The organism is Luteolibacter sp. (assembly GCF_039920825.1).
Classification (GTDB): Bacteria; Verrucomicrobiota; Verrucomicrobiia; order Verrucomicrobiales; family Akkermansiaceae; genus Luteolibacter.
Map to the genome: position 1 here is coordinate 288,358 of NZ_JBDSCX010000042.1, position 57,671 is coordinate 346,028.

A 57,671-nucleotide genomic window follows, 5' to 3' on the forward strand; every position below is an offset into this window, starting at 1 on the left:
TTTCCTTCCGCGACCACATAGTGAACGTCCTTTTCGTAAAGGCAGTAGGCTTTGAGAAGCTGCGAAATGCCGTGGATTTTCGCGGCCTGTCCGTCCATCTGCTCGCGGAGAGCGCCGCGGGCGGTGGCTTTCTCTTCGGAGGTGGATGCGGTGTCCGTTTGGATGGCGGCGAGCTGCGCGGCCGTATCGGGAATGGTGAATGAATCCGGATCGCTGGGTGATAGAAAGCGGCGTCCTTTCTCCATCAGGTCGGCGTCGTGGGCCTTTTCATCGATGGCGAAATACAATTCCTCCTTCAACTTGTGGATGTCCTTGCCGAACGAACTCTTCTGATAGGCGAGTTCGGTTTTATCCAACAGCCGTCGCAGCTCCGGGATCTCCAGAAAGCGCAGGAAGCGGCGGTTGCGCGGTTGGCCGAGCTTTAGCTTCAGCAGCGTGAGTCCGGCGGCCGCGTGATCGCCGGCGGAGAGCTGTTTCTCCGCTTCGGCGGCCAGCCGGTTGCAGAGCTCGGTTTGTTTTTTCACCAACTGCTCGACGGATTGGCGGAGCGTGTCGAACTGATGGGACGACCTCGTGGCTGCTCCGGTGATGATGAGCGGCGTGCGGGCCTCGTCGATCAGGATCGAGTCCACTTCGTCGATGACGGCGAGGTAGTGGCCGCGCTGGACTTGTTCCTCTTTCGTCGAAGCCATGCCGTTGTCGCGCAGATAGTCGAAGCCGAACTCAGAGTTTGTTCCGTAGGTAATGTCGCAATGGTAGGCCTCGCGGCGTTCCCAAGGCTGCATGTTATTCACCACGCAGCCGATGCTCAGACCGAGTGAGCGGAAAAGCACACCCATCCACTCGGAATCCCGCTTCGCGAGGTAATCGTTCACCGTTACCACGTGCACGCCGAGACCGGTCAGCGCGTTCAGATAGACCGGCAGCGTGGCGACCAGCGTCTTTCCTTCGCCGGTCTGCATTTCAGCGATCATCCCGCGGTGCAATGCGATGCCGCCGATGAGCTGCACGTCGAAGTGCACCATCCGCCAGGTCTCGGTCCGCCCGCCGATTTCCGCCTCGCTGCCGTTCAAGCGGCGTGCGGCGTTTTTCACCACCGCATAGGCTTCTGGCAGGATTTTTTCCAGATAGATGGAGCGGGCTTTCGCGAAACGCGGCTCGATCTGATGGAAGGCCGCTTTCGCCGCTTCGATGGACTCCGCCGTGGCTGCCACCTTGGAAGGCAGCGCGGAGAACTCCCGCCGCAGCGTCGAGAAACGTTTTTCCAGCGCCTCCGCCGTGGTCTGGAGTCCGGCATCATCCATGGTTTCGATCTGTGCCTTGGTCGGAACGTCGAGCGCGTGGTAGCGGGCGAGGTGTGTCTGCCAGGCGGACGTCATTTCCAGCAGCACCCCGGCGGGTTTCTGTTGGAACGCCTCCTCGATCTCGTTGATGCGGGAGACGGTCGGACGGATGCGGTTCACCTCGCGCTCGTTCTTGCCGCCGATGATTTTGGGGAAAAGCCAACTGATCATGGACGTGGAGCGGGAAGGGGATTGAGGGAAATTCGGGCCATCGGGACCGGGGCGGAATTGGTTTTTGAAAATAACAGAAAAGTGTTCATTAAAAGAAAAGGTGGAATGGATAAACTCAGCCCGAGGAGCGGAGGTGGACCGGGCGTGGAAGCACCCGGCATTGGGGACCGTCGCTGGGACGGGGATCGACCTGACTGACATCAGCCAGTGGCATGCGGCGGTGCGGACACTCCAAGGAGGAGATCCGACACGCGGCAAAGCAAACCGTTAGGCAACTGGTGGCGCTCGTCCTTGCACGGCGCCGGCCGGAGCTATGGCTGTCGGTTCGTCTCCGAGTGCTTCGATGCGTGGCAGCAGCAGATAGTGTCCCGCATGCTCCGCCACCACATATGGCAGTGGAGGGAGCAAGTCCATCGGGCTGGTGAGGCGTCCGGGAGATTGGAGATTGTCATCACACTGGGACAACTCCGTCTGCCGGCGCGATTCGCTTTTCCTTGCGACGGCATGATCCGGACAAAAGGCGTTCAGTGTGAACGACACCACCAGCACCACGACCCAAGGGATCATGATGGCGCGGATGGGTGGGTGTTCGGAAGCTCGCATGCTGACCAGTCCGGAGAAACCAGACGTCCGTCCGTGCTCTCCAAGCGCAAACTCGGAGACGGGTGCGCGATTGTCAAACGATTGATTGCAGCAAGGAAGTCGTCGCGGGCGGGGATCTGGTCTGCTTGATTTCGCCCGCCGGTTTCGCGATGGTGGCTACGCCGCTTCGTTTTATCCGCCTGTCATGAAGTCCACGCCCTCGTTGCTCCGTTTGTTTTCTGGAATTTTCGCCGCTCTGCTGCTGGTTGCTCACGCTGCTGACGTTCCGGCTCCACTGGAAGTGAAGGTTGATCCGGCGGTCAGCCATGGGACTTGGGAAGGCTGGGGGACTTCGCTGTGTTGGATGGGGAATGTCTTCGGTGACCGCGATGATCTGGCGGATTTCCTTTTCACCACCAAGACCGTCACTTTGGCGGGCAAGGAAGTCCCCGGATTGGGCATGAACATCGTCCGTTACAATGCGGGTGCCTGCTCCACGGCTACGATTGGCGACCGCAAGATGGCCGTTTCCAAAATCATCGAAAAATACCGCCAGATGGACGGATTCTGGCTGGATGGGAAAGATCCCGATCCTACGTCCGCAAGTTGGGATTGGAACGTGGATGCCAAACAGCGTGCGATGCTGCTGAAAGCCCGCGACCGCGGTGCCGACCACTTCGAGCTCTTCTCCAATTCGCCGATGTGGTGGATGTGCGCCAACGACAATCCCTCCGGCGCGCCTGATGGAGATGACGACAATCTGCCGGAGAAAAATTATCCCGCGTTCGCGACCTATCTGGCCGCTGTTGCCAAAATTTCGAAGGAAAAATGGGGAGTGACCTTCACTTCCATCGATCCCTTCAACGAACCCTCCACCTCCTATTGGTTTGCCAATTGCAAACAGGAGGGCTGCCATTTCTCGCCCGCCTCGCAGGAGAAATTCCTCCCCGTCCTGCGCGCGGAGTTGGATCGCCACAAACTCAAGGAACTACCCATCGCAGCATCCGACGAGACTTGGTATGACTCGGCGATCGCCACTTGGAAAAGTTTCAGCCCGGCCACCAAGGCGCTCGTCCCGCAGGTGAACGTTCATGGCTATCAGAATGGAAATGGCGACCGGGCGGGCTTGCACCAACTCGTGGTGAAAGAGGATGGCAAAAGATTGTGGAATTCCGAATATGGCGACGGTGACCCCGGCGGTCTCGAACTCGCGCGGAATTTCCATCGCGATATGGCGGCGTTGCATCCCACGGCGTGGTGCTACTGGCAGCCGACTGACGGTTCGGGCTGGGGCCTGCTGGCTTGCAACATGCGGCGCGCCGAGATCCGTTTCGCGAATCCCAAAGCGGCGGTGTTAGCCCAATACTCCCGACATATCCGCCCGGGTATGGTCATCCTGGAAACCGGGCGGAACACCGTGGTCGCCGCGTTTTCCGAAAAAGACAAACGGCTGGTGCTGGCGATCCTCAACGACGGCCCGGCGCGCCCGGCCCACTTCGATTTAACAATGTTCGATGTCCCCGACGGCCAAGTCTCTTCGACGCTCACCAGTCCGAGAGCGATGGCACGCTATGAGAAACAAGCGGATCTTCGGATCAGGGATCACCATTTCGAAGCCGTGCTTCCGGCGAATTCCGTTCAGACTTTCGAAATCAACGGGCTGGCCCCGGCGGAGTGATCTGGCCTAACAAATCATGCGGCGGGATTGAAGCGCACCGGCCGTAGGTGAGAACAAGCGGCAATGTTCGGCGCATTGAATTCCTAACACGCCAAACACAGCTTCTGTTGCTCTAGGACTTGGTTGAATCGCGGTGGGAAATCCCAGCTTTGCAGTTGCCATGGATTTTGGCCATGCCTGCGGAAGTAATGTCCTCGCGATGACTGGACGGAAGAAGAGTCAGCGCTTGCCGACGACCGTTAGTTTCCCGCTGAAATCCGCCCCGAGTGCGTGTCCTGAGAATTTAACGACCACCGTAAGGGTTTTGCCCTTCACGCGGGCGCTCACTTGGGTGCTCAATTCTCCTGAAAAGTCCTCTCCATGGAAGTTGCCATCAAAGGCCACCACAATTGGATCGGCCGTTTGACCTGCATAGCCAATTTCCCCTTTTTCGAGAACCAACGAGGTCGGGCCGGTCACGCTGGTTTCGACGCTGAAGTCGAATTTGTCGCCGATCTCCGTGACCACCTTGGCCGTGGCGTTGCGGTTGAGTTGCAGTGTGCTGTCCTCAATCGTGATCTTGCCTCCGATGACGCCGGCGAGCTTTTTCACCAGCGCTTGGGGAAGGTGGACGGTGTGGTCACCGAATTCGGCGCTGCCGCTGGCACTCGTGAATTCGTAGCTGCCGTTGGGAGCGGCTGCGAACGCTGTGGGAGAGGCCGCGAAGGAAACCAGCGAAACACATAACGCCGCCAATAGCAGACGGCCGAAATTGGCAAGTCGCGAAGAGCTTGCGGTTTCGTAGGGGTTGTTGGATGAAGTGGCTGGGCAGTCGATGATGGTTTTCATATCAAACCCAACTAAAGCGCGGAATTTCGAGTTGGACAGGTATATTTTTTAAGGAAAATTTCTCGCCATCGTGAATTGCAAATTGCTCGAATTTTGCGTTCCCTCCTGTAATCGGGCAAGATGCCACCTATTGAGCTACGGGTTTTTTTAAAATGTTCCCCTTGCTGTTCATTTTTTTCCGAGACGAAAGCTCTCCCTTTCGAATCGCCGAAGCTCATGAGATGACGATGGCCAGCGATAGCCCTGCTCTTGGTGTTAGGCCAGTCGATCCCGGAAATCCGCATAGCCGAACTCGCGGATGATTTCCAAGTGCCCATCCTCGTGCAGGAGCGCGATGGCCGGGTGTTTTACGCCATTGAAAGTCGTGGTTTTCACCATGGTGTAGTGCGCCATGTCGTCGAAGACCAGCGTGTCGCCGACTTTGAGTTCACGGGGAAATGAGAAATCTCCGACGACATCGCCCGCTAGGCAGGTTGGCCCGCCGAGGCGGTAAAGAAATGGGCCGGATTCACCCGCAGGATGGTAGTTCTCGCCAGGAAACGTTACCGCGGGTTTCGCATCCGACGGCGCGGTATCGACGAGGAAAACATCGGGGCGGTAAGGCATTTCCATCACGTCCGGCATGTGTGCGGTGGCGGAAATGGATAGAATCGCGAGGTTGTGGCCGGCGGATTGGAACACATCCATGACAGTGGCTCTCAGCACCCCGGTATGGATTGCGATCGCTTCGCCCGGTTCCAGCCAGACATCGACATCGTATTTCGCCCGCGTTTCCCGAACGAGACGGATCAATCGATCCCGATCATAAAACGGCTTCGTGATCCAGTGCCCGCCGCCCATGTTCAGATACTTGAATTGTGGCGAACGCAGCAGATGGCCGAATTTCTCGTCCACCGCTGCGAGGGTGGTTTCGAGATCGTCCGAATCCTGCTCGCACAGCGTGTGGAAATGCAGGCCGGAGAGTCCGGTTAGATCGGCGCCTTCGAGTTGCTCCGCCGTGATGCCGAGCCGTGACCCCGCGACACAGGGATCGTAAATCGGTGTTTCACCCGTCGAGCATTCCGGGTTCACGCGCAGGCCGCAGAGCAGCGAGCCGTTTTTGAAACGCGGATGCGCCATCACCATTTCGCGGAAACGGAACCACTGCGACAGGGAGTTAAAATCCAGGTGATCCGTGAATTCACACAGCTCCGCGATGTCCTCTTCATCGTAAGCGGGCGAATACGTGACAATGTGTTTCTTGAAATAATCACGAGCCAGCAGACCTTCCCACAAACCGGACGCGCAGCAGCCATCGAGATCGTCGCGAAGATAAGGAAACGCCTTCCAGCAGGAAAATCCCTTGAGCGCGAGCACTAGGTGGCAGCCTGCGGCTTCCTTCACGGAGCGCAGGATGGCGGTGTTTCGTTTCAGTGCGGCGATGGAGATAACAAACATGGTGTCTGCCACCGACTGAGAAGAGAAACGGCAGGCGACGCCAGCCTGTTTTGCCCGTTTCCCCGGGAAACTCCCTACTTCCGGGTGATTGTCACGGTCTTCGTCACTTTGCCGCCCGGACCTTCCGCAACGACTTTGATGATGTTGCTGCCCGGTTTGAGATTTGCGATGAAATTCCAGGACTTGATTCCGTCCGTTTTCATGAATGAGCCGGAGTTTCCGACCCGATAGGCGACATCATCGACTTTTCCGGTGGCTTTTCCTTTGATCAGGAATACAGCGCTGTTAGTCGTTGTGTTGGGAGTGGTGATCGTGAGGCCGGGGGTGCGAAACGGGCTGAAGCGGAGAACCCGATTGTCGTCGTAATCGGATAAGAGGATGCTGCCTTTCGGACCTGCACAAATGTTGACCGGTCCCGATGTCAGATTTTTGGTGGGCCCCAAGTCGCTTGAAGTCAGATCAGGCTTTCCAAGCGCAATTGTCGCGGCACCGCCGTTGGGGAGTGAAGCCGCATTGGTGTAACCGACGACGCGCTTGTTCGAGTAGTCGCCGACCCAGACCGTTCCGTTAGGTGCCGCAAATACACCGTAGGGGTAATACAAACCGGTGGCGGTGTTTGCGTCGTCGGCTGAAGTGAAATCCGGTTGGCCAAGCACGCCATTTGCCGGGGCTCCTTTCGTTTTTTCCACCGCATTGTCGAACCGAAGGATGCGGTAATTGTAGGTATCGGCCACCCAGAGACGACCTTTCGAGTCGGCTGAGACAGCGCAAGGGCCGTACATGGTAGAATCCGTGACGCCGAATTCCGAAGATGTGAAATTTGGTTGTCCAAGAACTCCGTTGGCTACGGCCCCGCTTGATTTCGAAGAGATTTTTGCAAAACGAAGAACCCGGTTGTTGTCGGTGTCCGCCACCCAGAGCGTGTCATCAGGACCGACCGAGACTCCGCTTGGGTAAGTCATTTTCGCTGCCGTCGTATCGGACGAGGTAGTGTTGAAGTCAGGTTGCCCCAAGACGACGTCGGCCTTCGGATTATTGCCAAGGGAAGAGGCGGCAAAAAAACCGAGGACCCGGTTGTTGTCGGAGTCCGCCACCCAGAGCCGCCCTTTTGAATCCACGGTGATTTGATACATGAAAGCCAGAGTCTTGGCGGTAGCCCCGCCTCCTTGATTCTCTGAAAAAGAGGTGAAATTCGGCTGGCCGATGACGGCTTCCGGACTCGAACCGTTTTGTGCCGCGGCAGTGCTCGAATAGCGCAGAATGCGGTAGTGGCCGGAGTCGGCGACAAAGACCTTGCCCGTGGTAGGGTCCATCGCCACGGCTTCGGGTTCATAAAAACGATTCGGCAATTCCGCGTAATCGCCGCTGACGAAATCAGCTTGTCCGAGAACAACGTCGGCAGGTTGACCGCTTAAAAATCGATCTGCGGAGGCAGGCAGAGCGAGCGAGAGAAGGACAAGTGTGGAGAGGATTTTTTTCATAAGGTGATAGGGTTAAAATCGGAAGAGGAAGCAGAACATTCATTGGCTCGATCATGAAACTCGGGGGGAGTATTTTCCGAACGAACGATGCGGAAACTGGCAGGTTGCGCTGGAGTCGTCAAATTCTTCCTTCCGGCAGGACAATCCCGGGGGCGGGTTGCTCGATCACCTCGAATCCCTATCAAAAAACAATCCTAACCGAATCGGTGGTTTCCGCAAGGTTCAGTGATTTGGCTCCATCGGAATCGCCTGATCCCTGATGAGGTAAAAGGGAAACCTGGTGCACGCTGCAGGGTTCGAACCTGCGAAAACACCGAGGGCTTTGAGAATCCTTGGAATCGTAGGTTTTACAAGGATTGCGAACGATAAAAACTTGCCTGAACGGTAAATCTAGGGCACGGTTTAGGGGACGGTGAGGGCGAGCTGTTCACGAAATCTTTAGGTAATTTTAGGTTATGGCCAGTCTCCGTAAGCGCAAGGATTCCGCTGTTTGGTGGGGTCAGTATTATGTCTTGGATAAGGATACGCAAGCGCTCAAGCAGATTCGAAAATCCACCGGTCAGACGAACAAAAAGCTGGCGATGATTGCAGCTGTCGAAATGGAGCGGGCGGCTCAAGGTGTGATGGCGGCCGGCAGCGACAAGGCGCAGCGTGCCAAGGCAATCCTTGCGCAGGCCGTAGCTGATATTGAGAAGGAAAAATTCACCACGCTCTCGGCGCGTAAATGTTTGGCCGAGTTGCTGGAGATCGCAACCGGCGAGGCGATGGCCTTTTACAGCGTCGCCACCTGGTTCGAGGAATGGCTCCGTCGCAAGTCGAGGGATAGTTCAGAGGGAACGATAAAGCGCTACAAGAAAAGTCTCGATGTGTTTGCTGCATGGCTTGGCGACGAGAGGAAGCTGAAACCGCTGGAATCGGTGACGATGGCGGACATTCGTTCCTGGCGAGAGCTGTTGCAGGACGAGGGGCGGGCCGGCAAGACGGTCAACAAATACGTCAAGGACGTGGGTTCCGCATTTCGTGCTGCCATCCGCGATGGGTTGGTCAATTTCAATCCGTGCGGCGCGTTGGAGGCGGTTTCCACGGAAGACAGTATGGACCGCAAGCCGTTTATCATGGCACAGGTCGTTGCCCTCCTTGGTGCGTCGCCAAGTGTGGAGTGGCGTGGACTGATTCTGGTCGCTGCGTTTACGGGCCTGCGTATGACGGATGCCGCAAGGCTTCGCTGGGATTCAGTGGATATGCAAGCCAGCATGATCTCTTTGATTCCGAGTAAAACGAAGCGGAAGAAGCGGGAAGTCAGGATACCAATCCAATCGGATCTCCTAGAGTTCTTACAGGAGCGCTCGAAAAGTCGCGACCCGCAGGAACCTTTTGTGCTGCCGGCTCTTTCAAAGAAAAAAGCCAATGGTAGAACCGGCCTCTCGGGAGCGTTCGTGGAAATCATGGCCAAAGCCAAAGTTGATCGCGGGAAGGCGTCGCGCGCATCCGCGGAGAGTGACGGCAAAATCGCGGGTCGGACTGTTTACGAACTTGGCTTCCATTCCTTGCGTCACACGTTCACAAGCTGGTTGCGCACGGCAGGCGTTTCCGAGGAAGACCGGATGGCGCTGACTGGACATTCCACGCGCGAAAGCCACGCGATTTATTCGCACACGGATGCGGAGGTTTTGAGGACTGCGATTAAGAAACTTCCAACGCTTGAAAAGACACCCTGCTAGAAACGGCGGTCCTACAAGGGGATACGAATTGCCCGGACCTGCTGCACAATGCCGAGTCATAATCGCAGGCGCCTTTGCGCGTCGATTGTCCGCATGCGGTCCGGATCCATTTCCAAATTCGCCTGAAAATAATCGCGGTTATACTTTTGGGGGAGTGTTGTTTCCTGACTTAACGGCATTCTCCGCGTCACGCTTCAAAATTCCCCCACCGCTTTGGCGAATATAATTTTTGGAGCTGGCTTCCCTTTCTCATCGACAGGCCATCGGCGTCCTCCCTGGAAGATGACGGCGTCGACGATATTTTCGTTCTCCGCGCCGCCGATCCTGAGTTCGGTGAACTCTTGCGCGTCCTCTCAAAATTGACTCCCGCCAGATCGCAGACAGCTGCAAGCTCGCTAGCGATGCGGGATTTGCCTTTGATCCATTCCCGCGCCCTGGCTGGGTCGAACTTTCTTGATGGTCCGGAAGCATCTCGCGTAGCATATGCAGATGATTGGCAGAAAGTTGTAGATCAAACCAAACAAAGCAAATCCCTTGCCGTATCTTCACGGTTTGGGATAGATTCTATAAATCGATAGATTAGGGTGAGAGGTTATCCTCATTACGTAGCTTCGCTTCGGGAGTCGGCTGTATTTCAAAGTGCTACGAGATGTTGCGAAAGCGCTTTTTCCGAGTGATCATACCACAAGCCGCGAGAATTTCTTGCATATCGTCAATCCGTGCCTGAATGGAAAATCGGGATTGTGATCCATTTTTGAAGTAGTCAGTCCAACACAGTTATAATCCCTATCATGAAGGAAATTCACCATCATCCGTTCGCATTGTTGATGAACCCATCCTCCCGAAACTTGGTTACAGTGTTCCAGCAGCCGCGCCGGATACAGGTTTGTGTCATGCAATATTAAATAAGTTTTTTCGGTTATCAGATTCCATTCCAGGAGTTTTTCAAATACTTGGATTTCAGCTTCCAAATCGTGGCAGTCCAGAAATAGAAGCCCAAGAGGAACTTGGTCGAAATCCTCCCGCTCGATGTCCTTGGCATTTTTTTGAATCGTCCGATGATTGGATGCGATTTGTGGCACCTCGCTCAAATCGATGGAATACAATATGCTGTCTTCGGTCCAGCTCATCGCTTTGAGAAAATTTGTGGCGGAGTAGCCGTTCAAACCTCCGACCTCGACTATCCTGGAAATCCGGCAAGTTCTGATCATCCCATAAAGAAATAGCGCTTCGTCGTCTTGAATTGGACCGAACAGATCTTGCGCGGGATCTTGTGTCAGGTGTTCCAAGTCATATTTCATGTGAGTTGCCGCGCGGATTCCGTTTATTGCAAAGCTGCTTCAGAATAGGGCAGCTTTGTCATCACCTGTGCGATCACGTCGTCCATATCAAGATACTTGTAAGTGGCGAGCCGTCCCACAAAAGTCACGTTCCTTTCCCCGCTGGCTGCCTCGCGATACAGTTTGTAGCGTTCCGGATTCGGCCCGAAGGCCTTCGGGTACATTCGCACACGGCCCGGTTCCCATTCGCAAGGATGCTCGTATCCAACCACGGTGTTTTCGACCTGCTGGCCGAGCCAGTGGGAATGATCCACCGAGCGCGTCCACGGGTTCTGGTGGTTGCATTCGTTGACTTGGAAATACCGGCGCTTGGGTTCGCTCTCATACCGGAAATCCAAGCTGCGGTATTCCAGCCGGCCGTGCGTATTGCCGAAGTACTCGTCGATCGAGCCTGTGAAAACAACGTGGTCGGAAGGAAAGCGCCGCCATTCGTCGGGAGAACAACCGAGATGGCAGGGGACCCCGTCGAGCATATGTTCGAACATGCAGGTGTAGCCATCTGCTGGAACACCTTGCCACCGGTCGAGGTGATATCGGCAATCGGTGGAGCGGCGGCGCTCGGGAAGGCGCGTGCTGATCGAGCGCGGCACTTCTTCCCAAGGAATTCCCCAATGTTTTTCCGAATAGGCCCGGAAAATCAGGTCGCGGATGTGTTCGGGTGACAAATCCCCAATTAATCCGGCGGAAACATCGTTGAAGGGAACGGGGATCACTCCCAGCGGAGTGTTGGCGACGACCTCTAGTGCCGTGGGCCGGAATTCGGTGAAGCGGTTCAAGAAGTTCCAAACGGTTTCATTGTCCGTGTGAAATCCGTGAGGACCGTAGCGATGGACGAGAACCCCATTGATCCATTCGTCAAAGCAGTTCCCGCCAACATGATCCCGCGACTCGAAGACCTCTACCGCGTGCCCTGCATCCCGTAGGATGACCGCCGCAGTAACACCGGCCAAACCCGCGCCAACAATGGTGATTTTCATGGGATTCTGTTTCTCCTGGCTAAAATGGGTAAAGTCAACGTGATGGAATTTTTCATACGCCAGTTGCCAGCCTCTGTGATTCTTTCTCCCCGGGAAGACCTGTCAAGACGGATCTAGCAAGAAGATGCTAACGACTATTGTGCGATGCGGGAATGCCAACAGAAATCGCTTGACCCGCATAAGGCCAGATTCTAGGAAATGGCGGTTCATGAAGTCGGTAACGCTTGTAATTGCCAGATATAACGAAGACCTCTACTGGATCTTGAAGCTCCCAGAGCATATCCGAGTGGTTGTTTACAACAAAGGAAGCGAAATTCTTGAGAAGCAGGTTCGGGCAAAGATCGACTCTATCATCCCGAGGAAAAACATCGGGCGGGAATCGGAAACCTACTTAGAGCACGTCCGGAATTCCAACGGCGACTTCACTGAGTGGACCGCCTTCGCTCAGGGGGATCCCTTTCCCCACAGTCCTGATTTTCTCAAAATCTTAGAAAAAACAGAGCAGTGGAACGACATCCAGCCGTTGACACTGAAATACTTGGCCGAGCAGGATGTGCCTCCCGCTTTCCTGATTCGGTCGGACACCCGAGAACATCTTGGCGACGCAAGAGTCCGCAGCGAGCTCTTTTCGTTGACTACACTGCAGCCGCTCACGTTCGTTGACGACGGAGCCGAATGGATTGCGAAGAATTACCGTGAAGGTCATTCGCTTCCTAAATACTCGAATCTCGTCGAGCACTTTTTCGAAGTGGCAGGCTGGGACGAAATGACGCGGAAAGCCGGGGAGGCATGTCTTGGTCGGCTGGCCTACGGAGCAATGTTCGCAGTGCGTTCCTCACTGATGGCGAACATTCCGGCCGATGTGTTGGAGCGGTTGCAGGTGATGGCCCGCGGCCACAATGCCTATGGATTCATCTTCGAACGCGTCTGGCTCCATTTCTTCGGCCTGCCTTTCTCGAAGGTTAACCCGTGAGACAAATTCTTCAGTTTTGGCCGAGTTTAGAGTAACAAGCCCGCGTTGCATTGCCGATGGTCGCGTCCTTCACCCGCCGGATGGCTTTCATCCACGTTCCTAAAGCAGCGGGAAGATTGATCCGGGACTGCATCAAATCGTCCTTTTCAGAAGAAGAATCCTGGGTGGAGGGTTGGGGAACCGATGGAGGTCTCGATCGCGCCCATCTTTTTCCTGATGAATTGCGGATGTGTTACCCGCGTGTTGCAGAAATGCTGGAGGAAGAGGACTGTTTGAGCTTTACCGTGGTCCGCCACCCGATCGCCCGCGCGGTGTCGGCATTCCAACATTCCTGCGGCGGCTACGCGGACGAGAAGGAAAGATCCCGCGGGCTTGCCGGTTATCTGGAGAGAATCGAAAGCGGCTACTTCAAAACTGACGGACGGGACGGATTCCGATACATCCACGGAGCTCCCCAGCACGAATTCCTACTTATTGAAGACGAATGCCTGGTCAAGCAGATCCTCCGGCTCGAGGACGACGATTTTTCGGATCGGATTTCGGCCATCCTTGGTAGGGAGATTGTGTTGTACCGGCCGAACATTGGATTCGGTCATTATTTGGTCCAGCCATCGTCCGAAGATGTTGAAACCATCCAGCGAATTTATGCCAGGGACTTCGAGCAATTAGGCTATGTCGTAGGGGATCCTCGTTGATGAGCGCTTGCTTGCCCCACGCTCCTGTCGGGCGTGCTGGTCACATGTTCTTCACCGGATGAAGGAATTTGCCGTTTGGATTTCGATGCTCTGATACAAACCACTCATTCTCGTTTTCCATCCACAGCAAGGTCGAAATGTCCTCGGCAAAAATCCGGCACGCCGTGCCCAGCCGGATCTCACCGTGCATGTTGTCGAAAAGCCGGGACGAACGGACCAGCCCGTCGGATACGCGTCGCATCAGATCGGTCGAGGCAAACACTCCGTTGGTAGGAGTAACGGCCGCCGCGTGATTGCCGAAGAGGAGTTTTTTCCAAGCGGGCAGTTCCTCCCAGTGTTGCCATCCCCAACAGTCCTTCACTCCCAACTTTACGAAATTACCTCCACAACCGAGATCGAGATCGTTTGCGAAGATCTCCCTGACGGGAGCGGTTACCTTGCAATCGTTTTCAAGAAACAACAGGCGGTCATACCCGCATCCCATTCCGGACAGCATGAACTGATACATGATGAGATCGACTTCGCCCCATCGCCCCCTCAAGCGGGGTGCCTCGTTTTTCGGCAATCGGGGATCCGGAGCCAAGACCACTGCGTCTTCAACCATCTGTGATTCCGGAAATCCGCATGGGATGACGGTGACCAAGGGGTCGTGGCAGTTGGCCTGCCTAAGCAACTCGAGATGATGGAGGGTGAGGGGATCGGTTTGGTGGTGACAGAACAACACTGCGATTTTCGCCGTTGCACGGACCGACGGCCGGCTTTTCCGTTTGATGCTGATCAAGGTTTTATCGCGAATCCGCCGAATCCATTGAATTTCTTCCCGATGGCGATCAATGCAAGCCTTGATGGTTTCCGTGGTTCCGGGGACGTTTCCGCCAAAATCGTGCATTGCTAAGACCCCCCCGGGGCTCAGTCGTTTCCAACAATTCTCAAAGTCGCTCTCTACATATTCCCGCTGGTGGTTTCCGTCGATGAAAGCGAAGGCGACGGGTTTATCGGGCAATTGGACCTCCAAGGAGTTCACATCAAAAAGCATGATATTCCCGAACGGTGAGATCGTTCGCATGAAGGATTCCTTCCAGTCGCTAGGGGCAACGAAATGCCGGTAGATGTCTGTCATTGCCTCTCCCCAGGTGTTCACGGTCGAATCGGCGTCGACCTTGAACGCTTCCACAACCCAAAGGGATTTGGCGCTTCCGGATTGCTGCAGGAATGAGGCCAGCTTGACCGTTCCGCCGCCCGCCAGAGCTCCTATTTCCACGAAGTCGCCGGGGACTGCCAACAGGTTTTCACGAAGGATGATTTCATCGATCAACGTTTCGTATCCCACTAGGTCTGCTGTCATTGCTTGAAAATTGTTGGGTGGAGCCGGCAAAGGGTAACAATCCCTTGGATAGACCGATCAACCTGTTAGCGGGAATGGTAAGCTCGGGCAAGAAAATGTTCGTGAATTGTCAAGTGGACATCCCGCCCTGCCCATACCCGGGAGCTCTCCTTTGTGCCGAGGGGGGAATTTCACCGTTTCAATATTCGCGCTGGACTAGCTCTCGACTGGACATGATCTCCGCTTCGTGGAGAATCACTCCATGGGCTACAATTTCCTTGTCTTCAGGGTGAAGTCGGGCCACCTGGAGATCACCGAGTTCGACCAATATGAATGCCGTGGAGACAACGCGGTTCGGATACTTCAACTGGCGATCGCCGCCGCCCCGGACTCCTTCGAGGGACGCTCAGGGTGCGTGTCTTTTACCGACTGGCCTCCCGACGCGTCGTTGTTGCAGAGCTTTGATCTGGTTTTCAGCAGCACCAAGCATTTCGGGGAACATTCTCCGTTTTTGCCGTTTCCCTGCCCCTATTCGCTCGGCTGGCCCCAGATCGGAGTACCGGACGGCAACGGGCTTCTCATTAGTTTTCTTTCCAGTCCACCCGCGCCGGAATCGCCGAAAGCATTCTGGATCGGGGCAAACATGCATCACTCCCGGGCGACTTTGCGGGAAACCGCACAGAGTTTTCCGGAGCTATTCGACGTCGAACTCATGGAGTGGAATCGGGATAACCCAGAAGTCCGGCTCCAATCCCAATCGCGGTATGTCCATCTATCGGACCACCGGAGATACAAATACCTGATTGATTGCCAAGGAGGAGGATATTCTGGAAGGCTCCGCTGGTTGATTGCTTCAGGACGGCCGGTGTTTGTCGTGCAGCGGCGCGAGGTGGAGTTTTGGCATGATTTTATGGTTCCGTGGAAACATTACATTCCGGTGAGAGAAGATCTCGGCGACCTGCTGGAGAATCATGGCATCATCGAGGAGAATCCCGGATTATACGGGGAAATCGCGATGCATGCGCAGGAGTTCGCAGGGGAGAATTTGGTTCTGGAAAAAATGATAAAGCATGTTGTGGATGGGGTGCGCAGTCTGGGCCATTGAACACGCTGGCTGAGCAATGACCGGAATCCGAGCAGCTTCATTCGGAGATGGCCTTGCCCAATCAAAGATAGGGCGCGATTCTCTGGTAATGCCGAAGCCATTCGGTGTTAGATTCCAATTCTTCCCGTTGCGTGAAGTAAGCAAAATGCGCCACCAGGGACTGCCCCACTATGCAGTTCGGACGGCCCAGCCGACGCGGAATATCCACCGACAAGGATTGCTCCTCGTCAGCACCCATGAATTCACGCATGAGGTCATTGTCTGCTCCAAACCAACTCATGCAGTTAATCGAGCATCTTTCGAAGTCGAGGAGGAGCCAGTCTGGAAATAAGAAATTGCGAAGGCTCGGATCCTTGTCCCGAGTTTCAAAGAACTTGGAATGAACAGTTGCGGCGGTTTCCCACTGTTTCCAGCTATGATCACCATCACATGAGTATTCCATGGAGGGCTCCGGCGGTATCGCTCCGAAGCGCTGGTGAAGGTGGGTGCACAAGGAGTTGTTCAGCGTGTTGGCGTAGACCAGGAAGAAGTGCGGGTTGTCGATACGGAAATCGAGAAGGCGCTTTATTGAATCTTTCGCCATCCAGACGATGTCGTCATCCAACCGGATGAACAACGTATTGGGACTGGCCGTGAAATCCTTGTAAAACGTAGCCAGGCGGCCATGGGAGCTGTGATCTCTGTACGACGCCGGGCTGATGATTTTGCGGAAAAAATCCGGAAGATCCGCGCAATACCGATCGGCGCTTGCCAAGTCTTCGGGATTTTCCGTGTTGATCCAAAGTTCGTGCCGATCAATCAGCGGACAGGATCGGGTGTAGGCGGTCAGCAAATCGGTATATCGGGTGCGGCCGAAACACGTGATGGCGACAACTTTGAAATTTCGATACATAGACTTTGTTAATGATCATCCGCAGATGGCTGGAGCGTCGGACGGTTGCTTGAGGTTTAGCAGCGCCTGCCACTGATCCCTGCATTCCCGCCAGGCTCCGCCGCTGAAATGAATTACCAGCGGGAACGTGTTGCCTGGCTTTGAGCGGATTCTGTTTCCAACTGCCTCGTAGTCCGGATTATCGATTAGTTGTTTGGCCGCCGTCCCGAAATTGGTGAAAATGCGACAGTCGTAGTCCGGGGTCATGGGAACGGTCCTGGCGAGGAACGCCAGTTGCATGATCCACTGGTCGTCGTGCGCGTAGGCCGAATACCTCTGCCAGTATTTCAAAGGGCCAGTAAGCCCCGATCCTGTCACTTCGTCGTAAATCCTGACACATTCCCGAAGGACGCGAATGATTCCCGACCGCGTTCCCATCCATCCGCCGGCGTTCGGCCAACGCCGGTTGTCGACCGCATGCGGGAAACTCTCGTTCCATTCAGGGTCAGGAATGGGCCAGCAGCCTCTTTCCATCGAGATGACAAACTCGGTACTCATTTTCGAAAACTCCGCGAGAATGGTTTCTTCTCCTCCCAGAACAAAACTGTCCGTAGCGTCCGAAAACAGCACGTGTGTGTAATGCTCGGGAAGTGCCTCGACGGAGGCCAGAACGTCCGCGATCTTGTCGTGAAACCAACATACCGTCGGCTCTCCGGCTCCGCAGACATGTGCCTGCATTCCAAACTGTGTCAGGGAACGTGTGAAGTCGGAGATTTTCCAATCGAGTTCCTTGATCGGATAACGCCCGACGGTCATCACCGCCAGCTGGGGTTTGTAGTCGATGGCTTGGCGTTTGAGTCCCCACGCGCTGTGCCTCCATAATGGAGCGAGTCGGCAGTGGCACCGGAGCACGTGGCGACCCGCGGGCAGAACCAATTCGGTAGTTGAATCCATTGGACCGTATCCTACTCCCAGAAAATTATGATTGACCGAGAACATCACCGGATTGAAGCGGTCCAGATTTGAACTTCCAGCGAGGAAGCCCTGGATCGCGGCGCTCTCCTCCAGATCGAGAGTCACCTCCGAATTGGTGTGGGCCGATATTACTTGGGAGAAATCCTCCCGAGGGGGAATAATAGTGCTTTTGGAAAGTCCGCATTCGTAGCCGGAGCCTCCGCCAACGGAAACCCGCCCCCAATCTGTTGTATTTGAGATGATTCTGAAAAATTCCGGTTCTCCGCGCATAAAGGTAGGTTAGATCCTTGGATTGGCTTCGATCGAAGTCTGAAGAATTTCTGGAGTTTGAAATAGAATTGCGAAAGTTTTTACGTGGAGCCCAACGATGAGCCGATAAGATAGTTAGAGTGTTTTCCGAGAATTTCCATCAAAATTTTTGGGTCGCTACGATGAATTTTCTTGTGGAATTCGGCAAGATAGTCTCTTAGATGTTCTGGTTAGCTGATGGTGGCCCTTTTGCCATCTGTCGTGTCGCCCCAAACCTGTTGCTAATTCCCAACAGCGTCCTGTTTACCGATGTTTTATCACCAATCCACTCCTTCTAGCCATGTCCAGTTCCTCGTCGTCACCTGATGTTCCAACTCCAGATTGTAATGATGCCAACGGTGAGACTCCGAGCGAGCCGGCGTCGGGGGGCGGGAGTAATGGCGGCGGAGGCGGGCAGCAGGGCGCGGGCAAAGTCAACCCGTCGGCGGGCAGGCCTGACGTGGGCGCTCCGGCGATGCCCAGTTCGGTAGGCGGGCTGCCCTTGATTGGGATGGCTTACGATTTCTCGGGCGGTGGTTCCGCGGCGGCGTTCGGTGGCAAGTGGAACTGCGGGGCGCTGGCGGGTCTAGCGGGAACCACGGGCGGTGGGCCGGCCACGAACATGCTGAGCTACGACACCGATCCGAAGCGGGTGATTACCTTCACCCCCGCCCTGAGCGGTGATTCCTATCAGGCAGGTTATTTCATCCTCGACCAGTTGAAATACGTGCCGGGCGAGGAGACGGAAGAGCCTTACTATCAGCTGCTCAAGCCGAGCGGCCAGCGGATATTTTTCAGTCCCGGCGGCCGGGTCCGAGCGGATCTCGATCCTGGTGGCATCACCAGCCAATACGAATACGGTGAATCGGGTAATCTGACAGGGATTGTCAGGGCAGTGGGGGGTTATATGCACCAGTATGCGATCCAGTGGAGCGAGGGAAAAATTACCGAAATCGTTTACAGCAGTGGCGAGTCAGAAATGCAGCCGATCCTTAGGATTTCCTACGGTTATGTCGGCAACGACCTCAAAACAGTGAAGATCAGCCAGTGGGTTACAGGGGCTGAGCCCGGGTGGGGGCCTCCGATCAGTTCGACGCTCTACTCGTATGAAGAAGTTACCGGTCGGCTGCGGCACATCGTAGGGCCGGACCAATATCTCCAGATGGTGCACAATGGCATTAATCCGGAGCTGGCAGCGCCGGATCTGCTAAACAACTATGCCACCAGCGAGTATCAATATTGGAATGATGGACGCGTGAAAAAGCTTTTCACTAACGGCCGAAAATACACTTACGGGTTCAACTACTTCACCAACCGGACGGGCGATTATTCGATAAACGCTTGGTCTTCCCAAACGGTGGTGACCGCGCCGGACGGTTCGATCCGCACTTACTATTTTAACCGCGGTGGACAAATGCTGCTTAAAAAAGTGAGCCAAGACGACATCTTCGACTCTCCGGTCTGGTATCCGATCTATCAACGGTATGAGGAGGGTAGTGCACGCATTATCCTTTCGGCAGACGCGTCGGCGATCGGCGTGGTCAGTGAAGCCAATCCTCGTTTAGTCACTCTCAAGAACTGCGGCGGTAAGGTGACCCGCTACAGTTACACCGACCAAGGCTACCGTAAGTCAGTGGAGCTATCGGAGGGAGAAAGGCTGACGCCCGAGCCGTTCAAGGTTCGCAGTTACACTTACGAGCCAGTGATCGTGGAGAACGTAGGGATTATTCAGCAGCTCAAGACCGAATCGATATATCCGGTTGAGGGCGGACCTGGGATTACGACTACCTACGATCGTGATTATTTCGCTAACAGTTTGCAGCCGAGTAAAATTGCGACCCTACTGCCGGACGTTCCTCCCGGGGAGAACGGCTGGCTGGAGGAGGTTGCCACCGAGGCGCATTTCAACATTCAGGGGCTGCTGGTGCGGAGAGTGGACGGCGGGGGCTCGGCGACTTCCTACGAATACGATTCCGCGACGGGCGGCATGACCGTGATGATTCAGGACGAAGAAGGCCTTAATTTGCGGACCGATTACGAACTGGATGCCCGCGGTCGTTGCATCGCCACCTTTGGGCCAGCGCACTTCATCGATTTCGGAGAAGAGACGGCCAAGGAAATTCGTACCGCCAGTTGGACACGTTACAACGCGGACGACAGCGAGGTTTGGAACTTCCAAGGCTATCGAACTTTGGATGAGGTCGAAGACAAGGTTGTCAGTCCGGTTTCCATTACGCGTCGCAACATGGCCTCGCCGGATCCCGAAGATCCGGCTTACCTGGGTTGGTGGCAATCCCAGACCATTGACGTCGCATACAGTGGCGACCTCCCAGCAATGGACGAATCCTTTCCGCAAACGGATTGGGTGCGCTGGAAGGTGGATCTACACGATCAGGCGTCGGAAACCGTCGAACAGTGGACTTATTTTGACATTCCCGATGATGGCTATGGCTCGCAGGGTGAAAACTATGGTCGGAAGCTGCTCGAATACGACTTAGCCGGTCGCGAATACCGAACGACCTGCCCCGGAGGAACCACGGACCAGACCGATTTCAACGCGATGGGTTGGCCGGTGACCGAATGGTTGGGTATCAGGGAAGAGATTGCGGGGCTTGTCATGACCCGGCGCAACGAATACGATTCGACGGGCAACGTGATTACCGTCACTCTCTGGGTTGACGGGGACTTCGATCACGTTCGGGCCATGGAGAACTCCTATGACTGGCGTCACCGCCTAGAACAAATGCAACAGGTGGTGGAAAAGGATGATGGCGGAACCCCGTGGACGCTCATTACCGGTTTCACTTACGACAATCGTGACCTGCGCCTCTCGGTAACAAACTACCATACTGAGTTGTCATCAAGCTATATCACGTCGCAGCGTACCACCGATTATGATGTTCTGGGACGTGCGTACCGCGCGAAGGTCTACGGGGTCCGCCCATTGGGTGACAGTACCATTCCGCACGTGTACAATCCGCAGGAATCGAACACCTACTACGACGCAAACAACCGTGTAGTTCGCAGCGCCCCTTCTGGCAGCAAGCTGTTCACCGCAACGAAATACGACGCGCTTGGCCGAACAAAAGCGACCTACCGGGCCTACGACCCGGTTGGATACGAGGCAGGCAACGACCCGGGCGAGGTGGTGAGCTCCATCGTCATGGAACAAGAGGAAACGGACTGGGATGATGCAGACAACCTTGTGGGCACGACAAGGAAGGATCGCTACGACGACGATTCCGATGAAGACTTGGGAGAGTTGGGGGCTCCTGACGTCGAGCCCAAGGCGCGGATCAGCCATGTGGCCAGCTATGCCGATGGTATTGGTCGTGCCGTCGCGACCGCGAATTTCGGTACCAGTGATTGGTCGGGTTGGGAGCGTCCGCCGCAAATCCCTGACCGAGGCGATAAGGTGCTGGTCACCACAAACACCTACGACGCAGCGGGCAATCTAGCCGCTGTGAAGGATCCCGGCGACAAAGTGGTTGAAACCACCTACGACAATGCCGACCGAAAGATCAAAATCATCGAGAACGTCACTGGCGGACCGGGCGAAACCCGCACCACCCGTTTCGAATACACCGACGACAGCTGGCTCGAGAAACTCATCAGCGAGAACCCCGCTACGAGCGAAGATGGCGTACAGGTGACCCATTGGGTGCGTGGCGTTACCCCTACCAAAGGATCGGCGCTCTACAGCAATCGGCTCGTTTACCAGAAGATCTACCCTGATGGAGGGCCCGAAGATTGCGTTACCTACACCTACAACCGCCAGTTGCAGGTCACCGGAATGACCGATCAGAATGGATCGGTACATGCCTACGATTACGACAAACTGGGGCGTTTGTTGACGGATCGTGTGACGAGCTTTGGCAGCGGCATCGACACAGCGGTCTCCAGGCTGGAAACCGGCTACAACGAGCGCGGGCTGGTATTACGTTCCACAAGCCTCGGACACGATGGTGAAGCGGTGGTCGTGCGCAACGAGGTGAAGTGTGAATACAACGGCTTCAACCAGTTGGCCACCGAATATCAGGAGCATGCAGGGGCGGTTGATGGGGAGACTCTTAAGGTTGCATACAGCTATGTCAACGGCAGCGCCAATACCACGCGCCCAACCGGCATCACCTACCCCGATGACGGAACCGGCGATCCGTTTATCTTGGGCCTCGCCTACAAATCGAGCATGGCCGAGTCCCTCGGCCGGATCGATGAAATCAAAGACGGCACGATCGTATTGAGTTCATGGCAATACATTGGCCTCGGTATGGTCGCTGCCCAGAAATACAACGCGGCATCAGGCGTCAAACTGACCTACGGCAGTTCGGACAACGCCTATGATGGCTACGACGCTTTCGGCGCGATAGCCGCCACCGTCTGGCAAAAAGGCGGTACGACGGTGGTAGCATCCTCCTATGGACGCAACCGTGTTTCGGGAGTATTGTGGCGGCGCGACGACCTCGCGCACGCCATGTCCATCGACACTCAGGACAACTATTACGAGTATGACGGGCTACGGCAGGTAGTCTTGCACGATCGTGGTGATCTGGCGGCGAACACCAGCCCTCCGCCAGCATACGCAGGGATTGACCCGATCACTCGGCAGCAGCAGGAATGCTTCGTTTTTGATGAAACCGGCAATTGGGGTAGCTACAGCAGCCAGGAGGCCGCGCTGGTTCAGAACCGCACGCACGTCGCGTCCAACCAGATTGAATCGATCACCAATCCAACCGGAGTCATCCAGCCCACCTACGATGCAGTGGGCAACATTGTCGGGTTGCCGCGTCCTGACGACTGGTCCCTTGGCTACGATTGCACATGGGATGCTTGGAACCGCCTAGTCTCTTTGACCGACGGAAGTAGCCCGGTTGCCACCTACGCCTATGACGCCTTCGCCCGCAGGATCATTACCGACACGTCGGAAGTCCGCGAATATTACTTTAACAACCAGTGGCGGGCCATCGAGGAGCGTGTTGCCGGCGCACCGGTGACGGATTATGTTTACAGCCCGACCGACCGGTGGAATTTGATCCGGCGGCGATGGTCGTTCGAAACCCGACTGGATGCGACGGACTGGTGCTTGCGCGACTACCTCGACCCGGTGGCCATCGTTGACAACGAGGGCGATGTGGTGGAGCGCTACGGTTACGAAGCATTCGGCCCGGCCCGCATTATGGACAGTGAGTTCGCCGCCATCGGCAGCTCCACCGTCGGCTGGATTTGGTTGTTCCACGGCGAGTTCATCGACAGGGATACCGGGCTCTATAACTATGGCTACCGCTACTACAGTCCACAACTCGGCAGATGGTTGTCAAAGGATCCCATCGGAGAAGACGGGGGGCTGAATTTGTACGCATTCGTTGGAAACAATTCCACAAATCAGAATGATTATCTTGGCTTGGACACCCAAAACGTAGACGTTAAAGTAATCGGTCATTCCATGTGGGGGTCCGAGCGAATACAAGACGTCAGTGGCCTGAAAGGCGTTGTAACAGTTGCTGTCAACATCGAAGACTGCGAGACCGGCGGGCGTGTGTATTTGGGGGGGGTGGTTGATACTTCGCTTGATAGCGGCTACTGGGAGCAAATATTAGGATTCCTTCATATCCCTTTGTGGAAGTTGGGGGATCTAGGATTCACGTATGATAAAACTGCAAGATACAAACTCGAATCCACAAAATACGTGGATTGTGGAGGGGGAAAACGTAAGATGCAGATAAAATTTAGCGCGACGTTAAGCGTGCACGAGAAGATATCAGCTTCATTACTAGTCCTTCACGAAGGAACGGAATTATTAGAAAGTGATGAATCGCCAGTCGTCGATGGGCCTTGTTGTTGTCCACCCAAAAAATAAGTCGGAGAGTCCATGACAAAGCAAATTACCAACGCGCGGATTTCGAGTTATAGAATAGTAGGATTGTTGATAATTTTTGCGGCGGCGATACTTGCTTATTTTCTGTATCGATCCGCAACGGCTTCCTCAACTCCGGAAATGACTTCGAGCCAAATAAGAGATAAATACTATGAGGTTCTTAAAGAAGCTGAGGTTTACGCAAAAAACAGCGATAAATACTTTTCGGGTGCAAATGAATTTCCGAAGGACGACAAGCTTGGGAATTTGATCAACAATGAAAAAAGTATAATTCGATGTGATATCAACGATGAGAATGGTGGCACTTTGTCGGCAGATCGGTGGGTTAATGAGAAAGGTGGTTCTTATACGAGAAGTTTTCATCTAAAAAAAGACGATACCAGTGACGAAACTATAGATGTCTTCGATGGATTGTCCAATGATGGGAAAAGACCCGCAAAGATAATCCTGTATAAGAAGATGTACCTCAATAACGTCGGTCGAAAAATATGGGTGGTTTTGACATTTCGAAAATAAATAGGATGTGAATGTACAGTGCTGCTTGTCGCTCCTAGCCAATTATAGGTTATGTCATCGAATAGCAGCCGGATCGTGCCGTCTTAGAGTTGTTCTACTGGGCTCTGTGACGTCGGCGAACAGGGGCTGCGGTCGAGGACGATTTGGAAGGATGTACCGGATTTCCGGCTAGCAATCCCACGTAGATCATTACAATCTGAAGTTGCCGAGTCACCAGAGACCCTCAACGCTGGCGACTAAAGCGAGGATGAGGGAACTTTATGCGAAGAACACGGTAAATTTCCGAAAGCGTAATCAACCAAGTGGGGAAGATCAGCTGTTGAAGCGGAAATCACACCCGCGGCCCAATGCTTCTCGACAAGTTCCGATGAAATCGCCGGGTGGTTAATTCCAGGCAGCAACCCGATTTCTAAAGCTTCCCGCGCGATGTTCAATAATCTGTTGGAAAGGAGCTCTGCAGAGCCAGCGCATGATGCCCAATCGGTGTCTAGCGAGTTGCTTACCGTGGAATCGTAGCCAAAATGAACATAATCCTTTAGATTCTCGGCATTTTCCGAAGCTCCGGGATCTTTTCTTATAAAGGGCAGATTTGACGCATGGATTTTAGAGTGCCACCAATATCGCGGATTTTGTCGGCACGTGATGCTACTGAAACCCGCATCTTGGCCGGCAATCCACCAGAGGGGAACGTAAGTGTTCCAAAATCTCGCCTCATGAGCTAGCCCCAATTGGTGGTCGATATGCCAAGATCCACGGCTAATGTATTCGGGCGCGTCGAGGATGTGGCGGTAGAATTTTTGAAACGCTCGCTTATGGACTGCGAACGCGTGGGTTCTATTAATGCTTGTACCTCTGGCAACCACCGATTTGCCGGTGAGCAACCCGGGATTCTCGATGTGCTGGCCTCCTAGATAGATCTGTCCCCAGTCGTCCGGCATTTCCTCCATGAGCAGCTTCAGTAGATGTTCTGCGCGATCGCAAAACACCGCGTCGTCCTCCAAAACGCAGTAGCTGGTGATTTCATCCATGATGGCGTCCTCAACAATTCTCGCATGAGACTGAAGACATCCCCACGCTCCGTTCCCGGCTCCAAACCACACGGGTGGTTGGCAGTGCTCGCCGGAAATTGCCTTCGCCCAGGTAATGTCTTTTCGTGTCCCCAACCCCAGTTCCTCTAGGTGCCCAGCCAAGCGTTCTCTCCGATCTGCTTTATACGGCAGGCTTATGACGTAAAGTCTTTCGAAATGATCCAGTAATCTCATGGGAGAATCTTGGTCTAGCGGATAGCGCATGCGCGTGTGAAGTAGCAAGAAAATTCCAAAAAATCAATGATGTCAATCTGTCGACGGTAATTCTTGTCATTTTGGGTGGCGGCCGACGGAAAATACTGAAAGTCAAATCCGAGTGACTCATGTTTGAGGTTAGACAAGTTTTGGCGATTATTCCAGTCAGCCGCAGGACGTGGTATCGGGGAAGCATGGCTGGAAATTACCCGCACCGGTAAAATTGTCCCAACGGGTATCGGGGTGGCGAAAATCAGAAATATGCAGGTTGATGAGCACGTTGAGCCATTCTCTCGGTGGCAGTCCCGCCATTTTTCCTACGCAGAAGGACGAAAATGTGGCGCCGCCACCTTCATAGGAATCGGCGCGCGTGGTAGGGAAGCTGGCGCGTTAATTTCCGTAGGAAGATGGAATTTCTATCAGCGGTGACCAGCGCTCACGCAAACGCGCTGTAGGTAGGGCAAGGCATTCGGACACAGTAACCCGTAGCAACAGAGCCAACTTTTCTCGGGAGAAAAAAGTTGATGTCAGAAGCCTAGCGACCGCGAGGCCGCTACCTCGGGTCGCAAACACGGACACGAAGCGTCGCGGAATGTTGGTGTTTGCGGCACGACTGTTTGTCGGTAGCAACCTGCCGGCGGCGAGGGCAGGCCGGCGTATTCGCGTAGCCAGTAGGCTTGAGCGATTTTGAAGTCGGCCTCCCGGTGCTTTTCGCTGCAAGCATTCTTCGCGGCTTCCAGCAGGACGTAACAATCCGACTGACCTTGCCAGTTCTTGTCGGCTGCTTCCGCAATCGAGGTGGGTGCGGAAGCGACCAAGCGGTAAAGGTATGCGAGGTCCAATTCTCCCGTGGCGATCACCAGAAGATCTATGGAATTTCGCCACAGCTGCTTCGTGGCACGGAGCCAATAAGCGTCCCGGCCACCACCGGATTTACGGTCCGCAGCTTCCATTACCGCGCAGAACAGGTTGACCAAATTTTCGGTGTTGCCGGCACCCTTGCCCTGGCGAGACTGCTCATAGCGAAGAAAATTGAAGCGATGTGCTTCGCCCTCGCCGAAAATTAGGAGCTCGTCACTCCTGCCACAGTCAGAGCAGTATTATTCCCAAGTCGCCCGCTCATCCACTTTGGCGGTGAGCACAAGCCCGCCCATGTTTGACTCAAGGAAAGTGCAGGCGATTGCTCTGCCGGAGCCGCTGGACTTTCCGCTTCCGGTTGCGGCAAAGACCTGAGCGCCCTGAAACGCGTCGTTGAGCGTCCAGTAATTCTCAGCGCGAGAGGCGTGTCCCAGTTCGACTAACACCGCTGTGTCGCTGGGCCAATTCCGCCCGGGTCCTGCAGGAACCAGATCCGACGCTTGTCGAACGAGAGCCATGCCCGTATCTATCAGCAGAGTCGGCTGCGAACAAGATCAATCGGTCGAACTGGCTTTAGGATAAGGGGAAAGCCGGCTCGTCCTTCTTTTTCAACCCGCGTCTGAGGGCGCGTTCTAGTGGCGGCGTCTATCGCTCTGGAACCAGACAGCACGAAGATTCGTCCGTGGAGCTCCGTAATTGGGTAGGGAGCAATCAACCCAGCAGACGCCATGCCCTCAATTTGCCATCGGCAATAAAAATGCTAACCGGAATTGAAAATCAAGAGAAAGTTAGTTTTTCCATTCATGATGCTGTTCTGCGGCTTTAACAGCGGCGGGCGATTATTCGCCGAATCAAGAAAAGTTGTTCAGTGGTTAGTATAGACTTGACCTTACCTGTTAATTTAGCTATTGCCAGATTGTCGCCTGCAACAAGTCAAACATGAAAAATCTATCGAAATCAATTCTGGGGAACTTGGTTCGTTACAGGAGCCGTATGCTCCTCGCTCAAATCCTTGCGGTCGGGTTCGTCGGCGGAGTGATTGGATGCGGCCCGGTGCAGAACGCCGGTTCGCTCAAGACTGCTCAGGATCTGAAGAGCGATACGCTCGCGTTGATGAGCAAAGCGACGGAAAGCTACGAGACGCACAGAGGGGAAATCGGCAACCTTGATTCCCGCCTGAATTCGGCTCTCACTGTCGAGCAATCCCGGCCGAAGAACGAATCGACGGTCCAGATGTGGGAGATGCTGATCTCGGTCAAAGAGGGGCTTCCTGGGAGCGGAATCTATCCACGATTTAAAAAGCAATGGGAGGATAAAGACACGCTTCAACCTACCTACATTCAGAATAAAAAAGACAACGTAGGCGCTGCCTTTGATAAGATTATTGCCCTTGAACAATCTAGAACCAACCCACGCTAACGCTTATGCCTGACATTGATAGTGAAGCCGTAAAGAAAGATATCGAGGATCTGGCGGCCAACCTTGTTGCCGAGCACAAGGAGGTCGCGGTGCAGGAGGGCATGGCGTTGCTTGCCGATTCTTCTGACCGGCTGGCCCGTTATTCGGAGCAGTTGGCTCAAGGATTAATCTCCGAAGACCAGCTACGTGAAGATCTGAGCCTGGATTTGTTGGCGCTGGCGGGCATGGAGGGTCTGAAACAGAAGGGACTTGAGCAGATCCGGCTGGCGGCCTTCGCAAACGGTGTCGTTACGGTTCTGGTGGGCGCGACCATCCGCTCTGTTACGGGCGGAATCCTTTGATTTTGGGGTCCAGCAAAAAACTAAACACAAGCCTGCAAGGATATGTCTGAACGAACAGGATCAACCACGGGCGAGAGGAACCGAAACTATCTCAACGTCAAAAACAACCGAGCCAACCCCTGGCAGGGTTCGGTCGGTACTGACGAGAGAGGCCACACGATTTTCGGCTCACCGGAATGGGGATTGAGAGCGGCAATCATGACTCTACGGACTTATTGGTTTTCGTATGGGCTGCGGACGATCGCGGGTATTCTCAACCGGTGGGCACCCGCCAGCGACACAATTGGAACGATTGCAGGTGCTCCCCAGAATAATCCCAGCGAGTACGCGGCATTTGTGGCCCTCAGGATGAGGATCAGCGCCGGCCAGGATCTCCAGCTTTTCCACCCGGACAAACGGCTTAACGATGTCACCAACCTGAAGGCGCTGGTTGAAGCGATGGCCGAATTTGAGAACTATAGAGGCTTCGACGTTCCTGAGATGGAGTTTGTCAAAGCCGTCTATCTCGTGGATCCGGATCGCTCGCCCAAACTCGAACCCGTCGGTGGTGAAATTGCGCCTCCTCTTCAACCGGGAGCTGCCGCACCTCTCCCGCCTCAAACCGCGGTCGAACCCTCGTGGGATTCCATCCTGCCGGGCTTAGTTCCGCTTTTGAAGCAAATGAGCGCCCTGGAACTGCTCCAGAAAATTGGCGCGGCCGAATCCGTCAATGGCTTGACCCAACAAGATGCGCCTTTGCAGACACCGCTGAAGCCGTCGGCACCGGAGACACCGCTGACAGAAGGAGCCCCTCGTGCGCAGCCGGTCGGGGGCTTTTTTGTGAATGACACGTTACTAAGAAGAATCATGCAAATTAGTGGCTTTGCTCTTTCCCCGGGTGATAATTTGGTGTTCTTCGGCTTCAGAGGTGCGCTTCCGGCTGTCAGTGGCACAGCGTATCGCGATTTCTCCAAGGAACACTTGCTCAATCTTACTGAGGTCAACTACAAAAATCCGAGATGCACCTTGGGGCTGTGGAAACCCGGGGAGAAGACCGTCGCGCTGTTTCCCGGGAGTACGATTCCCACATCGCGCTATGTCTTGAGCGCAATGGGGCGGGGGGGGGAAGGGACGAATGAATTGCTTCCGGGGTTTTACGCCTTTGAGAAGGGAGTGCATCGGGCGGGGTCGCCAAACGGGCATGAAGCTTTCCGCCAAAAGGGTAGTCGTATCTTCCGCAGGACAAAGGACGATGCTGTTTACGAGCCTGAAGATGGCGCCCAGGCGGGTAATCCTTTTGACAATCTTCATGCGGCCTTCGGGGACTCAATCAACGACAACTACAGCAGTGCGGGTTGTCAGGTAGTTGTCGGCCAGCCGAAGAGCGAAAATTCCTCCCACGAAACAGCCGACTGGGCAGTGTTTAAACAGACGGCTTATCAAACTGGTCAGGAATGCTTCCGCTACATTCTGTTTGAGGCAGCCGCTGCAGCAGCGATCGCGGGGGATCTTGCCAAGCCGGCGAATTTGAATATCCGGTGCGGAGCGGAGGCGGCCGGCCTCCCGGAAAATGCGAAATCCTTCATTGAGGATGCCCAGAAAGCTCTCAATCTGGAAAATCCCGACGGCCACTACGGTGCGAAAACTGCCCTAGCAGTCATGAATTTCCAGCGTGAGACATTTGGCGCTCGGGAGGCCGATGGTGTACTGGGTCCGAGAACCGCCGAAGCGTTGAAGTTTCCGAGCTGGCAACAAGTGTGACCTTCGAATGGCATGAAAAAAAAATATTCAAACGGGCCCGCTATAGCACTGGCGGTTGTCGCGGGCCTAATAGCTCTGGGAGTTATAATAGCGTCACAGTTCCCAGAGCGGCACGCGGGGTGGCTATTCCTGTTCTGTTCGCTCGGATTGATTACGGCAGTCGTCGCGTCGTATTATCTCCTTGGGCGTTTCGCGCCTCGTCTCGATACCGCCCTTGAAGAGTCCCAATATGAGAGGTTCAAGAGGCTTGAGGGTTTGTTCAGAAGCATTCCGCTGGAAGTTCGAGAGAGCCCGGAGAGGCGCGCAGCGGCGGACGAATTCAGGGCGGTGCAGGGAGAACTGCGTGAGATGACCGACGAGAATGGCAATTTCACATCCGGCTGTGCGCCGGATCTAGTCCATAACCTCCACCTTCTTTATCTCCAAATCGCTCCGATCGATTTTATCAGCTTTCAGATGTTGCCGATGCGGCAGGAGTTTCGTGACGCGGTCGGGCCAGCGGCCTTTGAAGCCTACGCGGCGGCCTTGGGACACGAGCAGCAGAAATATGTTTCGGATCCCTCGGCTCTAGTACTGCTTGCCCGCGCCGACGCCACATTCCTGACGAATGAAACCAGGCGGCAGTGGTTGCTCAAAACACATGTGGAAGTAACTCGGCAGAAGCTTTTGCAAGGGGCATTCCGCAGTTGGTGGTGGGCCGCCGTACCCTTGATTGCAACGTTGGTGGTCTACCTTTTCTGCCAAGATGCCGTTGAACAGGCTCTTCAGGCACGCTCGAAGGCTGCCAATAATCCTCCGAGTTCACAAAATGCGGCACCGGCGGCGCCGGAGAACGCTGGGGTTCCTGAAATTACGAAGGCAGTTGGATCGGAAGAGGCAATTTCTGGCGCAGGAGGCACTCTGCCGACCTCCGGCGAAAAGACCGCGGTAAATCCTGAGGGCAAGGCTGTTTCGGACGCTACCGAAGATAAGAAAGGTCAAGTGTTGGCAGCCAAGGAACATTGGATGATTACTTTTGCGCAGCGCTATTTGTTGGTAGATTTTGGCGGAGGGACACAGACAAAGGGCAACGTGACGAAGGCAATCTACACGTCGGCATTTCACACTGTGATCATTGGAACGATGCTCTCCCTGATTGCGATGGCTGGAGCGACTGGGGGCATGTTAAGCGTGATCCAACGTGTCCAAAGCGTGATCGGGGATGTGAATGCGAATGCGAATGTAGACCTAAGAACGCTCAGCCAGTGCGGGACGGCCGTGTTCTTCGCGCCGATCAATGGCGCGCTCTTCGCCCTTATCCTAAGCATTATTTTCGCTGGAGGGTTTATCGCAAGTCCACTTTTTCCCACGGTCAATGAGGGGGACATCTGGTATTTCACTCTTTGGAACACTTCCCAAATGCCAAAATGGCTGTTGTGGGGATTCATTGCGGGATTCTCTGAACGACTGGTGCCAGACATGCTAAACACTTTTACCAAGCAAGCCCTTGATGAGAGCGCAAAAGGCCAGGCGATCGTTCCTCCTGCGACCATCCGTACTACCGACGGTCCGAAATTGGGTAATGCGGAGCAAGGTGCTGACCGGGTGGCAGAGCCACCGCCGCTGCCAGTACCGTCGCTTAACGTTCATGCTGGTGCAATTCCGGCTGATGCTTCAGAAGTCACGGTCACAGGAAGCGGGCTTTCGTCCCGAAGCCAGGTTTCGGTCAACGGCCATGCAATGGACGCCGCCGCAATTCTTGAAAGCAACGAGGGCAGTTTGAGACTTCGATTGGAACCCGCCGACCTGCTAGGAAGAGAAAGTTTAGATATCTCGGTGACAAATCCACCGCCCGGAGGTGGAACCTCGGAAACTATTGCAATACCCATTTCGGGCGCGTTCGGTGGATGACCTGGCGTGGCGTTGCAGTGGCGTGGGCTGCGGCTTACGGAGCAATCAAAGGGTTTTTGCGTTGCCAAACACTCAAAACGGTCAATATTAATCAGCTTAGTCCGCTTCCTTGCTGGACCCAATACACGTTGCAAAAACTTCCACCTGCTATGAAGGCTGTCATACTTACTGGTGTTGTCATGAGCGCCTTCTGGCCCACCTTTTGCCATGGCGGCATCAGCGCTGCCCAGCTCGATAATGCGGCGCAGAACAGCTTCACGAATTCCGATGCATCGTTGCTTAAAAGTGCGGTAGCAGAGGAGAACTTGCCCAACGAGCTAAAGGCTGCGGCGCAAATTTCAATATCAATTATTGATAGTCTTAAGCGTAGTGGAATCAAACTGGATGACAGCCAGTCAGCCCTTCTTGTCACGGAGATCTCCTCGCTTTACAAACCGGCAAACCCCGATCAGGGTAGAAAGGACCTGCGGGACAAATTGAACAAGCTTACGGCAAGTGAACTCAATAAATTCGTCGAGAGGAGCCTTGCTCCTGTTAATAAGTCTCTGAAAAATCAGAAATCTATCAATAAAATGGGGGATAAACTGGACTTTGAAAAATTCAGGAATGACATCCATATCGAGTGCAAATTCTGGCCGTTCTGTTGGCTGATGGGCTGAACACTCACCTCCATACCAAGCGCATGGATAATAGCGAAAAGTCTGTGGAAATTGCGGTGGACCTATGCAAACAATTGATCGCTATTTCAGGAGGAATGGTGGTATTTTCAGTGACCTTCTTAAAAGATCTTTTAAAGGATCGCGGGAAGGGTCTGAATTTTCTGCTTTTTGCCTGGGTGTTTCTGCTTTTGTCAATGCTTGCAGGATTTGTTGCGTTGGAAGGGATTATTGGACACCTTATGAACTTGGGGCCGAAAGGGCCACCCAACTTGGAAGCCTCTACGGTTCAAGGCCCCGCAGCAGTTCAATTCATTTTATTCTTAACGGGTGTTGTTTTGCTGGTGATCTTTGCGGTGATAAACTCCCGACTCCTTGCCCGTCTCCCAACAACCGAATCCGGGGCGGATGATAAATGACATCTTTGCTTCTTTCTTCCATAGTTCGCAACTGGGTCGGAAAAACCGGTCGGTTCCCTCGGTGATCTGAAGGGTTTCAAGCAAGGCGGCGCTGCTTCGGATGCGTGTTTCCATCCGTGCTGCGGGGCCGGCGCGGGTTTCGCGGAGTTCCTTTTCGACGAGATAGAGCCGGGCGATGGTTTGCAGCGGACCTTCTGCCAGTGGCTGGCGCGTCTGGAGGGCTTCGTGGAACTTGCGCCGGGGGTGGGCCCAGCAGGCGGCGAGGACGATGCCGGGGCGTTTCGCGGCATGGCTGCCGTAGGCCGCGTAGCCAGTCGCACTGCAGGATGCCGCGGAAGTTTCCCAACAGATCGCGGAGGCAGGCCTGCTTGCGGCTCGGGTGCCGCTGATAGAGAACATCGCCACCGGGACGGTGCAGGACCCAGAGGTAGCCCTAGCCGGTCTTGCCGGTGCCGGGCGCGAGGTATTTGACCGGAGTTTCATCGGCCTGAAGGTAGTCGCCGGCGATAAGTCGGGAGTGGATGCGTTGATAGATCGGCTGTAGCCAGAAGGCGGCGAGTTCGGCCCAGCGGCAGAGGGTGTTGCGGCCGACGTCCACGCGGTGGCGGGTGGAGATGATCTTTTCCTGACGATAGAACGGCAGGTGGTTGCAGTATTTGGAGACGAGGGTGTGGGTGAGGAGGCCGGGGGCGGCGGGAGCTTGGGGGGGTACGGGTGCGGCATCGCGGTCGGCGATGCTGACGAAGACGGGACAGATGCCGTCCACGACGACCACCGGACTCGAAGTCCCGAACAACTGGCAACCCGCAGCGCGAAATCCCGCGACGGCGCAGGCCGCAGGCTGAAAATGCCTTGTCAACCGGGGCTACATGGAGCGCTTCCATTTGTAAGGTGCCGTGTCGGTGCAAGCCGACTGGAGAGACGAGGGATGCAAGTTACTTGGCGCAGCGAAACAATTGACATGGAGAATCCCCGGAGCAGATATCTAACGATTCCAACCTATGTTCAATCTTCGGGTTAATCTGCCGTAAATCAACGGAGATATCGATGCAAAATCATTTTTTTGATTCGGCTGAAGGCTATTTGAGAATAAATCAGGTTTTAGCGATTATACCCATTAGCCGCAGCACATTGTATCGTGGTATAAAAACGGGAATTTACCCGAAACCCGTGAAAATATCCCAGCGTGTGTCGGGGTGGAGGATATCAGATATCAGGCGATGTATGGAAGCATTCGACGAATCCACACATCCGATCGACTAATGAAAATACCTCGCGAAAGTTAATTATTCTTGCGGCACGCAAACAGTGGCAGGCGCATTTGGTGATTCGGCGATCCAAACGGCCTCCAATTCAAGAGCGGAAAAGGTCGAGAATCTCTGTGCCTATCATTTCTCGTTATACCAGCGATTCGGTCACCTGCCGCAGGCTCCGATAGAGTTCCTGCCGCGTCGCCGCTGACGAAAGCGGTACGGGGGATTGAAGAAAGCCACTGAGAAAGACCACATCGTCCCGAAAGCTGGGGCGGGGGCGCTCGCGCATTATCCGATCCCATCGATTGAGGATGTCAAGATAGTTGAGTTCCTTCATCACATCGGCGAATTCGCTTAAACTGCAATATTGCGTGGGGGTAAAATACGAGAATTTGGCGGTGCTGAAACGGAAAATTCGTCGTTTTTGTTCCGACCAGCGCCGCAAATCGTCAAAGGATCCGGCCAAATATTTCAAGGAAATCTGACTTTCGGTGCCTGAAAAGGCAGGGGCTCCATTGTAGGAAGACTCCGGACAGACTATCGCGAAAATCCTAGGCCAGATGAAGGTTAGCGAAAACGCCCGTTTCCCCTCAGCCGACGGTGTGCCGGTTTTTCGGTCGGGTAGCCGTGGCATTCGACAAATTCATACGGCTGAGCTAAGCAAGCCCCTATAGTCCCATCAAAAAGGCCAACTTTTTTCGGAAGAAAAAGTTGATGCCTAAAGCTTAGCGGCCTCAATGCAGGCGGAGTCAAGAAAATGCTAAAAGTCCCGCAGGGAGAGAAGCGACCGAGGACAATTTTCGGATTTTCTTGAAGCCGCCGCGAGGCCGCTACCTCGCGTCGCGAACACGGGCACGAAGCATCGCGGAGTGTTGGTGTTGGCGACACGACTGTTTGTCGGTAGCAACCGGCCGGCGGCAAGGGCGGGCGGGTGTAGTGAGGCACGAGCGGAGCCGGTCTGCAATTGCCGCGGGCAGGTCGGCGGCGCGGAGCAACAAGCTGGTTCGTTAGCGGAAGATTTTGCGGGAACCGCGTGACGCCGGGGTTTGGGGCATGGCCCCAGGTGAATGGGGAGCGGCGCACGAAGTAGCCGCCGGGGAAAGTCTTTTCCCCGAGGACGAACTCCATAACGCACGATCTCATCGCTTTCGTCCATTTCCCCGTTTCTCGATTTTCTGGGAAAAGGAGCCTTCGGCGTTCTGATCAGGAATCTCCTCCTGCACCTGTGCGGTCTCCTCCTGTGGCGGCGCATTGTCATTGGCGTGATTATCATTACTTGGCCCCGGTCGCAGGCGTGGCGACATCATGATGAAATCGTAAGCCTTGTTGATCACGAGTGCCAGCCTCGGCAAATGATCGGGCATCAGGATGTTGGTTTCTCTCCAGTCGCCGTGGCTGTCGCGATAGCTGCGGACAAAGGTGACCGTGAAATACTTCCCCTTGTCATTTTCATTTTCCCAAACGGCGGCTTTGATGCCGCCTACGCGAAATTCTTGAATCGGGCCTTGGTTCATTATTTTGTCTCCGTTGGTTGGTTGATCAAATTGTCATTGAGGCGGTTGTCGTTCGACGGACTCGGCAAATTGTCGTTGGCGGCGATGGTTGTGTTGAGTTTGTTATCTGATTCTTGATTTCGTCGGCGTATGCGGTCGCGTCGCCGCGCTCTTTGGAAAAAGACCTTCCGGTTTTCATTCCAGCGGTTGCGTTTCCTATCCTGCTTCATCATGCGAAAATCGATCGCGGGCGAGTCGACGGCGAGTAGTTCCAAGCAGCGGCTGCGAGTTTTCTCAAAATCTACTCCTGCCAGCTCGCACACCGCGGCGAACTCGCTTGTGTTCCCGCCGTTTCCGTTCAGCCAGTTCCGGGCTTGGTTTTGCGTGACTAGATTGCCGAATTTTCCTTTGGCATCAAGAACCGCCTGGAGGATCACTCCCAGCCATAAAGTCCGGCAAAGGTCTTCGTCACCTTGTTCGATCAATTCAAATAGCGAGTCTTGTGGTTGTTCCGTGTCGGTCATGCGCACCCCATTTGTTAATAGCTGTTAGCTTTTCGAGCTACGAACTATACGGAGAAAGCGCTGACATAGGTAAGGTGTAAAATTTCATTAACGAAACGATTTTGCAACAGCTGTGGCCTCGGCGACACTTTTCTTAGGAGCGTTCCGAAGGGAATTTTGAAAGTTCCTAAATCGCGGAGGATGTGGCAGCCCTACCAAGCTAACCCTGTTCCTTGTTAGGGTCAAATTTCTCACGGGCAGTGCGTCCGGTTGCCGATACCGGCTTCGCGCTGGTGGGCGAGGAAAGCTCCATTGAATCTTTGGCATCATCGATACTGTCTTGCATGCGCTTCTTGCGGCGAAGATCCAGCCATATCCGGATTAATTCTTTAAGTGCGAGCGCGGCGGCGCATACGACAAGCACCTTTCCCAGCGGTTTGGCGTGGAAGAAGGTTGCCACCACCAAAGTGAGAAAGGGCTCAACGGTTGTCTGGCAAATGCCTTCAAATTCGCCACGGACTGCCGGCTTTAAAACATGAACCAGCCAGGAGCTTCCCGAATACTGGTCGTGCTTCCCCCGCTGGCGCGTTTCGCTGACGACCCCGATCGTGAAGTGCACCAGATAGAGGCCACCTGCCGCGAGCAGGAATCTCGCGGTGGAGCCGTAAACCGGCGTAAGGGCCGCCTCGTGAAACACGATGTAGGAGGCGAGACATGAGGCGAAAATACATGAGAGAAAAATGCTCTTCGGGCTTAAAAACGCGTAGCCAAAATTGAAGCGCCAGAAAACAAGCACCGGCATGGACAGGACGTGTAGCAGGGGACTGAGGATGGGAATCCCGCCCGGAGCGAACTTGGGTGATGCCTGCGAATCCTTCATTCCTGGATGAAGGCATGTCGGATGAAGTTTCTCGGCACCTGCTTGCCTTTTTCGTCGGCGAGCCAACGCCTCCCGCCCTGGAAGATAATTCCATCAACGACGCCATCGTTTTCGATTCCGCCCATTTTCAATTCGGTGAACTCCTGCGGTTGCACGAGATATTCGACGGCAAGGCTGGCACCGGAGTTCTGGCTGGAACTTCGGTTGCTCTCGCCCTGCGATAGACCGCCTTGGATTTGGATCTGTTTGGTACGTCCGATCGATTCGGCCGCCCAATTATTGGTTTGCGGATCCCCGTTGGCGTGAAATATTTTGGTCTGTAGGTTGCCGAGAAATGCTTCTGCCGCCGGTCGGCCGCCGGCTGACATGAAGGCCGCTTCGTACCCTGGAAGGTTCTGGGTGAGGTAAACCGTGCAGGCACGGGAGGACCTGGCTGTGCTCTGAAATAGCGCATCGTATTGGTTTATGAAAAACTGGCTCTCATCCGCCCACAGGAATACGGGTCGGATCTCCTCCTGCGAACGTTCGCGGCCCAACTTGGGTGGAATGCGACGCTCAACGCTCCGCTGCCATATGTATTTGAAAAGCACTTGGGCAAAAATTCCTATTTCGTGGTATTGCTTCACCGGCAAGTCGATGAGGATGATTTTGCCTTTGAAGCAGTCCTCCGGAGAAAAATTCAGCTCGGTGCAGAAGAGTTCACGAAGCATTCCCCGCAAAAAACAATCCGCCATGCTTGTGAACATGCTCACGATGCAGCTCCGGGTTTCAGGTGCCAGCCCAGCGTATTCCCGGAGCCAGTAAGCTTGGGCGATGTTGAAGTCCGCCTCCCGCTGTTTTTCGGTGCAGGCGTTCTTGGCTGCCTCGAGCAGGATGTAACAATCCGACTGATGCTGCCAGCTTTTGTCGGCCGCTTCCGCAATCGATGTGGGAGCGGAGGCAACCAAGCGGTAAAGGTAGGCGAGATCCAATTCTCCAGTGGCGATCACCAGAAGATCGATGGAATTGCGCAGAAGCTGTTTAGTGGCACGGAGCCAGTAGGCGTCTTGGCCACTGCCGGATTTCCGGTCGGCGGCCTCCATCACAGAACAGAACAGGTTGACCAGATTTTCGGTATTGCCGGCACCCTTGCCCTGGCGCGACTGCTCATAGCGGAGAAAATTGAAGCGATGGGTCTCGCCTTCGCCGAAGATCAGGAGATCATCGCTCCTGCCGCAGTCGGAACAGTATTCTTCCCAAGTCGCCCGTTCATCAACCTTGGCGGTGAGCACAAGCCCGCCCATGTTTGATTCAAGGAAAGCGGAAGCGATGGCTTTGCCTGAGCCGCTAGACTTTCCGCTGCCCGTCGCTCCAAAAACCTGGACGCCCTGAAACGCGTCGTTGAGCGTCCAGAAATTCTCCGGTCGAGGGCGGGTGCCCAGCTCCAGCAACAGCGCCGTATCCCTTGGCCAATTCCGCGAGGATCCTTCTTGATTAGAATCCGTTGATCCTGGAAAAGGAGTCATATGTGCTTCTATCAACGAATGTAGTGCCAAACAAGCAGATACTGGCACGCGGTGATTTGATCGGGAGTCCAGCGAGCATTGGGCGAAGAGTAATCAAGGCATTTCGCGGAGCGCAGCGTCTTCTGCGCCACGGGGTGAGCGGCTTCTTGCGGCACCGTGCAGACCGTCCAGGGTAGCTGGCCGCTTTCACTTTTTGCCTGAATTCAGGAGCGCCGCTCGAAGATCCTTCATTGCTGGCTCAATCCATTGTTGTTTGTCATCAAGCCCCCGTTGAAGTCTCCGAAGATCAGAGAGTGCAGTTTCTGCATTTTCGAGATAATGAAATGCGAGCGCTTGATCGGCAACATTGGATTGCTGCATTGATTTCGAGCAATTGTAGAGCGCATATACATAGTCAAACAGCCATGTCACGTTCGAGGTGTCCATAAGGACTCGTTGGCGCTGAAGATCCACAACTTCTCGAAATAGTTTAGAAGATTCAACATAGTTTTTTCGCTTCACTGCAACTTCCCCGATTCGTTCAATCGATAAAGCCAGGTTTCTTTTGTAATCTTCATTATCAGGTTGGTCCTCGCTGAGGCTCTTCGCACGATCTCGCGACGATTTGTATTGCTGTATGGCTACATCAAGTCGATTATCCCTGAATGCCCGATCACCCACAATAACCCCACAATTGATAAGCGCCATAAATACACTCCGATTTGCGTTTCCATTTGTCACCGACTTATCCAATAGATAAATTGCTTTCGTCATCAACTGATTGCTTTTGTCAAAATATCCAACTTCGTAGTTTAATTTTGAAAATAGCACGAATATCATACTTGAATGATAAATTATATCAGGATCAGCAGGCCATTGTGAGAGTATCTTTTCGGAATCACTCGATAATTTTTCGGCGAGTGGAATCATGATTGTTTTAATTTGCTCGTCGCTTGTGAGAACTGCCGAAATACTTTGCAACGCTCCGAGAGCGGCACGGACGGATCTAAAATTGGCCTTATAAGATAAATCCTTGTCATTCCAAGCCCCATCCTGCAAACGGGTTGTTATGGAGCCGTAAAGCTTTGTGGCAAGTTGGTCGTCTCCCTGATCTTGAGCGACGACGGCTCTACCAAAGAGAAGATCAACTTCGCGCAATATTTTATCCTGTTCTGAATCTTTAGCCGGATTGTTCCTTTGGTATTCGAGGACCTTCTCCTGAATTTTCTTTTTTAAAGAAAGATCGTTCACCTTTGCCAACTCGTTCTCCAGCATCGTTTGCATATAGACGGCCAAGTCTTCTGCTTCCCGCCGTGCATTGCGGGCAATACCTTCTTCGTGTACTGCGATTTCGCGTTGATCATTTGCGATGATCGTCTGTTTTTCGGCTTGGCTTTTCTGCGCTTCAGCGAGCTTTCGCTGCTCGGTCTCTTGCTGTGCTGCCTGAATCGCCAGGGAGGTTTGTTTCTCCGCCCTCGCTCGCTGGTTCTCCGCTTCACGCTGATTAATCAAGGCGTATGTTCCGCTCGCAACGGCGGCGAACGCCAGCACGCTGAGCGCAACAACCCACCTTCGCAATGCCAACGCCCGCGCTTTCACAATCTCGAGCTTGTAGGCCTTGTCCCTCTCCGTCAGGTAGCCAAGGGGGACCCCTAGGACTCCTGCGATGATCTTCAACAGCATCAAATTTTGATTCGCTGCAAATTGGCTAACAACAACTGAAATCTTCGACCTTGAAAGTCCCGAGTTCTCCAGAACCTCCCGATAGGCCGTTGGAGAGGTCCAGCCTTGGTTTCCATCCGGCAAGCGAAAATCTGCTGCAGTTGGCTCGGCTCGTTCGCTGCTCAATTGGCCATCTCCACCAAGGTGGTATCTGATGGGCAAAGGAAAGCACTCGGAGTGGGAACCAGGCCGCTCTGGATCATCAGACACGTTGGGATTGCCTTCCACAATTGCGGCAAGCAGATATTTTTCTTTTCCGAGTTGTTTAAATCTCAGGATCTCTTCAGCAACCCAGCGGCTCTTTACGGATTGGGGTGAACAAATTGCGACGAGAAACCTGCTGCGTTGGAGCGCGGATTCTATGAGTCTTGATAACTCGGAATCCGCAGGCAGCTCTTCTTCGTCTCGGAACACAGGGAAGATCCGTTCCGGAATGATGTCGCCGCGATCGTTCCTCGTTCCAACAAGGTCGGCGGGAACTTCGTAAGTTTCTAAGGCCTGATGCAACCACGTTGCCCATTGGCGACCCGGCTCCTTGTTGTTCGCGTGACGGTAGCTAATGAAGCACCAATATTCGCGTTTCAGAACTCTGGTCACTTGATCTTCATCGAGTTGGCTTGCGTTGGCATTCATGTACCTTTAGGGGAGGGTGGCGCTGGCTATTTTCCCTCCGGACGCCGGAGCGATCTGGAGAAACGAATGATCCATGAGTTCGAAAGCTTGGTGGGAGGAACTTTCTGAATGGCGCTTGGTTAGCAAAGGTTGTCGTCGAATTTTTCCGGACAATGCGTGTTAGACAACCCTGCCGGAATACATGGTTTGGCGTGAACAGAAACCAACCTTTCGGGAAAGGATTCTGCGCCCGCTTGTCTGGCAGGGCGAGGGCTTCGACACAAGCCCGTCTTTCCCTTAAAGCCGCCCGCCTTTGTGAAAATTCGATAGTTGGCAACGCCCGCATGTTCGCGCCTTTGGTTTGTCCGGCATGGTTGGCCGGCCTGCGCAGGGCATCAAGAATCCGCTCATACGACCCTTCAACGACCTTCTTGGCTTTGACCGCCCAGATTCTTGGTGCCGATGACTCGTGCTCGATAGCCGTGTCACTGGTCCAGACCTGGTGCGCCGAGAGCGGCCGCAGTATTTGGCCGGAGCTCGAAGTCTTCCTCCGTCACGGGGATGTGGAAATCGACAACAACCCCATCGAGAACGCCATCCGCCCCACGGCGGTGGGCAAAAAGAACTGGCTCTTCGTCGGCGGAGAACTCCTGGCTCAAGCGGTTGGTCTCCGCCGCGTTGGCAGCGATCCCTTGATCTTCGGCGATTTCCCGAACGGTCATCACCAGGTAAAAGCGGGGCAGCACAGTCTCACGGTCCTGTCCTGACAGCCCTGCCACGGCTTTGTCTAGCACCGGTTGCATCTCCAGCCAGGCATAAGGTGGACTGGACTACGCTTACTTCTACCTGTGCCCCGTGTACCACAACCGTAAAAATTCCAGACTGCTGGGTAACGGGCTGGGTATTATGGTTTATAGGTGCGGCGATTTACGATAAAGTTCAATGTGTTAGGGGCGGAGTTCGAGTCTCTCAGGCAGCACCAATAGGTTGTACCGCGGCGTGTCAAAAAAGCCCACTAGGTCGCGGCCACAGCCAATCTCACCGTCTCACTGGAATTCACCGCATCCCATGCAATTGCACGCCGTACGCGAAAAATATGGGTATGAGGCTGGGTACGTTTCTGGCAACCTATGTTTCGAAAGAAATATAGGTTGCAGAATGATCTTGTCAGATTTGAAAATTAAATCCCTGAGACCGGAATCGAAACCCTACAGGGTACGCGACGGTGATGGACTCTATTTGAAAGTAACACCCAATGGCAACAAGACCTGGCAAATACGCTACTTCTTCGGAAGCAAGGAGCGTATTCTGTCCGGTGGAAGCTATCCGCGCGTATCCCTCCAAGAAGCGCGAGAGTTGAAGTTCAAAGCAAAGAAACTAATCGATCAGAACATTGATCCATGCAGCGAAAAGCGGCGCGAGAAGATCGAAGCGCAGAATCGGGACATCAACACATTCCAGCTTGTCGCGAAGGAGTGGTTCGAATCGCGGAAAGGTGACTGGACACCCAGACACGCCAGGAAGATCTGGCACCGACTGGAAAATTACGTTCTGACGGATCTCGGCAAGAGGGCAGTAGCAGACATCAGGCCTCTGGAAGTGCTGCGAGTCATTCAAAAAATCGAGGCAAGAAGCGCAACGGAATTAAGCCACTGCCAATTGTCCGTCTGCAAGCGGATCTTCAAATACGCCGTGGTGACAGGTAGAATCCAGTACAATCCCGCAGGCGACCTGAACAGCGCTTTGCGACGCCACCGGGTAAAACACCACCCATCTCTTCGCGCCGTCGAGATCGGAGACTTTCTCAGGACGTTCGAGAAATTCAAGTGCGGAGAGGTCTACAAAATCGGATTCGAGCTCCTAGTTCTTACCGCCCTGAGGACTGGTGAACTGCGCTACAGCAAATGGAGCGATATTCATTTCGAGCGGCAGGAATGGGCCGTCCGTGCCGAGGTCATGAAAATGAAGGAGGCCCACATCGTGCCACTTTCCAGCCAAGCGCTTGACGCCTTAAGGCGACTTGAATTACTCACAGGCCATCAAGAGTGGCTGTTTCCGAATCCTCACCGGCAGAAGCATCCGGTGATCAGCGAGAACTTCGTCAACAACATCATCCGTAAGATTGGATACAAGGACCGGATTGTGGGCCACGGGTTCCGATCCATGTTTTCGACTGTCTTGAACGAGTTTGGATTCAACCGCGACGCAATCGAAAGGCAGCTAGCCCATAAGGAACGCAATCAAATACGGGCGGCTTACAATAGGGCGGAATATTGGGTTGAGCGGCGCTTCATCATGCAATGGTGGGGAGATTTCCTTTGCGCCATGGCAAATACTACCGATGCCGGGCGGTCTGACTTCGGTTGCCAAGGTCCGGCTATATTGAACCGGAGAGGCGGTTCGCCTTTTTTGCTTAGGACTGCGGAATTGAAGTAGAATCTGCTTCACCAGGAGGTTCTCCGTGATGCACTCGTGGGCTGAACTTCTGATCCATTAAGAGAGTGCATCTCCCTGCGATGTTGGAACTCTGGTGATCACATTGTAGCGTGAAAGAAATCGAAATGTCCGTTATCTAGCTGGTGATCTCCTCGTGGGCGCATTGATAGCCTGCGGCGAAGGCTTCCGCAGTAGTTTTAACTTCAATCGCTTTGACGAATAGCAAATATCCCAAGCCGGCGACGGAAAGGGACATAATACCCCGACCGTCTTCAAAGATAAATCCCAAGCGTTTGCATTCGGAGAACCCGCCCAATTCCCTGGCCAGCGCTTCCATTTGCTTCATGGTTTCAAAATCGTATGCATTACTGTTCATCGGCGTCTCGTAGCATGATTATCAATTCAAGTCCAGAGAATTGGCATGATACTGCCTGCATGCATAGTAAGCGGACTAAATATGTTAGGCATTCGAGGCATTCGCGGATGCGGTCGATTGAGATAGGAGGAAGTGAGGGGACTCGAACCCCCGGCCTAAGCCTATGAAAAATGTCGCATTTTCCATGAGTCCGTAACGCAGCGCCCGCATAAGCGCCCAATAGATTTACTATTATCGTTAGTGTTGCGTGGTTGTCGCACATACGACAGCCCTCGCAATCGAACCTCCGATTGAAACAAAAAACGCAATATGGTATCGAAGTTTTTATTTACGATATCCCCGTCTTCGAACTCAATGAGGTCGCGAAGCTGGCCAACAGGCGCGTGACTGTACTTGACAGCTTCTGCGTCAACATTTCTGTCCTATATCAAAGTTGAAATGCATAAATACGGAGGCTCAGGAGGTTGGGCCTCCAAAGTGAGATCGGCTTTGAGCAGGGCGGTGCGAAGTCCGGTGTGTGTGTCGGAGGTGACGCTGCCGGAGATGCCGAGTCCGCCCTCTTGAGGGAGGAGGATACGTTGACGCCTTGGCGATTCGTGTTCGATAGGGGATCATTTGCTTACCCGCAAGCGAAGCCATGCACGCGATGAGGCGGACATGGGATTGAGATTTTCCACCGTGACGGACTCGGTTCCATCGCCCTGGTCCAGCGGGGTGAGTTCCTGGAACACCGCGTTGCCGGATTGCCAGTTGCCGGGTACCAGGGTGACCGAGCGCTCTGCGGTGTAAGCAAGCCCGCTGTTGATTGGGCGATGGTAAGTCAGGGTGAGATGTTTGCCGTCGGTTTCTGTCTTGGTGCCAAGTATCGGAAGCAACGCGACATCCGTGACTGTTGGATTCATCGCCAAGGCGTATTCGAGGAATGCCGTGACACCGTCGTGGTCGTTATCGCTGGTTCCGTCGGCTGGGTTGCCAGAGGCGAGACCATGGCTCGCTTCCCAAGTGTCAGGCATTCCGTCTCCGTCGGTATCGAGATTGATGCTGGTATTGACGGCGTAGGGCTGGCGGGAGACCAATCGCCTATCTGACTGTCGGAGGCTCGGACTCTGAGAAGGACGGTGCCTGAAAATATCGAACCGAGGTTGGCTGCGGCGTTCCAGACCAGTGTGTGGCTGACGCCTGTTGATTGGCTAGTAAGTTTCAATGTGGGCTGGAAGACTTTGGGTCCACCAAATGCCGTTGATATCTAAAGAAATTTCGGCATTTTCTAGGTCCGTCCCCTCGACTATCCCCTCAAATGATCTGACATTCTGTCATAACAAAACCTGATTTGCAATAGATTGACGTTCTCCCGGAAAACAGGACAGTGGGAAACTTGGGGATTTTTCGGTTAAAATCACCGGCCCGAATCAAGAAAATGAAAATGTGAGGATATACACCTGAGTAAGTGATATATACATGTAAAGGGGGAGGCTGGTCGATGGGTCAAGGCGGCATGGTCGATCAACTCCCGCCGTGCGTGAAGGATCACGGTTCTGACGCGATCGGGCCGGAGGGCAACCTGCTCAAGGAGGCATTAAGCAGGCGGATCCGCGAGATCTCCGTAATCCGGATCCGGTTTGGCGATCTGACCGCAGGGGAATGGACCGGCCACAACCCAGCTTGGCTTCACAGTGCAAACCTATCGGAACGGTTGAGTCTGCGGCCGTTATCAAACTCCGGATGAAGGATCGCTTAAGTAATTTCCCTTTTGCTGTTCGTAACGTATCAAATCGGCCTGTCTGTTTAAGAGTTCTTCTGTCGAAACTTTCTGCTCCGGCCACGGAGCCTTATTCATCGTCATCTGAATCGCAACACTGGCGAGTACCTTAGCAATAAGGATTACTCCGACGATATCTCCCGCTTTTTCCGCCAAAGTCAATTTGCCAGTCATTTTAAGAACGAGCGGCTTTAGGTTTTCCGGGGTAATTTCCATGCTCGATGCTGACCGGGTTTCGTCACAGAGCAAGACGGAATTCTCACGTGGTGCCCAACTATCCTCCTCGCCTGATGCGAAGTAAGCGAAATACTTCCCGTCACGACGGATCATCGATTGCCTTGAGGAGATCATGGTGACGACTGGACGCAGCGCGGGTTCGCCTTGGGAAAAGTCCGATGAAAGCTTCCACGCAAGCGTGCGGGCCGAGTTTCTGAACCGGAGAGTAGCGCAGGTCAATAGCGGTCGGCCTTGATAATGCCGTCATTCAAAGCAGTCATAGACGCAACCCTATGACTGCTTTGCTACGGATCTGCCAGATTCCGCGACGGGTGCTTCAAAGTAAGCGTGGTCCGGGCCGCCGTATGATTCTCCTTGGCGGGTTTTGCCGTCAGGCCGCTTTCCGTAGCGGCTTGCCTTGGTGCGCACGCGGCCAGTTTGCAGGCGTGAGGGTTGCCACCCCGCTCGCCTTCATGGCGGGCAAGCGGTTCAGACATCTTCAAGATACTCCCTCCTGTCGATGCCCAGCCGCCTGCAGTTCTCAACGATGGTATAGAGGACATACTATCAACGCTACGCTATACAGGAGAGGGTGAACGGATGGCGGCTTGGACCACGCTTACACACCGGCGGACGCAGCGCCATCCTCTACACCGTGATCGAAAGCGCCAAACGCCACGGTCACCAGCCATACACCTATCTCAAGGATCTGCTGGAACGGCTGCCATCCACCACGACCACGGGGCTCGATGCACTGCTCCCGGCAAACTGACAGCCTCGGAGCGAAAGCGCAAAGCCACTGCTAGCCGCAAGCTGAAACCTTCTTGTCAACCGGGGCCGCATGGATCGCTTACCTTATAGGAGGCCATAACATTAAAGTAGGCATTGGGTACATCGGTATTGAAGCGAGCCTACTGAATTACCCCCAGATGTTACCCGGATGTCACGAGGAGCCGTTGGCGAAAAACATTGACCGCACTCAACCGAAAGCCTCGGCAAAAGTAGCCTCAATCCCGATGCCGCGGGTAAGATACTGTCAGAACCAGTCCTTTCGCGGATAGCTCGCACAAGCTCCAGACGGACATCTGCCAATCCCGCCCAAAACTCTCCGATAAGTGTTATTTTAGGCTTTGCGGCTTGGATAAGGGCACAAACGCCTAGATAACCCAAATGATTGGCCTTGAATTGTGTCGAATCAGGATGCAGCAGTTCATAGTTCTCGGGGTGGCTTATGTGCGCTATGAGGACGTCGCAATCGAACAAAAACCTTCCTAGTTTTGGAAACCACGCCGTATCCCCGGTATATCCAATAACAATTTGTTTGCCCTCTGAGTCAGAAAGTGTGAATTTGAAAGCGAGAGCGTGCTTGGCATCGTGCTTCACATTGATAGACTCCAAAAGTACGGATTCGTCCAGGTTCTGTGTCCTTGAGATAAGCTTTGGACGCGACCGATGTCCCGCATCTGGGAAATGGCTGCTAGCATCGGTCGACTTGTCAAGCCACATCGTGTATTTTCCAGTGTCGTTATTGCGCTTCCATATTTCGTATAATAGATCATCCACACCCCTCAAGTCGCGGTTGTGATCGGTATGGTCATGACTCACAACTACATGGTTTATTTGGGTGGCGAGGAATCCGGCATCATGAAAGTTACATAGAAAATCAAAGCCAGGATCCAGGACAATACCGAGGCTGTTCCATTGAAGGAAATAACCGCCGCCTTTGAACTGGCGAGACGAACCATCCAAAAGCGGAAGGGCGCTACTCCAATCTCGCAATATAGTGAAAGCGCTCTGCTCGAACTCCTTTCTTACCTTTCGCTCCTTATAGTCGGCATACGCCTCGATCTTTGCGCCGCTCAATTTGATCGATATCAATTCCTCGCACGTGGTATTGGCTTCCCAGCCCATTTTCTCATACTCACATCGGGCTTTAAACTCTCGAATATTAAGACTGCGTGAATTCAATAGTGGCAAAAGACTTTTCGCCTTGCTTTTGTCTTGAGAAGAAAATCCGCTTCGTTTCCGGACGTTGCTTAATTCCGTTTTAGCTTGCTTAAATTCGGAGTTATCAACGTAAGCCCTCGCTAAGTTGAAAATCGGGACACACGCTGTTCTTGTGCCAACTTGACTTGTGTCAACTTGAACCATCGCTTTTTTATACGCTTCGGCAGCCGTGGCAAAGTTACCTAATCTTGAATAGCAATATCCGAGATTGTTCAAAACCCTAATAGATTCCTCCGGGTTGTGCCCATATGTGGCTAACTTATAGGAGTAAATTGCCGAAGAAAAATCATTCTTCTTCAATTGTTGGTGTCCCATCCGAGCGTAAATCCTTCCCAATACTGCGTTTTCGCCATATTCTATGGCCTTCTGATATTCACTGATAGCATTATCGGAATCATAAATGGCAGCATACAAAGTTCCGATAAAACGATGGAGGCTAGAACGCTTGTCATTGAGGCAGCATTTGAGCGCATTATTAACGCATTCGATTGCCCTCTCATGATCCTTTAGGTACTCGTAAGTAGATGCCAGATTGGACCACACACTCGACAACCAGTCTTGGCATTCCTTTTGATTGTCGCATAATTTGATGGAAGCCTTGTACGCTATCTCGGCGTCCTCCATTTTTCGGATTTCTCGAAGGTTATTGCCAATTAAGAAGAACCAAAGCGGCTTAATTTCCGTCGAAATAGTTTCTTCAATTGTGAAGAGGATCCCTTGCGAGCGATCAAAATCGCCGTTGCATTCCAGATAGGAGGCTTGGACCAATTCATCGGCTCCCTTCAAATGATTCTCGCTCAAGAACCTTTGCAACATTGATTTCTCAGATTCGATGGTGTCGGGGTGCGTCTTTGGGTAACCCTTACGAAGGCTCTTTCGTAATTGCCAAAACAAGGTGTAGAACTTTTGGAGAGGCTCTGAGTCCGCGGTCATATCGATAAATTTAACGCGTTAAGTCATGCCTAAAAGAGAATTGCTTGGCCCGTGTTGATGGGTTGATTGGTAAGATCAGAGATGAGTGATTCTTCTGATAGCTTGGAAATAAGCGCAGCGAAGATGGCTTTTGCTTCGTCGGCAAGGAATTCAGGAGCTCGACTCGGATCAATTCGAAACGCGGGTCGTTGAAGGGCCTCTTTCATTACGGAGTGGCCAAATAACTGCTCAGCAATTTCCGAAAAGGTAGGAATAGATAATCCAAGAGTGAGGTGAATAGATGCCAGCTGACCGGCGCGAGCTTCATGCACATGGCCTCGGGGGATATAGATCATTGAACCACTTTCCAACAAAGTAGCCGCAAGATCCTTAGGCGCATCAGCAAGTTCGTCCCTAGTGTCTTTTGTTTCTGCAACCAGCCAGTATTTTGTACCTGACAGTTGCAAGACAAAAACATCGTGATCATCTGCGTGCAAGGGAAATCCGGTTTGGTTTGGTGGAGTGACATAAAGATTTGAGCTTATAGGAAATCTCAGGTCTTGCTCAAGCCCGCAACACAGCCGGTCTATGTCAGGCTCGAAGAGGCGGATAGACCGTAGAACGAGTGTTGCTCCTTGCTGCATGTATTTACTCACCAACTCAGGAGATACCTGGCGCGATATTCCCTCTTTGGTCCTTCTCTCTACGCTTATGGCTGAAAAGGGTAAGATCTTTTGATCCTTGACGACACGCAACGTTTGGTTAGTTAGGCCTAAGTGAATTCTTCGAAATAAATCGTTGAACGCTTCGATGGATATGACGGGGAACTCTCCCGCCAGCTTTAAAACGGCGGGAGATTTCCCCCAAATTTCTGCGAAAAAGTGCTCCACTGAGATTTCGCCCAAAAAAGCTGCTAAGTGCATCGCGGACTGTTTTGGAGATTATCGGAGACCGCAAGATATCGGCGCAGCATGTGACGTCCCACAGCTGTCACGTAGTGGGGAAGAAATAATCCGTAAACCCTGCACCAAGGTGATGGCCGATCTGGTATTCCAAAAACCATCCTGGTGTGTTGAGGGCATCCACCACCGCAGACACGAAATAGCTCGCAGGTTACGCACCCACCAAGTTTCCTATCAGGATTTCGAAGGGTTTGATAACGTTCTAACGAACCGAACCGCTCCATAATTGTAGCCAGAGAGTCATTTTGCAGAGATCCGACAGGATCGTGCATAGTCATCTGGCAGCTGCTTATCTGGGAATTGATGCCCAAAGCGACGTAGTTACGGCAGGAGCCACAAGCGGATTGCTTGCGCTTGGTAAGATTCCACTCGGCAAACTTTGCGTCTCTCTCAAGTGATCGGGACAGCGGAAGAGCGTCGGGAAGCCATTCATACAAACGCGTTAGATTATTTGTGAATCTTTCGATCATTTGCTCAGTAGGAATCGAAGGGAGTCGAACTAGGCTCAGTCGAAAGCCGCAAAAATGATCAATCGCGAACTTGGCAAATTCGTCAAGGCGGTCAATATTGGCAGGGGTCAAGGTATGAAGAAGATATGGACGAATCCCCAATGCCTGCAAACGTTCAATGGTCCGGACTACAGTGTCCCATGTTCCAGTCCTCGGTTCTAGATGATTCGCCGGAATGAAGCGAATCTGATCATGGCTTTTGCCGACGCCATCGCATGAAATAGAAACGCGTATTTTATTTTCTTTCAAAATAGAATCCAGGCCTTCATCGAACACGCCATTCGTCACGATGCCGAAACTTACTCGCACATCCGTCTCCAAACGATATGCTGTTTCACAGAATAACTTTATTAGATCGGGTCTGATTGTTGGCTCGCCTCCTGCAAATTTGATATGTAATCGCGCAAACCCGTTGTTCCGCGCATACTCCATAAAAGCGTCTATTGTGGGCGCGATGTTTTCTGCCTTGAAACTTTGGAGATTAACTTCATGAGGCGAGGCGCCTTTTACAAGATTGGGAATATAACAGTAGAAGCACGCAAGATTGCATGCATTGACCAAGTGCAGCCAAACATTTAAAGTCCGCACTTTGAATGGTTGTGCTGGGGACTGGCGAAGCTCTGCGTATTGACTTGGCCAAAACGAAGCCACGTCCTTCTTGCGTACTAGCGAAACCCCCTGTGGGTTTTCGAAATCCAATGCACAGTTCCAGTTGGAATCGAGAGAAAATAGTTGAACTCCCGGATCTGCGGAAGAGAACGGCGGTTGCATAGGATAGAGGTGCAAATTCGGAATGATGAGAATATTCAATCCTCCTCGATACAATCACAGTCGTCATCACAGTCGCTTTCGCTTGAATTTAGAACATCGGTGCCTAGTGAGCCGGTACTTTCCTGTAGAAGGAGGCGTCTAATTGTCGCTTCTGTTATGATTTCGATTGTTGGAGTATTAGTTGTCATAGGATGTTTTTTGATCGGAGATAGTAAAGAGGATACTCAATCTTTGACTCGGCTTAATTGGGATCGATTGCTGTAGGGGCCGTTGCGCAAGGTATGGAGGGGAGGTGGCTCCTTCGACTTGAATAGCGGGACCCGAGCGATATTCATGAGTAGGAATGTGACATTAGTCATTCGACTATTGGTTGATAATGACTGATAGGAGATTTTTTGAAAGCACGAAATGAGGGGATTTGTGACTTTTATATCCTTCTGATTTTCAGAGCCATACGAGGCCTGCGAGAGTGACTTGGGGCTGTTTGGCTGAGGCTTTGGACTAAGGCACCCCGAGAGCCCGGCTTGTTTCCATTTCTGTTGATTGGAGCGTGGAAAGGAGGCGCACATTCACACCGAAGGAATTTTCGGCCCTTTTTGGCAAAGGAAAATCGGGGGCTTACAGGCAGCTTTACGCCGGCAAAGTCGAGGCGATCACCGAATTTGGTCGGATCATGATCGGAGCGTCTGAGATTGCCGAAATCGAGTCCCCCGGTCGGACTGTATTGGACGGCATAACATGTTGAGATGTCAGAGTATTTTTAGGTATGTTTTGAAATTTACCCCCGTTTTTACCCCCTGCGCCGAAAGTCATCGTTCGACACGCGTATTTTTCGAGTCGGCGGTAAGTTTGCCACACTCATGCGGTTCAGCGCTGCCGACCTAACTGACGGCGATAACAAGGCTCTAGATCAATGTTGATCCAGAGCCTTGAATATGCTAGAGTTGTTTTGAAATAGAGATAATTCAGGGTAGGTTGTGGTGGAAAGAGAGGATGACTCGGCTGATGGAATGAATCCAAAACGCTTGCTGACGTTAATAGGCATCGGCATTGGTCTGGGTTTTATCCCTACAATTGCAAACTCCATAAATGCCAGAAGAGTCCATTCAGAGACGGGGAAATTAGAATTGGTTACAGATCTTATTAAGAATATCGAGGCTTCTGGCGGAAGATTCACAATTAATCTTAGCGCAGACCAAATCGATCGATTGAAGAATTATATCTTAGAAAACCCACAAGCTTCGCAAGAGGTTCTACGAGAGATTTTCGGAAAAATTTCACCAACCCGGTGATCATTCTAGGCCCGAGGAAGGTTTTGGCACATTGCTTTGAAGATGTGAGCTACTTCGCGATTGACGATTCTGATACCTTTCCTGTGAATTTTATGATCCTGGATAGAAGGCATCGTAAGATTAACGATCTGATCGTCAAAAATAAAAATATCGAAGGGTAGAGGCGCGGGAGTCAGCTTTTCGTAATATTTGATATTGTGATACTTTTCGTATCTTTTTAACCACAAATATTCAGCTGAGTTTTTATCGTAACCCTCAGGGAGATAGCGAGTAACTTCAACTCCATTTTCGGACATCAAGGAAATTGTCCTATCGACATAGGAGTCGGTAGGAGCTCTCTTCACAAAATGGGTTACTAGTATCGAACGCTTACAAGAGTATAAATCCTTAAGATGACTGTTGCCGCCGCTATCATCGATTAGTTGAAATCTAAATTCCACTTCTTTGAAGACTCTCCAGCAGAATGCCACCGCCACTCCCGCCACAAGCACACCAGCCGCAGCAAGTAGGCTATAAAAAAGCTCTATTTTAAATCCTTGGAGAGCACTATTCACTGTCAATGCAACTCCAATGACAAACATGATATCAGAAGGCTTTAAAAGGCGTTTCATGAATTACATTGGTAATTGATCCGCCACCAGATTCAAGGTTCTTTGTGGTGATTTCGTTCTCTTGTACGATTGCTGGGGCTGGGCAGCAAGCGCGGTGAATGCGCAGGAAATTGTAGCAGACAAGGCGGAATGGATAAGCCGTTCCTTACGGTGCGGAGCACTGCAAGGGCAGATGTCTGCTGTTCCTTTTTTGCTTTGGGTGGAGTTGATTGTGACGCGTCCTCGGCTGATCTAATGGCCGGTTTTCCAGCTTGAGACGTGCCGGATTTAGTTTATCTACCTTAACAATGAGTGCCAAGAAATCCGTGAGGGGAAAGCGTTATTCGGACAGTGAAAAAGCCGAGGTCATTGCTTTTGTCGAGAAGCACGACGCGGCGAATGGCCGTGGAGGCAAATCGGCGGCGGCGAAACAATTCGGGATAACACCGGTGACTTTAGGCGCGTGGATGAAGGGCGGGGGTAAAGGTAAAAAGGCCGGCAAGCGCCAGCCCAAGACAGTAGGCACCGGGGGTAAATCCACAGGTCCGAGCACCGGTGGCAGCTTTTCTCAAAAGGTGAAGGAACTGACGGACCTCGCTGGCCAGATCGACAAGGCGCAAGCCGCGCTCGCGAAATTGCGTCAGCGTTTTGACGCCTTGAAAGCCGCTTTGTGAGGTTTCTACTTGCGGCATATGGGTCATGGTCGAGGCCGCGAAGGTTGCCCCGCATATCGCAGCGGGGCAGTTGCCTCTAGTGAATCAAGCCGGTTTCCTCTGAAACCGATTTTGAAGCGGATTTGACGAAAATCCAGTCGTCGGCCCGGTCGAGCAGTTTTTTCGCCCGTTGGAGGTCGAGTTTCCCGAGGTAATGGGTCGTCTTCCACTGGCCGTTCGTGCTGTAGCTGCGGGATAGGCTGACGCTGTGTCGGGATATTCCGTTCTCGTCGATCTTCTCCCAGACTGCGACCCGGATATTCGCGTCGCGGAATTCGGCCGCCGGGCGGTCTGGTTTTTGAAGGTGTTCAGATTCGGATTTTGGTGCTTGAGCTGTTGGCATGGGTTTTTCCTTTTTTGATGTTTCTCCCTTCGTGGGATTGCAGCTCGCCGGGCACCCCATAGGCGCGACTGTCAACGACAACACGGTCTTTGGTGCGGGCAGGAGATTGACTGGCGCGTCGGGTGTGTCTTCCTGCAAATCTCATCGTCGGGCGAAACATCTTCGGGAAAACGCCAATTCAAGGCGCTGGCAAAACCCTTCGAAGTAATTTCAGAAATCGAAAGTGAGCTGGCTTTTTAGCTCAAGGGATTCGCGGATCTGACCGAGATCGACAGTGGACGTCGGAGCTTCGATCTCCTCAGCGACTTCCATAAAGCGCTGCGCGAGTCGTCGGCTATTTTCGCCGACCCTGAACCAGTGGACATTCATCCATTCGCGGGTGGCTGATTTGCTGATCGTGTCGCCGAGAATCACCCTGGCGGGGATCCCCCAAAGCGTGAGGTTGATGTAAGCCATGTCTGCGGCGACCGGATTGATATCCTGTGCCGTCACCCGCAACAAATCCACAGCATCAGGCGCGAAAAGTTCTGCGACGGCCAACACCATTCCGCCGCTGCCGCATGCCGGTTCGTTCAATGTGATGGGCTCCTTTTTCAATTTGGCGGCCTCGACATCGAACAGCACCCGCGCCATGAGTTTGGAAATTTCCGGTGGGGTGTAAAATTCCCCACGTGCCTGCTTGGAGGAATGCGCCGCACATTCGATGTAAAATGGCCCGAGCAGATCGGCGAAGGGATGACGCTCCATTTCCTGCACGAGGTGTGCGAAGGCTTGGGAAATGTCGCTCAGTTCGTCGCGAGTGTAGCGTCGCGCGACTTCAAGGTATTCTTCCTCGCGGCTGCCCGCCGCCAGGGCGCAAGCCGACATCCTACAAAAATCGGCAAAGACCGTGACGGCCGCCGACTTGCGGCTGGCGATTTCGTTGATGAATTTTCGGAAACCAGGTTCAGGCAAGGTTCACTCCATGAAGGTTGTGTCGGATTCGGTAGTTTTTCGTGGGATCACCAGGGGCTCAAAACAGGCTTAACTGTTGCTCCCTCGGTCGGGGTGGTATCAGTTCTGCTAGAAATTCTTCGGGCGATCGGTCGGCGAGGGAGGTGAGCGGCGTAAAGACCGAGCGGTAGCCGGTGCCGGTGAAGCCAGGCAACGGGCCGTCGTGGCGAACTTCAAAATGCGCGTAGGAAGCGCCGAGGTAGAACGGCCGCAGGAGAACATTTACCTGCCAGCCGCAGATTTCCAAGTCGGCGCGGCTCCATGCCTCCAGGCAAAGCCGACCTTCGGCTTTTGGTGCGACTGCGGCGAAGCAATCCGCCTGGCAGTCAAATCCCAACTCTTCGAAATGCGACCAGCATAGTTGCCCGAGCGAATCAAGTGGCGGGTTCGGTAGGCCGATATGCTTTAATGCATGACTGACAGCGAGCGGAAATAATTCGCCGGCTCTCGTCCGCAGTTCCTCCAGTTCCATCACGCCCTCCCCAGAATAAAATCGGAAGCTTTTTGGCCTTCCGAAGCGGCGCGCACGACCCAGCTTGAGGCCTCTTTGCGCTTCAGCGTATCGGCCCAGCCTTGGAGATAGGCAGCGGAGTTCGCCAACTCGTCCTCGACGATGCCGGAGTGAGCGTTGAGGAATGAAGCAGTCATCTCTGCCACAAGTTCTTCCTCAGCATATGTCTGGCGGGAAGTATCGCCGGTGACATCAATGCCCGGGTTGGACATCAGCGATTTGCGGGCGAGCCGCGTAACATGGCCTGTTGAATGCGCCAGCTCGTGAAAGAGCGTGGAATAATACGCCTCCTCGCCGGTGAAATAACCCTTTTCGGGCATGTGGATGGAATCGGACCGCGGCCGGTAGCAAGGAATGGCGCTCCCTTCATTGATCGGCGGGCGCTGCGGCATGCTCTCAATGATCGCGCGTGCACGGTCCGTTTTTTCAGTGAGGGAGAGTTCGGGCAATGCCTCGGGTGAAGGGAAGTCAATGCCGTCGATTTGAGAAGCGTGGAAGACTGTGTATCCCTTCAAATAGCCGCGCCTCTGTTCCTCTTTGGCCCCCTCCTGACCTTCCTCATTTTTCTCGTAAGTGCCATATTTGACGACGAGGAATCCGCGCTCGCCCTTCTTGACATGGCCGCCCAACTCCTTCGCTTGAAGAAAAGTCAGGAAAAACGGAGAGGTGAAGCGCAGTGATCCGAGCAGTAAAACATTGATGCCGCGGTATTCATTCTGGGATGAGAAGTTTTTGGGAAAGCCGACTTTGGAAAGATAGGGCGATTTCCAGGGCGCGACGCCTATCTCCAGTTGTTCAATGATGCGTTGGGTGATTTGTTCATAAAGATTGTTCAAGTTCTACTCCATGATGGTTGGAATGATGATGATTAAGGGGCAATGGTGACATAGGCTGGAAAATTCAGGCGAGCCGGCGGCTGTGGCAGCCTGCCGACTCGGTCAGAAAAGAGATCACCACGATGCTTGGTAGGTGATGGACCGATGCCATGGGTCGGTCTCCAGCCATTTTAAGGCTCTTGAGAGGATCGCGACGGCCTCGTTCCTTTGCTCTTCGTCATTTTCACTTTGGCCGAAGAAAAAGCCCTCGGTGTGCGGGAGCCTGTCTTCACTGATCGCGATAACAATCTGCCCGATAGCGTCACCTGACAGGTCGATCGGCTGGCATTCGTCAACACCGTTCGCAAAATTCTCCACGATGTAGCCGTGCAGATCAGGATGCTTTCGCCAATACCCTAGATCAAATCGTTTACCTTTCAGGCGATAGCCATTTTCGACAATGTTGTTCGCAGGATTCTTCCAGTCCTCGGAGACATATTCGTCTCCACTTAAATACATATCTAGACCCACAATTTACTCCATAGTTGGTTTCTCCCTGATGGGAGTGCCTCGTTCTTGCGCGCCCCAGGACGGCAGGTCACCCGCAGGGTCGAAGCAGAGCGGAGAAATTCTGTAGGAATTTGACGGGCTGGGCGGGCGTGCATGCTAGGCACTCTTACCGGCAGGAGACACCAGGGGAGAACGATGTCGCTACCGAATTGTTTCGTTGTGTTAAATTAAAGGCGGTGCGGCCGATTAATTTTGCTGAACTCTGGGTTTTACACACGTCGAAGGCTCTCGCTCGGTCAAGGAGCGAAGCAGAGTGGTCCGCCATTTGTTCCCGATGCCCAAATTCGCTCGGCGTCCTCTCTGGGCCATCGTAGAACGCCGTAAGAGGCTCCACTGCGAGAAGCGTCACACAGCAATGGAAACAGGAAGCCAACGATTTCCAAATCATGTGTGGGGCATCCCAAAATTTTAGCGTTGACCGACAAAACGACGATCCTACTCTCAAACATTCGCAATTTTGCCCATGAGAAGTCGACCACTTCAGCTGCTACCGGGCAATTCGTTCATTTTGCACCTACTTGGAGGCAACGACATGCAATCAGGGGATCGAAGCGATCCGCGCTGAGCGTTGATTGCAAATCAGTTGGCTGAAGTCATTGAAATCCGTTTAAGCCGAAGGCGGCACTAACACAAAGTTTCTCCCCACCCCGAAAATGATAAATCCTCCCGACCACGTCCGTTTCCTGCGATTTTTGCTGCTTGTCGCCCTATCCTTCGGTTCGCATTCCGCGTGGGGTGTTTTAGTGCGAGGTCCATACGTTTGGTCTGGAAGCGGCAATAGCTATTACAGCGCTGAGTTCGGCCAGTGGGAAAGTATTGAAGAGGTAGCCAAAAGCATGGGCGGGCATTTGGTCACGATTAACAATGCAGAGGAAAACGCCATGCTGGTTGAGCAGTTCAGCCATCTGGGAGCGGTATTGATCGGTCTCCGCGGCCCAAGTCTCGGACATTGGGTTGGAAACGGGTCAGATTATTCAAATTGGGCGGAGGGCGAGCCAAACTGGGTAGCATACCAACCATTTCAAATTGAACAGGGCATTTTCGACGCGGCAATAATGCGGCCGGATGGGAAGTGGGCGCTTCTCACGAATTTGGATCACAGAAGCGGTATTATCGAGGTTCCAGATGCAACCGTGACTGTAACAGGGAGAGTCCTTAAGCTA

53 protein-coding genes and 1 pseudogene (2 of these 54 only partly in view) are annotated in these 57,671 nt (G+C 53.4%); 21 read left to right on the plus strand and 33 right to left on the minus strand.

The annotated features are described in order from the left end of the window. Both secA and ABIQ96_RS13590 read right to left on the minus strand, forming a co-directional pair. Positions 1-1,514, minus strand: the 5' portion of a protein-coding gene (gene secA / locus ABIQ96_RS13585; RefSeq protein ID WP_348215145.1) for a preprotein translocase subunit SecA. The gene continues 1,450 nt to the left of window position 1, outside the view; the window shows 1,514 of its 2,964 coding nt (coding positions 1-1,514); its start codon is at positions 1,512-1,514; the stop codon falls past the left edge of the window. Between the two features lie 267 nt (positions 1,515-1,781). Next, complete coding sequence (locus ABIQ96_RS13590; RefSeq protein ID WP_348215146.1) at positions 1,782-2,081, minus strand: hypothetical protein; 300 nt, start codon at positions 2,079-2,081, stop codon at positions 1,782-1,784. Between the two features lie 220 nt (positions 2,082-2,301). Here ABIQ96_RS13590 and ABIQ96_RS13595 point away from each other — a divergent pair, with 220 nt between their 5' ends. Continuing rightward, a complete protein-coding gene (locus tag ABIQ96_RS13595) occupies positions 2,302-3,774 on the plus strand; it encodes a glycoside hydrolase (protein ID WP_348215147.1) in 1,473 nt (490 codons plus the stop codon). Between the two features lie 219 nt (positions 3,775-3,993). Here ABIQ96_RS13595 and ABIQ96_RS13600 read toward each other — a convergent pair whose 3' ends face one another. The 3 genes from ABIQ96_RS13600 to ABIQ96_RS13610 all read right to left on the minus strand — a co-directional run bounded on the left by ABIQ96_RS13600 (position 3,994) and on the right by ABIQ96_RS13610 (position 7,520). Continuing rightward, positions 3,994-4,602 carry a hypothetical protein gene (locus ABIQ96_RS13600; protein WP_348215148.1) on the minus strand — a complete coding sequence of 203 codons (609 nt, stop codon included), beginning with the start codon at positions 4,600-4,602 and terminating at the stop codon, positions 3,994-3,996. 255 nt (positions 4,603-4,857) lie between these two features. Beyond that, positions 4,858-6,039, minus strand: a complete 1,182-nt coding sequence (gene nspC / locus ABIQ96_RS13605) for a carboxynorspermidine decarboxylase (protein ID WP_348215149.1) — start codon at positions 6,037-6,039, stop codon at positions 4,858-4,860. Between the two features lie 74 nt (positions 6,040-6,113). After that, complete coding sequence (locus tag ABIQ96_RS13610) at positions 6,114-7,520, minus strand: NHL repeat-containing protein (protein WP_348215150.1); 1,407 nt, start codon at positions 7,518-7,520, stop codon at positions 6,114-6,116. Positions 7,521-7,975: 455 nt separating this feature from the next. Here ABIQ96_RS13610 and ABIQ96_RS13615 point away from each other — a divergent pair, with 455 nt between their 5' ends. Beyond that, the gene (locus ABIQ96_RS13615) at positions 7,976-9,241 is read left to right on the plus strand and encodes a tyrosine-type recombinase/integrase (RefSeq protein ID WP_348215151.1); all 1,266 of its coding nucleotides are present in this window, start codon (positions 7,976-7,978) and stop codon (positions 9,239-9,241) included. Between the two features lie 677 nt (positions 9,242-9,918). On the opposite strand, the gene ABIQ96_RS13620 is transcribed toward ABIQ96_RS13615, so the two are convergent. Beyond that, positions 9,919-10,542 (minus strand): hypothetical protein, encoded by a 624-nt coding sequence (locus ABIQ96_RS13620; RefSeq protein WP_348215152.1) that lies wholly within the window; start codon positions 10,540-10,542, stop codon positions 9,919-9,921. 23 nt (positions 10,543-10,565) lie between these two features. Further along, positions 10,566-11,621: a UDP-galactopyranose mutase gene (locus ABIQ96_RS13625; RefSeq protein WP_348215231.1), complete on the minus strand. Its 1,056-nt coding sequence runs from the start codon at positions 11,619-11,621 to the stop codon at positions 10,566-10,568. A gap of 145 nt (positions 11,622-11,766) precedes the next feature. Here ABIQ96_RS13625 and ABIQ96_RS13630 point away from each other — a divergent pair, with 145 nt between their 5' ends. Both ABIQ96_RS13630 and ABIQ96_RS13635 read left to right on the plus strand, forming a co-directional pair. Beyond that, the gene (locus ABIQ96_RS13630; RefSeq protein WP_348215153.1) at positions 11,767-12,531 is read left to right on the plus strand and encodes a hypothetical protein; all 765 of its coding nucleotides are present in this window, start codon (positions 11,767-11,769) and stop codon (positions 12,529-12,531) included. 80 nt (positions 12,532-12,611) lie between these two features. Beyond that, on the plus strand, positions 12,612-13,226 hold the full coding sequence (locus ABIQ96_RS13635; RefSeq protein ID WP_348215154.1) for a sulfotransferase family 2 domain-containing protein: 615 nt from the start codon (positions 12,612-12,614) through the stop codon (positions 13,224-13,226). A 40-nt stretch (positions 13,227-13,266) separates the two neighbouring features. Here ABIQ96_RS13635 and ABIQ96_RS13640 read toward each other — a convergent pair whose 3' ends face one another. Then, positions 13,267-14,571: a class I SAM-dependent methyltransferase gene (locus ABIQ96_RS13640; protein WP_348215155.1), complete on the minus strand. Its 1,305-nt coding sequence runs from the start codon at positions 14,569-14,571 to the stop codon at positions 13,267-13,269. Between the two features lie 241 nt (positions 14,572-14,812). On the opposite strand from ABIQ96_RS13640, the gene ABIQ96_RS13645 reads away from it, so the two are divergent. After that, the gene (locus ABIQ96_RS13645) at positions 14,813-15,655 is read left to right on the plus strand and encodes a glycosyl transferase family 90 (protein ID WP_348215156.1); all 843 of its coding nucleotides are present in this window, start codon (positions 14,813-14,815) and stop codon (positions 15,653-15,655) included. Positions 15,656-15,716: 61 nt separating this feature from the next. Here the strand turns inward: ABIQ96_RS13645 and ABIQ96_RS13650 are convergent, their stop codons facing one another. Next, positions 15,717-16,547, minus strand: a complete 831-nt coding sequence (locus tag ABIQ96_RS13650; RefSeq protein WP_348215157.1) for a hypothetical protein — start codon at positions 16,545-16,547, stop codon at positions 15,717-15,719. 15 nt (positions 16,548-16,562) lie between these two features. Further along, positions 16,563-17,606: a glycosyltransferase domain-containing protein gene (locus ABIQ96_RS13655; protein ID WP_348215158.1), complete on the minus strand. Its 1,044-nt coding sequence runs from the start codon at positions 17,604-17,606 to the stop codon at positions 16,563-16,565. A 484-nt stretch (positions 17,607-18,090) separates the two neighbouring features. On the opposite strand from ABIQ96_RS13655, the gene ABIQ96_RS13660 reads away from it, so the two are divergent. Together ABIQ96_RS13660 and ABIQ96_RS13665 are read left to right on the plus strand one after the other, a co-directional pair. Continuing rightward, a complete protein-coding gene (locus tag ABIQ96_RS13660) occupies positions 18,091-23,646 on the plus strand; it encodes an RHS repeat-associated core domain-containing protein (RefSeq protein WP_348215159.1) in 5,556 nt (1,851 codons plus the stop codon). A 12-nt stretch (positions 23,647-23,658) separates the two neighbouring features. Beyond that, the gene (locus ABIQ96_RS13665; protein ID WP_348215160.1) at positions 23,659-24,180 is read left to right on the plus strand and encodes a hypothetical protein; all 522 of its coding nucleotides are present in this window, start codon (positions 23,659-23,661) and stop codon (positions 24,178-24,180) included. A gap of 236 nt (positions 24,181-24,416) precedes the next feature. Here the strand turns inward: ABIQ96_RS13665 and ABIQ96_RS13670 are convergent, their stop codons facing one another. After that, a complete protein-coding gene (locus tag ABIQ96_RS13670) occupies positions 24,417-25,472 on the minus strand; it encodes a glycosyltransferase family 25 protein (protein ID WP_348215161.1) in 1,056 nt (351 codons plus the stop codon). Between the two features lie 668 nt (positions 25,473-26,140). On the opposite strand from ABIQ96_RS13670, the gene ABIQ96_RS13675 reads away from it, so the two are divergent. Beyond that, a complete protein-coding gene (locus ABIQ96_RS13675; RefSeq protein WP_348215162.1) occupies positions 26,141-26,530 on the plus strand; it encodes a hypothetical protein in 390 nt (129 codons plus the stop codon). A 33-nt stretch (positions 26,531-26,563) separates the two neighbouring features. On the opposite strand, the gene ABIQ96_RS13680 is transcribed toward ABIQ96_RS13675, so the two are convergent. Next, positions 26,564-26,839, minus strand: coding sequence for a hypothetical protein (locus tag ABIQ96_RS13680; protein WP_348215163.1), 276 nt, complete (start codon positions 26,837-26,839; stop codon positions 26,564-26,566). A 421-nt stretch (positions 26,840-27,260) separates the two neighbouring features. Here ABIQ96_RS13680 and ABIQ96_RS13685 point away from each other — a divergent pair, with 421 nt between their 5' ends. From ABIQ96_RS13685 to ABIQ96_RS13705, 5 genes are read left to right on the plus strand one after another with little or no spacing between them, the layout of a single operon-like run. Next, positions 27,261-27,740, plus strand: a complete 480-nt coding sequence (locus ABIQ96_RS13685; protein ID WP_348215164.1) for a hypothetical protein — start codon at positions 27,261-27,263, stop codon at positions 27,738-27,740. Between the two features lie 5 nt (positions 27,741-27,745). After that, positions 27,746-28,081 (plus strand): hypothetical protein, encoded by a 336-nt coding sequence (locus ABIQ96_RS13690; protein ID WP_348215165.1) that lies wholly within the window; start codon positions 27,746-27,748, stop codon positions 28,079-28,081. Between the two features lie 42 nt (positions 28,082-28,123). Next, entirely contained in the window at positions 28,124-29,821 is a 1,698-nt protein-coding gene (locus ABIQ96_RS13695; protein WP_348215166.1) for a peptidoglycan-binding protein, read from the plus strand. A gap of 12 nt (positions 29,822-29,833) precedes the next feature. Continuing rightward, entirely contained in the window at positions 29,834-31,711 is a 1,878-nt protein-coding gene (locus ABIQ96_RS13700) for a hypothetical protein (protein ID WP_348215167.1), read from the plus strand. Next, positions 31,708-32,370 (plus strand): hypothetical protein, encoded by a 663-nt coding sequence (locus tag ABIQ96_RS13705; RefSeq protein ID WP_348215168.1) that lies wholly within the window; start codon positions 31,708-31,710, stop codon positions 32,368-32,370. Before ABIQ96_RS13700 ends, ABIQ96_RS13705 begins: the two co-directional genes overlap by 4 nt. A gap of 320 nt (positions 32,371-32,690) precedes the next feature. Here ABIQ96_RS13705 and ABIQ96_RS13710 read toward each other — a convergent pair whose 3' ends face one another. Next, a complete protein-coding gene (locus ABIQ96_RS13710) occupies positions 32,691-33,269 on the minus strand; it encodes a transposase (RefSeq protein ID WP_348215169.1) in 579 nt (192 codons plus the stop codon). Next, positions 33,220-33,645 (minus strand): transposase, encoded by a 426-nt coding sequence (locus ABIQ96_RS13715; protein ID WP_348215170.1) that lies wholly within the window; start codon positions 33,643-33,645, stop codon positions 33,220-33,222. The genes ABIQ96_RS13710 and ABIQ96_RS13715 overlap by 50 nt, the downstream gene beginning before the upstream one ends. A gap of 188 nt (positions 33,646-33,833) precedes the next feature. Between ABIQ96_RS13715 and ABIQ96_RS13720 the strand changes: the two genes are divergently transcribed. After that, positions 33,834-34,049: an AlpA family phage regulatory protein gene (locus ABIQ96_RS13720; RefSeq protein ID WP_348215171.1), complete on the plus strand. Its 216-nt coding sequence runs from the start codon at positions 33,834-33,836 to the stop codon at positions 34,047-34,049. Positions 34,050-34,184: 135 nt separating this feature from the next. Here the strand turns inward: ABIQ96_RS13720 and ABIQ96_RS13725 are convergent, their stop codons facing one another. The 5 genes from ABIQ96_RS13725 to ABIQ96_RS13745 form a co-directional block, all read right to left on the minus strand. Then, entirely contained in the window at positions 34,185-34,514 is a 330-nt protein-coding gene (locus ABIQ96_RS13725) for a hypothetical protein (RefSeq protein ID WP_348215172.1), read from the minus strand. Positions 34,515-35,178: 664 nt separating this feature from the next. Beyond that, entirely contained in the window at positions 35,179-35,553 is a 375-nt protein-coding gene (locus ABIQ96_RS13730; protein WP_348215173.1) for a hypothetical protein, read from the minus strand. After that, complete coding sequence (locus ABIQ96_RS13735; RefSeq protein ID WP_348215174.1) at positions 35,553-36,056, minus strand: hypothetical protein; 504 nt, start codon at positions 36,054-36,056, stop codon at positions 35,553-35,555. Before ABIQ96_RS13735 ends, ABIQ96_RS13730 begins: the two co-directional genes overlap by 1 nt. A 199-nt stretch (positions 36,057-36,255) precedes the next feature. After that, the gene (locus ABIQ96_RS13740) at positions 36,256-36,837 is read right to left on the minus strand and encodes a hypothetical protein (protein WP_348215175.1); all 582 of its coding nucleotides are present in this window, start codon (positions 36,835-36,837) and stop codon (positions 36,256-36,258) included. Between the two features lie 74 nt (positions 36,838-36,911). Beyond that, the gene (locus ABIQ96_RS13745; RefSeq protein WP_348215232.1) at positions 36,912-37,541 is read right to left on the minus strand and encodes a TraM recognition domain-containing protein; all 630 of its coding nucleotides are present in this window, start codon (positions 37,539-37,541) and stop codon (positions 36,912-36,914) included. On the opposite strand from ABIQ96_RS13745, the gene ABIQ96_RS13750 reads away from it, so the two are divergent. Then, positions 37,527-38,204 (plus strand): hypothetical protein, encoded by a 678-nt coding sequence (locus ABIQ96_RS13750; RefSeq protein WP_348215176.1) that lies wholly within the window; start codon positions 37,527-37,529, stop codon positions 38,202-38,204. The genes ABIQ96_RS13745 and ABIQ96_RS13750 overlap by 15 nt on opposite strands. Before the next feature lie 402 nt (positions 38,205-38,606). Here the strand turns inward: ABIQ96_RS13750 and ABIQ96_RS13755 are convergent, their stop codons facing one another. Further along, positions 38,607-40,754, minus strand: coding sequence for a TIR domain-containing protein (locus tag ABIQ96_RS13755; protein ID WP_348215177.1), 2,148 nt, complete (start codon positions 40,752-40,754; stop codon positions 38,607-38,609). A gap of 524 nt (positions 40,755-41,278) precedes the next feature. On the opposite strand from ABIQ96_RS13755, the pseudogene ABIQ96_RS13760 reads away from it, so the two are divergent. Continuing rightward, positions 41,279-41,374 (plus strand): annotated as a pseudogene (locus ABIQ96_RS13760) (transposase); the annotation flags it as partial. Between the two features lie 427 nt (positions 41,375-41,801). Beyond that, complete coding sequence (locus ABIQ96_RS13765) at positions 41,802-43,169, plus strand: tyrosine-type recombinase/integrase (protein WP_348215178.1); 1,368 nt, start codon at positions 41,802-41,804, stop codon at positions 43,167-43,169. Positions 43,170-43,305: 136 nt separating this feature from the next. On the opposite strand, the gene ABIQ96_RS13770 is transcribed toward ABIQ96_RS13765, so the two are convergent. The 4 genes from ABIQ96_RS13770 to ABIQ96_RS13785 all read right to left on the minus strand — a co-directional run bounded on the left by ABIQ96_RS13770 (position 43,306) and on the right by ABIQ96_RS13785 (position 46,017). Beyond that, the gene (locus ABIQ96_RS13770; protein ID WP_348215179.1) at positions 43,306-43,545 is read right to left on the minus strand and encodes a hypothetical protein; all 240 of its coding nucleotides are present in this window, start codon (positions 43,543-43,545) and stop codon (positions 43,306-43,308) included. A 611-nt stretch (positions 43,546-44,156) separates the two neighbouring features. Further along, positions 44,157-44,621, minus strand: a complete 465-nt coding sequence (locus ABIQ96_RS13775; RefSeq protein WP_348215180.1) for a hypothetical protein — start codon at positions 44,619-44,621, stop codon at positions 44,157-44,159. A 635-nt stretch (positions 44,622-45,256) separates the two neighbouring features. Continuing rightward, positions 45,257-45,655 (minus strand): hypothetical protein, encoded by a 399-nt coding sequence (locus ABIQ96_RS13780; RefSeq protein ID WP_348215181.1) that lies wholly within the window; start codon positions 45,653-45,655, stop codon positions 45,257-45,259. Positions 45,656-45,825: 170 nt separating this feature from the next. Continuing rightward, positions 45,826-46,017 carry a hypothetical protein gene (locus tag ABIQ96_RS13785; RefSeq protein ID WP_348215182.1) on the minus strand — a complete coding sequence of 64 codons (192 nt, stop codon included), beginning with the start codon at positions 46,015-46,017 and terminating at the stop codon, positions 45,826-45,828. Between the two features lie 158 nt (positions 46,018-46,175). Here ABIQ96_RS13785 and ABIQ96_RS13790 point away from each other — a divergent pair, with 158 nt between their 5' ends. Beyond that, complete coding sequence (locus tag ABIQ96_RS13790) at positions 46,176-46,292, plus strand: transposase domain-containing protein (RefSeq protein ID WP_348215183.1); 117 nt, start codon at positions 46,176-46,178, stop codon at positions 46,290-46,292. A gap of 101 nt (positions 46,293-46,393) precedes the next feature. Here the strand turns inward: ABIQ96_RS13790 and ABIQ96_RS13795 are convergent, their stop codons facing one another. From ABIQ96_RS13795 to ABIQ96_RS13805, 3 genes are read right to left on the minus strand one after another with little or no spacing between them, the layout of a single operon-like run. Then, on the minus strand, positions 46,394-48,460 hold the full coding sequence (locus ABIQ96_RS13795) for an MBL fold metallo-hydrolase (RefSeq protein WP_348215184.1): 2,067 nt from the start codon (positions 48,458-48,460) through the stop codon (positions 46,394-46,396). A 29-nt stretch (positions 48,461-48,489) separates the two neighbouring features. After that, positions 48,490-49,362, minus strand: coding sequence for a cupin domain-containing protein (locus tag ABIQ96_RS13800; RefSeq protein ID WP_348215185.1), 873 nt, complete (start codon positions 49,360-49,362; stop codon positions 48,490-48,492). Then, positions 49,353-50,720, minus strand: a complete 1,368-nt coding sequence (locus ABIQ96_RS13805; RefSeq protein ID WP_348215186.1) for a radical SAM protein — start codon at positions 50,718-50,720, stop codon at positions 49,353-49,355. The genes ABIQ96_RS13800 and ABIQ96_RS13805 overlap by 10 nt, the downstream gene beginning before the upstream one ends. Positions 50,721-51,691: 971 nt before the next feature. Between ABIQ96_RS13805 and ABIQ96_RS13810 the strand changes: the two genes are divergently transcribed. Next, positions 51,692-51,973 (plus strand): hypothetical protein, encoded by a 282-nt coding sequence (locus tag ABIQ96_RS13810; RefSeq protein ID WP_348215187.1) that lies wholly within the window; start codon positions 51,692-51,694, stop codon positions 51,971-51,973. A 5-nt stretch (positions 51,974-51,978) separates the two neighbouring features. Here ABIQ96_RS13810 and ABIQ96_RS13815 read toward each other — a convergent pair whose 3' ends face one another. Next, positions 51,979-52,584 carry a hypothetical protein gene (locus ABIQ96_RS13815; RefSeq protein ID WP_348215188.1) on the minus strand — a complete coding sequence of 202 codons (606 nt, stop codon included), beginning with the start codon at positions 52,582-52,584 and terminating at the stop codon, positions 51,979-51,981. 251 nt (positions 52,585-52,835) lie between these two features. Here ABIQ96_RS13815 and ABIQ96_RS13820 point away from each other — a divergent pair, with 251 nt between their 5' ends. Further along, the gene (locus ABIQ96_RS13820; protein ID WP_348215189.1) at positions 52,836-53,237 is read left to right on the plus strand and encodes a hypothetical protein; all 402 of its coding nucleotides are present in this window, start codon (positions 52,836-52,838) and stop codon (positions 53,235-53,237) included. A gap of 76 nt (positions 53,238-53,313) precedes the next feature. Here the strand turns inward: ABIQ96_RS13820 and ABIQ96_RS13825 are convergent, their stop codons facing one another. From ABIQ96_RS13825 to ABIQ96_RS13845, 5 genes are all read right to left on the minus strand, one after another. After that, the gene (locus tag ABIQ96_RS13825) at positions 53,314-53,619 is read right to left on the minus strand and encodes a hypothetical protein (protein WP_348215190.1); all 306 of its coding nucleotides are present in this window, start codon (positions 53,617-53,619) and stop codon (positions 53,314-53,316) included. Positions 53,620-53,829: 210 nt separating this feature from the next. Next, positions 53,830-54,573 carry an N-6 DNA methylase gene (locus ABIQ96_RS13830; protein WP_348215191.1) on the minus strand — a complete coding sequence of 248 codons (744 nt, stop codon included), beginning with the start codon at positions 54,571-54,573 and terminating at the stop codon, positions 53,830-53,832. Between the two features lie 58 nt (positions 54,574-54,631). Then, positions 54,632-55,084, minus strand: coding sequence for a hypothetical protein (locus ABIQ96_RS13835; RefSeq protein ID WP_348215192.1), 453 nt, complete (start codon positions 55,082-55,084; stop codon positions 54,632-54,634). Further along, entirely contained in the window at positions 55,084-55,959 is an 876-nt protein-coding gene (locus ABIQ96_RS13840; RefSeq protein ID WP_348215193.1) for an ArdC-like ssDNA-binding domain-containing protein, read from the minus strand. Before ABIQ96_RS13840 ends, ABIQ96_RS13835 begins: the two co-directional genes overlap by 1 nt. A gap of 114 nt (positions 55,960-56,073) precedes the next feature. Beyond that, positions 56,074-56,457, minus strand: a complete 384-nt coding sequence (locus ABIQ96_RS13845) for a hypothetical protein (RefSeq protein WP_348215194.1) — start codon at positions 56,455-56,457, stop codon at positions 56,074-56,076. A 704-nt stretch (positions 56,458-57,161) separates the two neighbouring features. Between ABIQ96_RS13845 and ABIQ96_RS13850 the strand changes: the two genes are divergently transcribed. Further along, on the plus strand, positions 57,162-57,671 hold the 5' portion of the coding sequence (locus ABIQ96_RS13850; protein ID WP_348215195.1) for a CARDB domain-containing protein. 3,783 nt of this gene lie beyond the right edge of the window; the window shows 510 of its 4,293 coding nt (coding positions 1-510); it begins with the start codon at positions 57,162-57,164; its stop codon lies off the right edge, out of view.

Coding starts and splice junctions, on each gene's coding strand:
- ABIQ96_RS13590 (WP_348215146.1), bottom strand. CDS start 2,081: ATGATCCCTTGGGTCGTGGTGCTGGTGGTGTCGTTCACACTGAACGCC.
- ABIQ96_RS13595 (WP_348215147.1), top strand. CDS start 2,302: ATGAAGTCCACGCCCTCGTTGCTCCGTTTGTTTTCTGGAATTTTCGCC.
- ABIQ96_RS13600 (WP_348215148.1), bottom strand. CDS start 4,602: ATGAAAACCATCATCGACTGCCCAGCCACTTCATCCAACAACCCCTAC.
- nspC (WP_348215149.1), bottom strand. CDS start 6,039: ATGTTTGTTATCTCCATCGCCGCACTGAAACGAAACACCGCCATCCTG.
- ABIQ96_RS13610 (WP_348215150.1), bottom strand. CDS start 7,520: ATGAAAAAAATCCTCTCCACACTTGTCCTTCTCTCGCTCGCTCTGCCT.
- ABIQ96_RS13615 (WP_348215151.1), top strand. CDS start 7,976: ATGGCCAGTCTCCGTAAGCGCAAGGATTCCGCTGTTTGGTGGGGTCAG.
- ABIQ96_RS13620 (WP_348215152.1), bottom strand. CDS start 10,542: ATGAAATATGACTTGGAACACCTGACACAAGATCCCGCGCAAGATCTG.
- ABIQ96_RS13630 (WP_348215153.1), top strand. CDS start 11,767: ATGAAGTCGGTAACGCTTGTAATTGCCAGATATAACGAAGACCTCTAC.
- ABIQ96_RS13635 (WP_348215154.1), top strand. CDS start 12,612: ATGGCTTTCATCCACGTTCCTAAAGCAGCGGGAAGATTGATCCGGGAC.
- ABIQ96_RS13640 (WP_348215155.1), bottom strand. CDS start 14,571: ATGACAGCAGACCTAGTGGGATACGAAACGTTGATCGATGAAATCATC.
- ABIQ96_RS13645 (WP_348215156.1), top strand. CDS start 14,813: ATGGGCTACAATTTCCTTGTCTTCAGGGTGAAGTCGGGCCACCTGGAG.
- ABIQ96_RS13650 (WP_348215157.1), bottom strand. CDS start 16,547: ATGTATCGAAATTTCAAAGTTGTCGCCATCACGTGTTTCGGCCGCACC.
- ABIQ96_RS13660 (WP_348215159.1), top strand. CDS start 18,091: ATGTCCAGTTCCTCGTCGTCACCTGATGTTCCAACTCCAGATTGTAAT.
- ABIQ96_RS13665 (WP_348215160.1), top strand. CDS start 23,659: ATGACAAAGCAAATTACCAACGCGCGGATTTCGAGTTATAGAATAGTA.
- ABIQ96_RS13670 (WP_348215161.1), bottom strand. CDS start 25,472: ATGCGCTATCCGCTAGACCAAGATTCTCCCATGAGATTACTGGATCAT.
- ABIQ96_RS13680 (WP_348215163.1), bottom strand. CDS start 26,839: ATGGCTCTCGTTCGACAAGCGTCGGATCTGGTTCCTGCAGGACCCGGG.
- ABIQ96_RS13685 (WP_348215164.1), top strand. CDS start 27,261: ATGAAAAATCTATCGAAATCAATTCTGGGGAACTTGGTTCGTTACAGG.
- ABIQ96_RS13690 (WP_348215165.1), top strand. CDS start 27,746: ATGCCTGACATTGATAGTGAAGCCGTAAAGAAAGATATCGAGGATCTG.
- ABIQ96_RS13695 (WP_348215166.1), top strand. CDS start 28,124: ATGTCTGAACGAACAGGATCAACCACGGGCGAGAGGAACCGAAACTAT.
- ABIQ96_RS13700 (WP_348215167.1), top strand. CDS start 29,834: ATGAAAAAAAAATATTCAAACGGGCCCGCTATAGCACTGGCGGTTGTC.
- ABIQ96_RS13705 (WP_348215168.1), top strand. CDS start 31,708: ATGACCTGGCGTGGCGTTGCAGTGGCGTGGGCTGCGGCTTACGGAGCA.
- ABIQ96_RS13710 (WP_348215169.1), bottom strand. CDS start 33,269: ATGAAACTCCGGTCAAATACCTCGCGCCCGGCACCGGCAAGACCGGCT.
- ABIQ96_RS13720 (WP_348215171.1), top strand. CDS start 33,834: ATGCAAAATCATTTTTTTGATTCGGCTGAAGGCTATTTGAGAATAAAT.
- ABIQ96_RS13730 (WP_348215173.1), bottom strand. CDS start 35,553: ATGAACCAAGGCCCGATTCAAGAATTTCGCGTAGGCGGCATCAAAGCC.
- ABIQ96_RS13735 (WP_348215174.1), bottom strand. CDS start 36,056: ATGACCGACACGGAACAACCACAAGACTCGCTATTTGAATTGATCGAA.
- ABIQ96_RS13740 (WP_348215175.1), bottom strand. CDS start 36,837: ATGCCGGTGCTTGTTTTCTGGCGCTTCAATTTTGGCTACGCGTTTTTA.
- ABIQ96_RS13755 (WP_348215177.1), bottom strand. CDS start 40,754: ATGAATGCCAACGCAAGCCAACTCGATGAAGATCAAGTGACCAGAGTT.
- ABIQ96_RS13765 (WP_348215178.1), top strand. CDS start 41,802: ATGCAATTGCACGCCGTACGCGAAAAATATGGGTATGAGGCTGGGTAC.
- ABIQ96_RS13770 (WP_348215179.1), bottom strand. CDS start 43,545: ATGAACAGTAATGCATACGATTTTGAAACCATGAAGCAAATGGAAGCG.
- ABIQ96_RS13780 (WP_348215181.1), bottom strand. CDS start 45,655: ATGATCTCCTCAAGGCAATCGATGATCCGTCGTGACGGGAAGTATTTC.
- ABIQ96_RS13785 (WP_348215182.1), bottom strand. CDS start 46,017: ATGTCTGAACCGCTTGCCCGCCATGAAGGCGAGCGGGGTGGCAACCCT.
- ABIQ96_RS13795 (WP_348215184.1), bottom strand. CDS start 48,460: ATGACCGCGGACTCAGAGCCTCTCCAAAAGTTCTACACCTTGTTTTGG.
- ABIQ96_RS13800 (WP_348215185.1), bottom strand. CDS start 49,362: ATGCACTTAGCAGCTTTTTTGGGCGAAATCTCAGTGGAGCACTTTTTC.
- ABIQ96_RS13810 (WP_348215187.1), top strand. CDS start 51,692: ATGAATCCAAAACGCTTGCTGACGTTAATAGGCATCGGCATTGGTCTG.
- ABIQ96_RS13815 (WP_348215188.1), bottom strand. CDS start 52,584: ATGAAACGCCTTTTAAAGCCTTCTGATATCATGTTTGTCATTGGAGTT.
- ABIQ96_RS13825 (WP_348215190.1), bottom strand. CDS start 53,619: ATGCCAACAGCTCAAGCACCAAAATCCGAATCTGAACACCTTCAAAAA.
- ABIQ96_RS13835 (WP_348215192.1), bottom strand. CDS start 55,084: ATGGAACTGGAGGAACTGCGGACGAGAGCCGGCGAATTATTTCCGCTC.
- ABIQ96_RS13845 (WP_348215194.1), bottom strand. CDS start 56,457: ATGTATTTAAGTGGAGACGAATATGTCTCCGAGGACTGGAAGAATCCT.